The following is a 41,087-nucleotide window of genomic DNA, read 5'->3' on the forward strand; positions in this document are numbered from 1 at the left end:
CGATTTAGCCCAGAGCATACGCATACCTCATCTGCTGAGACAGGAAGCAATAGTGACTTGCTCGAATCAACTACTGAAGCTGTTGAAGCGATAGAGAACAACTCAGAGAGTAATACGGAACGTACTTTATTAAATGCTGAGCAGCTATCAAGCACTCCACCTTCTTTTGATCCTTACTGGTATGAGCTGACTGGATTCAAACCTGAAAACTATGAACCTGTGCAAGATATGCAAATGGCAACAGGCAATTATTTAAAAGCCATTGGGCGCTCACCTGACAATCTACAGCAAGGTCGTCACAATGATATGCTGGTATTTACGGACATGCATGCCGTTGCCTTACCACATCAACGCTGGCTGCTACAATTAGCCAAAATCTCAGATATCTATCTTAGCCGAAATCGACTGCGCGTTAACTCTGAACCAGCCAATCCGCCTAAACCGCCTTTAGTAAGTTTGGGATTAATCGGCGGCAATAACGACAATACACCGACCACCACTAGTGAAAAGCCCATCGAATATGAGGCTTCCACACCGCTATGGAAAAATCCTGTCATTCTTATCATCATACTTGTCGTCGGTGTCCTTGGTGCACTTGCTACCTTAAAGTACCAATCGCAAAAGTCTGACGGTGCGATACTGGCAACTGAAGAAGTATTAGAACAAGATGCCATTGATGAGCGCCAACAGCAAGATGTAGCCATCGTTATGGTAGATGAAGATGAACCTGACGTTGTAGAGACAGAAAAAGCTGAGTAAAGCGTTTTACTATTAAGACAGCTATTCTAAAAGTGATGGTTTTAGCAATCATTTATTAACCATAAAAAAAAGAGACCCTACCAACATAGAGTCTCTTTTTTGTTGTGCCATCTAAGTTATGAATTGGCTATCAGTAGCCAAAAGACTTACTTAGATAAATCGCGACCACGGCTAGCTTCGATAGCTAAACGTAGGCCATTTAGACGGATAAAGCCTTCTGCGTCTTTTTGGTCATAAGCGCCCGCATCATCTTCGAAAGTGGCAATTTTTTCATCAAATAATGAATCGTCAGATTTACGACCAACAACGCTCACGCTACCTTTATACAGTTTTACACGTACGGTACCGTTGACATACTCTTGTGATTTGTCAATCAATGCTTGTAGCATCATACGCTCAGGGCTGAACCAATAGCCATTGTAGATGATTTTTGCGTAGCGTGGCATTAGCTCATCTTTTAGATGGGCAGCTTCACGATCAAGCGTTAACGACTCAATACCGCGATGCGCTTTTAGCATAATAGTACCCGCTGGCGTCTCGTAGCAACCACGTGATTTCATACCGACGTAACGGTTTTCAACGATATCTAAACGGCCGATGCCATGTTTGCCGCCGATTTCATTCAGCTTAATCATGACTTCATAAGGCTTAAGCGCTTCGCCATCGATAGCAACGATGTCGCCTTTTTCGTATTCTAGTTCTAGATACTGTGCTTCATCAGGTGCTTCTTCTGGGCTGACAGACCAGCGCCACATGTCATCTTCTGCTTCAGTATACGGTTCTTCTAGAACACCGCCTTCATAAGAGATGTGTAGTAAGTTAGCATCCATTGAGTAAGGAGATTTTTTCTTATTGCCCGCATAATCGATTGCGATATCATGCTCTTCAGCATATTTCATCAAGCTTTCACGGCTTGATAGATCCCACTCGCGCCAAGGAGCAATAGTTACTACATCTGGTGATAAGGCGACTGCACCTAGCTCAAAACGAACTTGGTCATTGCCTTTACCCGTCGCACCATGACTGATAGCATCGGCGTTATGCTCTTTAGCAATCTCAACTAAACGCTTGGCAATCAATGGACGAGCAATGGACGTACCTAATAAGTACTCACCTTCGTAAATGGCATTGGCACGGAACATAGGGAATACATAATCACGAGCGAACTCTTCGCGCAAATCTTCGATATGGATATGCTTGATACCCATTGCTTGAGCTTTGGCTCGTGCTGGCTCAACTTCTTCGCCTTGACCGATATCAGCGGTAAAGGTGATTACTTCCGCATCATAAGTTTCTTGTAGCCATTTAGCGATGATTGAGGTATCAAGACCACCTGAATAAGCCAAGACGATTTTATTGATATTTTTTGGATCAAGTTGAGCCATGAAGAACTCCCATTATGAAATATAGTTTTAGAAAAGGCGACGATCAAATCGAAAGCAAGTCGAACGATAATTACCTGCTCAGTGTACATCATATTTACTATGGGCAAAAGTCTAACTGCCATAAGGCGTGCGCTTTTGACTTAAATTCTAGTCAACCTCATTTTTGCCATCAGAATTTAAACATCGTTTAAAGATAAGATATTAATCTTAGCTCGATGAATTATGTACAGATATCTAGCCTTATATTTAGTCAAGTGGGCAAATCTGTTATGATAGACCCACAGTATTACTCCCTTTTGTTTCCTTTATTTGACGATATAGAGCGCTTTGACACTATGACTGATTCGATTAGAGAATTGACCATCCTTCAGCCAGATGACTGGCATATTCATTTGCGTGACGATCTCGCTTTGAGCACGACCGTACCTCATGCAGCAAGCAGCTTCAACCGTGTCATCTGTATGCCTAACCTTGTGCCTCCAGTCAAAAATGCACAAGATGCGATTGCCTACCGCGCACGTATCATGGAGCAATTAGCAGCAAGTGATTTAAGTCTTGAGCGCAAGTCAGCTTTCGATCCGCGTATGACTCTATATTTAACGGATAACACCACTGCCCAAGATATTGAGTTGGCAGCGCAGTCAGGTATCGTACAAGCTGTCAAACTCTACCCTGCTGGAGCGACTACTAACTCCGCAGATGGCGTCACCAATATTAATGCCTGCGTCGATGTCTTTGAAGCATTAGAGAAGTACAATTTGCCATTGCTAATTCATGGTGAAGTGACCCAAGACCATATAGATATCTTTGATCGTGAAAAGCGTTTCTTAGATGAAGTGTTGGCACAAATTATCGTGAAATTCCCTACGTTGAAAATAGTAGTAGAGCACATCACTACCAGCGATGCGGCAGATTTTGTATTGTCACAAGGTAACCATGTTGCTGCCACTATTACGCCGCAGCATTTGATGTTTAACCGCAATCACTTATTGGTGGGTGGCATCAAACCGCATTTTTATTGCTTACCTATTTTAAAGCGTGAGAGCCACCAAAAAGTGCTATTAGATGTAGCTACTAGTGGTAATCCAAAGTTCTTCTTGGGTACCGACTCTGCGCCACATGCGACAGACAAAAAAGAAGCCGCTTGTGGCTGTGCCGGTTGCTATAGTGCAGCCACGGCGCTGCCCTTGTATGCGACCGCCTTTGATAGTATTGGAAAAATAGATAAGCTTGAAGGTTTTGCCAGTCGTTTTGGCGCTCAGTTCTACGGCTTACCTCTAAATGAAAGCACCATCACGCTTGTTAACACGCCTATGCAAGTACCGACTGACTATCCTTATTTTGATGGCGCATCATTGACTCCCCTAATGGCAGGTGAGACGCTACCTTGGTCAATTAAGGCTTAACGCCCGTAAAGCTTAGCATTCAATAAATGACCTGTTATTTTATCCTATGATATTGATGATACCTTTGTAGTAGATTTCTTTGTACTAAAGGTGCAGTTAGTATCATAGGATGCTTATTTCTTATTCAATATATTAGTACGACTGATAAAAGTGATTTAACTTTATATGACCAATCAAAACATAGCGACCTTGCCTGACGAAGACTTATCAAACCCTAAATCTGCCAGTCTTGATGCTACTCTAAGCACTTCCGCTGAAGATGCAGCTTCAGCGACAGATGAGCAAGCACCTATGGCCTTAAAAGACCGCTTTCGTAAGTTCTTGCCTGTCGTCGTCGACGTGGAAACAGCAGGTTTCAATGCCCAGACTGATGCCCTGTTAGAAATTGCCTGCATTCCCGTCTTACTGAATGAGCAAGGTGTATTTTATCCAGGTGAAGCTTTCAACGCTCATATTGAGCCTTTTGAAGGTGCGAACTTAGAACCAAGTGCGCTTGCTTTTACGGGTATTGATCCTAAAAACCCAATGCGTAAAGCCATTGCTGAAGATGAAAAAACAGCCTTACGCCGCATCTTTAAAGGGTTAAAAGACGTACGCCGTGACGAAGAATGCCGTCAATGTGTCTTAATTGGGCACAATGCTCATTTTGACTTGGCTTTTTTGAATGCAGCTGTGCTACGAACCAATAGCAAAAACCACAATCCATTTCATAACTTTTCAGTATTTGATACCGTCACCTTATCAGCATTAGCATTTGGTCAAACCGTCCTAGCACGTGCTTGTAAGGCAGCAGGGTTAGAGTTCGATGGCAAGAATGCTCACTCAGCTCTGTATGACACTCAAAAGACTGCTGAACTATTTTGTCATATACTGAATAACTACCCTATGTTGGCCAATGCGCTGCACAATGAAGATGCGAAAGAAGAGTCAGCTGATAGCGATAGTCAATAAGTCACATATCCTATATTGCCAATCATACATAATAGTGCTATTTGTAATACTTGATGACTTTGACATCTTGATTTGGCAATCAATAGGGATATGATTGATATCATAATATATAGATGGAACTATTTTCGTGATTACAGACATAGTTGTTCTATTCGATATTAATAACGGTCTGATGATAAAATATCACTCTTAAACGATGTAGTTATATCCTATAGATGGTTTAAGTTGCTCACACTGTCTTGATAGTAAGCATTATCAAGATTAATAGGAGGGACTTTATTATGGATCCACAGCTCAAGTTATGGGGCACCATTCTCGGTTATATGCTGCTCGCATTGACGATTAGTGCCTGTACTTCTTTATGGATTCGCTATCATTTAAAGCGAAATGACCTACATCCTCGTCGCGCAATTAAAAAAAGATATTTAATTTTAAAAAGACGTAGAAAAAGGCTTGACAGGAAGCGCCGACGCTATTAAAATACGCACCACTTCAGCATAAATGGTGAAAGCAGTTGAAGTGTTGTTACTAGTCCCCATCGTCTAGAGGCCTAGGACACCGCCCTTTCACGGCGGTAACGGGGGTTCGAATCCCCCTGGGGACGCCACTATTTGGCGTCACTTGTTAGCACTATTGCTTAGCATTAGATTAGACTAACAAGCGTACCACCAAAACCCAGTTCATAATAAATTATGAACTGGGTTTTTTTATGTCTGTCATTAAGAGCTAACTTATTCTTTTAAATAAAAAAGCCAGCATCAATTGAATGCTGGCTTTTTCTATTTGGTTGTCTTATTAACTATAAATATAGCTTGGCTCAAGGGGAACTTTATTCATATCTATCGATTACAGCAGTAACCATAGCAACGTAGCCACTATCATTAATCCCAATATCGTCTGGATTAAAAAGAACGCTTGATGCTGCCCTACAACCTTACTTAAAGTGACCCCTAGCGTACTATATTTGACAGGTGGCGTATCGACGTTACCTGTTCTCGTTTGCTCTTCATAGTAGCCCTGCAGCACGTCCAAGAACTTCTGCCACTCATTAGAATCCCACTCATAAGGCTTAAATGGCATTAACTTTTTAAGCTCAGGCTCTTTAGTCATCCAACGCTCAAGGGTAATTGAACGTAATGACCAACTGGCAAAGCGACGTTCGGTAATCTCAGAAAAATCTAAAATCTTTAATTCTTTATGTCGATCATCCACCAACAAACGATTTTTTAGATTGGTTAGTGCCTGCTCTGAGCCTTCGACACACTGTAAAAAGTAGCCATTGCCATAGCAAAGAATACCCGTGACATTATCTATTTGATTGCGTTCAACCGCGGTCTCTGAGATATCATTAAGCGTGCTAGGACTTGAAAGACCAGTAGAGGTAATCCGGCTTATATATACAAGCTGGCAGAAATCTGTCGTTACTGGATTTGTTGAATCGTTGATTGTTGACAATCAGCTTCTCCCTATTATCAGGTAAATGTCGCTAAAACAATCATACTAACTTCAGAAAAAATATAGAGACAACATAACTAAGCGTAATGAATCGGTCTGATATATTATTGATTTTATAAGTTTTTATATTAATTGTATTAAGTTAGTTACATCATAGGTTAGTTTGGTCATTAAAGCAACCTATTACTGGACATAGGCCCGCTCAGACACAAAAAACATGTGTAATAACCATATTATATCCCAAAGTAGATTATATATATTCTTGGTATAGGCTTTAGTAATAGTTCATTTTTGAATTAATCTTTAAGAATAGTACAGAAAAGTCTAACGAGGATATAGTGGCTACTGAAGCCCTAATACTTATTATGGCCACCATTAAGTATAAAAGGAGTAAAATTGATGCTCGTTAGCGGAAGTAGAATTGAAACTAAGACTGAAGCGCCATAATCGCTGTTAACAGTACCGCATCATCAGGATAGGTCAGTTTTATATTCTGGCGACTACCAGAGACTAAGCGTATTGGTAAACCTAGTTGTTCAAAAGCACTGGCCTCATCTGTGATGCTTAGCTGATGTTCAAACACATGATTTAGGACTTTTTTTAATTGACCTAAACGGAATACTTGCGGGGTTTGTGCTTGCCACATGTTACTACGATCAATGGTAGATTTGGTATAAGAGTGTGCACGACTCTCTTCTGCGGAAGTAGCTTGCTGATAGGAAGCTTTTAACGTATCGGCCACTGGTGTCGCTAGAATAGCGCCGTAAGGCTCCAACATCGCTGCTTCAATCACTTGATCGATATCTGAACTTGGTACAGCGGGACGTGCTGCATCGTGAATAAGCACCAAATCTGAATCATCAGCACCTGTCTGACTAATTGCTTCAACGCCCGACTGTACTGACTGCCAACGCTCCGCTCCGCCGACTGCATAGCTTATAGGAAGGGCAAACTCTAACTGCTGAGCCGTGCCGTCATCGGCTGATATGACCAATAGACAATTATCAATGTAATCACTACAAGCAAGTCGTGCCACGCTATGTTGCAATAGCGTCTGACCTTCTAGCATTGTATATTGTTTGGCAATAGACGCACCAAAACGGCTGCCGCGACCAGCTGCGACAATCATGGCATGTATATTAGGGGTTGTATTCATAGTAGTGTACTCATGGTTTGAGCCCATGACAGTATATGTAAAGAGGAATAAAGCAGGTGTTAAGTATAATGAATGGTGTCAGGTAACAACATTATAATGCTACGTCATGAAAATTAAGTCATGCCGTGAAAAATAGTCTATTTGTAAGAGCCAGTATATTCGTAATAGCTAATAGTTGCTGTGCGTGGTTGGTGCGGTGGATACTTGGACAAAAGTCTCATTGGGTTTGATTAAACCTAAATCTAAGCGAGCATGCTCTTCTACGGCCTCAAGTCCCGTTTTTAAATCTTGAACATCGGTGCGTAGTAAGTTGTTTGCTGCAACTTGATTGTCATTCAAACGTTGTTGCTCTTCAATTTGAGCTGTCAACTTGTTGTGTTCAAAACGGCCATTTTCACCCAACCAATACTGATATTGCAATCCTAAAAGCACTGCAACGGCTAAAGCAAGTAGTATAAATTGGCTAAAATATTTCATAAGGTGATAACGCCAAACGGTATAAAAGAGAATAGTAAAGTTTAAGCTGATTAGGCGATATACAAATGATTATATATCGCCTAAGTATTGACTTCAGCTGATGAGTCTAGGCTTTTTAGCGTACATTACTTAACGCATATTACGCGCCAAAGAGCCAGTCAGACGCTTAGCCACGTAGACCGATAAACTCTTCACGGCCACGATAGCTTGCACGTACTTGCTGCTCAATACGTAGCAATTGGTTGTACTTCGCTACGCGGTCTGAACGGCATAGTGAGCCAGTTTTGATCTGACCTGCCGCTGTACCAACTGCCAAATCTGCAATGGTGCTGTCTTCAGTTTCACCTGAACGATGTGAAATGATAGTTGCATAGCCATTTTTCTTAGCCATATAAATCGCATCTAGCGTTTCTGACAAAGTGCCAATTTGGTTAAATTTAATCAAAATAGCATTGGCAATATGCTTATCAATACCTTCTTGCAAGATCGCAGGATTGGTCACAAACAAATCATCACCAACCAATTGGACTTTATCGCCAATCTGCTCGGTCAAATACTTCCAGCCATCCCAATCCGACTCATCAAGACCGTCTTCGATAGAGATAATCGGATACTGACGTGCCAGCCCAACTAGATAGTCTGAGAACCCTTGGCTATCAAAGGCTTTATTGCCTTCGCCTGCCAAAACGTATTGACCATTTTTGTAAAACTCACTAGCCGCACAATCTAGCGCAAGATGAATATCTTCACCAGCTTTGTAGCCGACTTGTTCAATCGCTTGCATGATAACCGTGATGGCTTCTTCGTTACTACGTAGGTTCGGTGCAAAACCACCTTCATCACCAACGGCAGTGTTTAGACCTTGTGATTTTAATACAGACTTTAAGCTATGAAAAATCTCTGTACCAGCACGCAGCGCTTCTGAGAAGCTAGTGAAGCCTACAGGCTCAATCATAAACTCTTGGATATCAACCGTGTTGTCCGCGTGCTCGCCACCGTTCAAGATGTTCATCATCGGCACAGGCATGGTCAACGACGTTTGATTACGTAGATTAGCGATGTATTGATGTAATGGCAGATTCTGTGACTTGGCTGCCGCTTTGGCCGTCGCAAGTGACACAGCTAGCATGGCATTGGCACCCAAGCTTTCTTTGTTTTCTGTACCATCTAGCGCAATCATGGCATCATCAATAGCCTGTTGCTCAGTCACATCTTTGTCAATCAAGGCACTGCGAATTTGACTGTTGACATTAGAAACGGCTTTTTTGACGCCTTTACCCATAAAGCGGGTCTTATCGCCATCACGTAACTCAAGCGCTTCACGTGAGCCTGTTGATGCGCCACTTGGAGCAGCAGCACGGCCGACAGTACCGTCAGCTAAAATAACATCGGCTTCGATAGTTGGGTTACCGCGCGAGTCTAAAATTTCACGAGCGCGAATGTCTTTAATTGCGGTGACGTTGTTGGTTTCTTCAGCGTACATAATGTCTGTTAATTCCTTTGGTCATGCCAAGTTTGTGAGATAAATAACGGCAGCTAGCATACAAAAAAGATAAAGCAAAATATCATATAGCGCGTAATTCTAAAAACCCTTTATACCCTTCTATCTTGTGGCTATCGTTACCTAGCAATTAGAGGGATATAAAGCAGATTAATAGTCGGCTATAGTGCTTGGCATCATAGCATATATTTTACCAAACTTCCCTTATCTTACACCGACTTGCAGTGATAAAAACAATCTTAGAGATACATATATGCAGTGGCTGTCTGTTTATATTTATAGAAGCTTAAAGCAAATATAATAGCTACTATTTCGCTATGCGCTTATTATCCGTATGAGAGGTGGATACCGTATCATCTAGCTCAACCTCTGTCTTAAACCGTGTCAATCGTAGTGCATTCATGAGTACTGAGATGGAGCTAAGCGCCATAGCAGCGGCAGCAATCATCGGATTCAAAAACCCGAATGCAGCAAGCGGAATACCAAGACAGTTATAAATAAAGGCAAAAAACAGATTTTGCTTGATATTGCGTAGCGTTGCTTGAGCGATTTTTTGTGCCGCATCGATATGCATGAGCGACTCACCCATTAGCCGTGCAGAGGCACTATGCTGAGCGACATCAGTTCCCTCAAACATCGCAAAGCTGGCATCGGCAGTAGCCATCGCTGGCGCATCGTTGACGCCGTCTCCTGCCATCGCTACCTTATGACCAGCAGTTTGCAATAGTGCAATTTGACTGGCCTTGTCACGCGGGCTCATCTTGCCATAAGCCTTATCAATACCCAACTGCCCTGCTACATGATCGACGACGGACTGCTTATCACCACTCATCAAAATGACATTGATACCCGCATCTTGTAGTGCAGCGATTGCTTGCGGCGTATCTGCCTTTAAGTCATCGGCTAGTGCAAACGCACCTAGTGGCTCATCATTGATACTAATCGCAACGGTACTGGCAATTTGCCATACTTTTGGCATGAATCTTGGTAACGTCAAGTTCGCAAACTCTGCCGTACCCACTTTTATCAGACCAAGACCTTCGATATTTGCTTGTATACCAGCGCCTTTTATCACACTGATGTCAGTCACATTAAATAGAGACAGTTGACGGTCTTTAGCCGTATTGACGAGGGCAGTTGCTAGTGGATGACTGGCATGCGCCTCGACACTGGCCGCAATCTGCAATACATCATCAACAGCAAGCGACTTATCCACCATGACATGATCGACGATAGTAGGTTTGCCAATAGTCAATGTACCTGTTTTATCGAGTACTACCGTATCTATATTACCTGCTGCCTCAAGACTTTGCGCATCCTTGAACCACACACCATGACGCGCGGCAACGCCCATACCAGCCATGATCGCTGCTGGCGTGGCCAAACCAAGTGCACAAGGACAAGCAATAACCAAGACTGATACTGCATGCATTAAAGCAGTATCAACCATACCTGTTAGCCACCATGTGACCCCAAAAGTAACCAACGCAATCGTTACTACTACGGGGACAAAGATAGCCGTTACTCGATCCGCGAGACGCGCTAGATTGGCTTTTGAGCCTTGTGCATCACTCAACGCTTGTACCATATCACCAAGCTTAGTATCACTACCCTTCGCACTGACACAATATAACAGACTGCCATTCTCTACCAAGGCACCTGCTAGCAAACCATCGCCTTGCTCTTTTTTGAGAGCTACCGACTCGCCAGTTAAATGACTCTCCACGCACCAACCGCTGCCTTCTATGACGGTACCATCTGTAGCGACGCGGCTACCTTGTTTTGCACGTAAGACGTCATCCACTTGCACATCAGACAACGCAATCCTATGAAATTCACCATTTGGCTGCTGCTGCTCTACTTCATCAGGTGTCAATGACAGTAATAAATCAATACTGTTTAGGCTGTGCTTCTTGGTACGTTCCTCAAGATATTTACCTGTACGTACAAAGGCAATGACCATCACCCCTGCTTCAAAATATACGGCTGGGCTGTTACCAGCACCGTGTCCGCCCAGATGCCCACTTTGCAATAGACTGTTTAAAGTACCATCGCCGTGCGTGAGCCATAGATAAGTCGAATATGCCCATATCGTTACTGTACCGATGACCACCAGCACATCCATATTGGCAAGGCCACCTTTTATAGACGCCCATGCGCTCTTATAAAACGGCAACGCCAAACCAAACTGTACTATGGTCGCTAAAATAAATTGCACCCAGACCGGCGGCATCCACGCCATACCAAAACCCGTCAACATACCTGCCATACCCACCAAAAACGGCACCAAACAAACCCACAATCCGATCAAACGCCATGGGTATTGAGTGGCGGTATCTTCGTCAGTCTGAGCAAATAAGCTATCGGCTGCCTGCACATTGGCAACAAAACCTGTTTTATTCACCCACTCCGTCACCTGTTCGGGCGTCGTTTGGGTCGGATCATAATCGACATTGGCAGTCTCGCCAGCAAAACTCACACTTACCTCATACACTGAAGGCTTCTTGTTAAGCACCTTCTCAATTCTTGAGGCGCAGGCCTGACAAGTCATGCCGTCAATCGCTAATTGCAAATGCGCGCGTTGCGGTGTCAGTGGCATGTTGGACTCAACATCAGTTTCGACATCATAAGACTTATCTTTGGTAGTACGGTTGGTATCGTTCATAAATAAAACTCGTCATGGTGCCTATAAATTTGTAGGAACCACGATAAAATATCAGTGGGTAGGCAAAAAATTCAAATAAAGCAATTAGGTTATATCGTATTCAGTATGAGCATTTTAGACAAAGTAGCCATGTATCAAAGTATCGAGACTGAATACTCGTAATCGTTAATCATTAAAAAACCAGCTATCATGCTTGTAATAACATGTTAGCTGGTTCTGTAAATAAGTGATGGAATTTATGAGTTAGCAACTGTCGCCTCAAATCCAGCATCGTCAATAGCTGAAGCAATAGCCTCTGCACTGGTTTTGCTATCATCAAAGGTTATCGTCGCTAGGTTATCAGCAAGGTCAACGGTAATAGTTTCTAATCCATCAATATCGGCTGTTGCTGTATGTACGCTTGCTACGCATCCGCCACAAGTCATACCATCAATTTTAATAATACGTGTTTGATCTGCCATATTGGGCTCCTTATTTTTATTAGTAATGAGCAACTCTAATAGTTATTCTGTTAATGATAACTTTGATATTTTTTAAGTTATCAAAGTAAGAGCAACTATCAAAGCTACATTAAATAAGCATAAGCCCTATTATCCTCGACAACAAGACCGTTTGGTTGTTGCTTTATTAACGAGATGCTATTAACGAGACAGCAACTTATTAATAAACACGTAAAAGAGCTCATCGGCAAATTTATAGCAATAGCTATTTGTAATTATAAATCGTTATGGTGCGGGTTCTGCGGTGAATCAATCGGAAATGGCTGAGTCACATAGTCCACCATACTAATCGCCGCTGTTAAGGCATGGATACTAGTATCTGTATCATCATAGCTTACCGTTGCGACATTATGCTTAGGATCCAAATTAATAGCCGTCACGCCTGAGATGTTCTTAAGCGCGGTCATTACGCTATCTAAGCCTTCTACATCATCGATATTTTCGATGCTTACTTGCGCCATCTGAATTGCCATTGTATAGCCCTCTTATCACGTACCGTATCAATGAGTATCCAATACTTCAAAACCTTTAACCAAATCATCAATTTGCTTAAGTTGACGTAAGAAAGGCTCTAGTTGGCTCATACGCAGCGCACATGGACCGTCACATTTCGCAGTTTCTGGGTTTGGATGCGCTTCTAAAAATAACCCTGCCAACCCTGTAGCCATACCTGCACGGGCAAGCGTTGTAATCTGCTCACGGCGTCCACCAGCACTATCACTACGTGCACCTGGCTGTTGTAAGCTATGCGTCACGTCAAAGAATACCGGTATATCCATCTGCTTCATGGTATCAAAACCAAGCATATCTACGACCAGATTATTATAACCAAAGGCACTACCACGCTCACAAAGTATCAATTTATCATTACCACCCTCTAGGCACTTATTGACGATATGACGCATCTCGTGAGGAGCCAAAAACTGCGCCTTTTTGATATTAATAATGGCATCTGTTTTTGCCATCGCATGCACTAAATCTGTCTGACGCGACAAAAATGCAGGTAGCTGAATAATGTCAGCGACTTCAGCGATTGGTGCTGCTTGATGTGGTTCATGCACATCAGTGATAATCGGTACTTGGAATTTTTCTTTGATCTGACCTAACCAATCGATACCTTGCTCTAAACCAGGCCCACGATATGAATGTAGACTTGAGCGGTTGGCTTTATCAAAGCTCGCTTTAAAAACATAGCCGATACCCAAGCGCTTGCAGATATCAACATACTGCTCAGCAATCTCAAATGCCAATTCTTTAGACTCTAAAACATTCATACCACCGAACAATACAAAAGGCTGGTCGTTACCAATGTTAATCGTATCGTTATTAGGAGTGTTGAGCGTGATATGTGATTGTGCAGTCAATAAGTTTTCCATGAAGCCATTACCTCTTATTTTGTTATTAATATCTCTATCACATATTGTAACCGATAGGCTGATTAAAAAAAGTATGCAAGCGTAATTAGACATTATTAATGAGGATTGACTTGTTAATAACTACTAACAGTTTGGATTAAGCAAAAAAAGACCAATCCGAAGATCAGTCTTTTTTATAATAAACGCTTTCAATATATATTACATTTTGAGAGCTATTTTGCTTCGCTGTGGTTCTTAGCCGCTTTTACAAAGCTGTTAAACAGTGGATGACCACCGCGCGGTGAGCTAGTGAACTCTGGATGGAACTGTACAGCGACAAACCATGGATGCTCAGAGATCTCTACCGACTCTACCAAATGCTGCTTGGCAGAATAACCAGAGATGGTCATACCTGCTTGCTCTAACGGCTCGATATAACGGTTATTCATCTCATAGCGATGGCGATGACGCTCAGTGATATTGCTTGCACCATAAATTTGGCTTAGCTTACTGCCAGAAACCAGCTCTGCTTGCTGTGCGCCTAGACGCATCGTGCCACCAAGGTCTGAATCATCACTACGAATCTGTAGCTCGCCGCGCTCATCTAACCATTCAGTGATTAGACCAATGATAGGCTCAGCTGTCTTACGATCAAACTCAGAAGAGTTGGCGTTAATATTAAGTACGTTACGTGCATACTCAATCACAGCCAACTGCATACCAAGGCAAATGCCTAAATATGGAACGTTGTTTTCACGAGCATAAGTGATGGCTTTTATCTTACCCATCGTACCGCGCTCACCGAAACCGCCTGGTACTAAGATAGCATCAGCATCATTTAGCTGAGCAAGTAAAGTGTCATCATCTTCTAGACGTTCAGCATCGATGTAGTCAATCTTCACGTCTACTTTATGCGTGATACCTGCATGTAGCAATGCTTCGTTGATAGACTTATAAGCATCTGGAAGCTCGACATATTTGCCGACCATCGCAACAGTCACTGTTCCTTCTGGATTCAACTGGGCTTCAACTACTTTATCCCAATCGCTCAAATCAGCTTCAGGCACATCAAGACCGAAACGCTCACAGATTAAATCATCAAGATCTTGCTCGTGTAGCGTGCGCGGGATTTGATAAATACTTTGTGCATCTTCACACATGATTACCGCACGCTCTTCAACGTTGGTAAATAGCGCAATCTTACGACGGTTGTCTTGAGAGATGTGATGATCAGAGCGACAGATTAAGATATCAGGCTGTAGGCCAATAGAGCGCAGCTCTTTTACTGAATGCTGTGTCGGCTTGGTTTTGGTCTCACCAGCACTAGCAATATACGGTACTAAAGTAAGATGCATTAGCATAGCTCTATTACGGCCAAGCTCTACTTGCATCTGACGTACGGCTTCCATAAACGGAAGTGATTCGATATCACCAACGGTACCGCCAATTTCGATAATAGCGATATCATACCCTTCGCCACTGGCAAGGATTTTGTTTTTGATTTCATCAGTAATATGCGGAATAACCTGTACCGTACCGCCAAGGTATTCACCACGGCGTTCTTTATTTAAAACATTTTGATAAATACGGCCGCTGGTAAAGTTATTACTTTTACTCATTTTTGAGTGACGCAAGAAGCGCTCGTAATAACCCAAATCTAAGTCTGTCTCTGCGCCATCTTCGGTGACAAACACCTCACCATGCTGAAATGGGCTCATCGTACCTGGATCGACGTTGATATACGGATCCATCTTGGTCATCGTGACAGTCACGCCACGCGCTTCTAAGACCGCAGCAAGAGAAGCGGCGGTGATACCTTTTCCTAGTGAGGACACTACCCCACCGGTCACAAATATAAACTTGGTCATAGTACTCATCAACAATTGGTAAAGAAGGATTTTACTAAAAATACGCCATAAAATATAGGGCAAAAATGCAAACTGTCTGAAACTCTTGTTTTCTACCTCAGCGGTAGACTTTTGTCACAAATAATACATACAACAAAAAAACCCACCCCGAAGGATGAGTTTTTTATTTAGATTCTAATGGTTAGATTAGAATAAGTACTCTAGACCACCACCGATAGCTAGTACGTCAGCATCAGTATTGCCAAGGTCAGCTGAGTTATTACCAGCATAAGCATGTACAATCATATTATCTTGATAGTAGTATTTACCACCAACAACGATTTGATCTGAGTCAAAGTTGTCAACACCATCTAGGTTGTCAGTTTTGTTGTACTGAACATAAACAGTTGCTGGACGAGCAAAGTTAGATAAGCCTAATGCACCACTAACTACTAGACCTTTCTCTTTTTCGGTATCACCCTCATAGTCAAAATCAGCTACTTGATATAGAGCACCTAATGTTACAGGAGCTGCCATGTATTTACCTAGATCAACAGTTGCTGTACCACGGATGATATCACCATTGATGTTTTGGTCTTTATCGTACGCAACACCAGCAGTGAAGCCAGTACCTTGGTCAAACATTAGCGCAGCACCAAAGCCACTATTACGATCATCACTATCCTCTACAAAGCTTTCGTCAGCACTATACATAACAGAAAGTTGTAATGGTAGGTTGTTGTATTTTGGAGACATCCAAATAACTGAGCTGTTGATACGGCTACTATCAGCCATATTCAAACCACCATAGTTTTCGTTATCTTCAAGTTTATTGCCACCTAGGTTATCCCAATAACCATCGTTAACGACTACGTTGTTGATTTTATCTAAAGTAGATTGGTTTTTACCAGCACGGAATTCACCGAACTGCTTGTTTACAACACCAAGATACGTATCACGGTTAGAGAAACCATCGCTATCACCGTCAACACGAGTACCATACTCTAAGCGATAGATGACGTCAGTATTTGCCGTCATCGCTTCAGAACCTTTGATACCGATACGTGAAGAGTTGGAGTTGATCTGTACTGAGTCAGACTCTCTGTCTGCACGAGCATCACCATTTGGGTAATCAACTTCGGCATTTACATAATCAGCAGTAACAAACGCTTTACCATATAAGGTAGGAGCGGCATTGGCTGCAGAAACAGATAGAGCAGCAACGGCTGTAGCTAAAAGTAGTTTTTTCATGGGGTATCTCCACTTTACAATTGTAGTAATGAGCAAGCTATTATTAGCTGGCGCCCATAATGGTATCGTCACAAATCCTCAAAGATATAATGTGTAACTGGCTACCGAGATTAGTCAGAAACAAGTGTGGCGAAGTTCTATTACAGTAAGATGAAAAAAACCATGATTTACATAACTGGGATTAAAAAAGTAACTGCCATGTAATCTTTAGTTTTTATCCTTCCATTGCGTAACATCGGTTACCAAACTCATACTTCGAGTACAAGCATAACAACTTTGACATAATTTGCAACATATTTTTTTGCCTTTTCGATACATCCATTATCAAATAACAGACCCTTCATTTTATTTGAACGATTGTTAAAAAACTTCCGCTTACTCAATTAGATACGAATAATATTGGTTAATATGATTACTAATATTCTTAAATTTTTATAATAAACATCGAATAATAGTCCAAAATAAAGCGCTATTTACTAAAAAATAAATAGCGCTAATTAAGAAGTTAATAATCTATTTGAGCAAATTCATTAGTTACAAATGAGCAAGACTGACTAGCATACTTGCTCATCAAGTATGCTCAAATGCCTGTCATATTTAATCTATTGTTCTAAGCGTTGGCTTTAAGATCCAAACGTGCTTGATGTAACAATGGCTCAGTATAACCACTAGGCTGCTCACGTCCTTTAAAGACTAAATCACAGGCGGCTTTGAATGCATAAGAGCTATCGAAGTTATCTGCCATTGATTGATAGTCATCATCGCCTGCATTTTGCTCATCGACGACCTTGGCCATGCGTTTCATCGTATCCATCACTTGCTGCTCACTAACCACGCCATGATGCAACCAGTTGGCAATATGTTGGCTCGAGATACGCAAAGTAGCACGATCTTCCATGAGACCGACATCGTTGATATCAGGCACCTTGGAGCAACCAACACCTTGATTTACCCAGCGTACGACATAACCCAAGATACCTTGAGCATTGTTTTCAAGCTCCTGCTGCTTTTCTTCGTCAGTCCAATCGGTATTTTTCGCCAATGGGATGGTCAAGATGTCATCCAAGCTAGCACGCTTGCGTGATTTTAGCGTGTCCTGTACATCAGCCACGCTTACTTGATGATAGTGTATGCTATGCAAGGTAGCGCCCGTTGGTGATGGTACCCACGCAGTGCTAGCACCAGACTTAGGATGAGCGGCTTTAGTATCCATCATCTCTTTCATTTCATCAGGCTTGGCCCACATGCCTTTACCAATTTGTGCGCGACCTTGTAGGCCTGTCTCTAGACCGATATCGACGTTCCATTGCTCGTAAGCAGGCTGCCATGCTTGCGACTTCATCTCGCCTTTTGGTACAAATGGACCTGCATTCATGCTGGTATGCATCTCATCACCAGTACGGTCTAAGAAACCTGTGTTAATAAAGATAACGCGCTCTTTGGCTTGGCGGATTGCTTCTTTTAAATTGACCGTCATACGGCGCTCTTCATCCATGATGCCGATTTTGAGCGTATTGCGTTCTAGACCTAACAGATCCTCTGACGCATTAAATAAGTCATTGGCCATTTTAACTTCTTCAGGGCCATGCATCTTTGGCTTCACGATATACATTGAGCCTTGACGCGAGTTTGATAGCTCGTTTTTACCTTTAATATCATTAAGTGATAATAGTGGCGTGATCAAGCCATCCATTAAGCCTTCAAATATCTGCTCTTGACCATCACCTAGATCGACTAAGATGGCAGGGTTCTGCATTAAGTGACCGACGTTACGAATTAATAATAACGAACGACCTGGCAAGATCAGCTTGCCTCCATCTGGTGTGTTATATTCACGATCTGGGTTTTGCTTACGTGTACGGGTTTTGCCACCTTTTTCAAAGGTTTCTTGTAGGTCGCTATTCATTAAGCCAAGCCAGTTACGATAGACTTCGACTTTTTCTTCTGCATCTACCGCAGCGACTGAGTCTTCACAATCCTGAATGGCTGTCATAGCCGACTCAAGTAGTACGTCCTTGATGTTTGCTGGATCATCTTTACCAACTGGATGGTTGCTATCGATTTGAATCTCAGCATGCAAGCCGTTGTTCTTCAACAGCACACCTGTAGGAGCTTCAGCGTCACCGACAAAGCCGACAAACTTAGCCGTATCTTTTAGCTCGGTACTGCTATCACCTTGTACGACTTCTAGCTTGCCATCGACTACTTTAAAGCCAGTCACATCATTGTAAGAACCAGATGCTAGTGTGAAGTGCTCATCTAAGAAGGCTTTAGCGTAAGCGACAACAGCAGCACCGCGAGTAGGATTATAGCTACCGCCCGCTTCTTGTCCATTATCACTGCTGATAACATCGGTACCATACAAAGCATCGTATAAGCTACCCCAACGCGCGTTGGTCGCGTTAAGCGCATAACGAGCATTACGAACTGGTACGACCAGCTGCGGCCCTGCGATGTGCGCGATTTCGTCATCGACGTTTTTGGTATCAACCGTAAACGCTTCGCCTTCAGGTAGCAGATAACCAATTTCTTGCAGGAATGTCTTATAAGCTGGATAGTCGATTTCACCATCTTTTGCAGGATTATCTAAGTGCCATTGGTCAATTTGCGCTTGAATCTTGTCACGAGTTTCCAATAGTGCTTTATTGCGCGGGGTAAACTCTTTAATAACCTTTTCGAAACCTGACCAATAATCGTCTGAATCCACACCGACTTTCGGTAGCACTTCGTTTTCAATAAAGTCATATAACTGCTGATCGATGGCAAGACTGCCTTTTTGAATACGATTGGTGTTAGAAGACTGGCTCATATTGTTATCCTTATCTGTTCGTGAGGGGTACTAATACTGAGTTGTGACAGTAACTGTTTAAGATTTTTTAATCTTGTGAGGTTTAAACGTTCATATCTCATTCATTGTGGAATCTTTGATTCTCTAATTTTTCTACAAAGATATATCTACAATTTTTATGTTCTAATAAAAGGTAATCTATTGATATCAGGTTTGCTCTTTACTAATAGCACATCATAAAAGTAAGACGAAATGCTTAAATAGCAAAATCTCATCCTACTATCAAATAATAAAATTAACAAGGAAACACCATTCACTAAGTAAATACTTAGGCTGTTTAATAATGATAATGTATGAGTGGCTTACTCTAGGAGCTATAATCATCACTTAGAAATTAGATGCAGCAAAACCAATATAAACAGTAAGTAATCATTAATACCTTTAATTATGCTTAACCGTTATCTATTAATAAACACCTATTGATGACTGTCAGTTATTTAGCATCGTATCTAGGTCAGACTAACGATATAATTACTCGTATTACCATTCATAAATAAAGCTTCCTTAGACTATGACTATCAATCAACAAAACATCGCAACATTACAATCAACATTAAATACTATAAATAACGATAGTATCGAGAAAAAATCTGTCGAAGAAAATATCTCTCAAACTGTAAATAATAGTGCTGAAGCAGATCTAATCGAAAAAGAGCTGCCTGAAGAAGATAGCATCGATATTACGCATCTGCGCACTCCTATAAAGGTAGACCTATCTCCTGTTTATAACTTTTTAGGTGCTCGAACCACGCAATCTTGGGTAAATGCTGCGATTGAAAACCTACCTATGATTATTCAAGACCATGCCAACTGCGAAAAAAAGGCCGCTGGTACTGCGATGAATTTGATATTTCGTTATGAGTTCTCTTATGACTTGCAACGTAAACTCGCACAGCTGATACGTGAAGAGATGCTGCACTACGAGCAAGTACTGGGCATCATGAATGAGCACGGTCAAGAGTGGAAATATCTGAGTGCTGGACGCTATGCTAAAGGTATGTTGAAGCACAAACGCACTTACGAGCCAGCAGCGATGGTCGATGTATTGATAATTGGGGCATTTATTGAGGCGCGCTCTTGTGAGCGTTTTGCAGCGTTGGCCGAGGTCATCGATGATGAACGCCTAGCGAAGTATTATCGTTATCTACTCAAGTCAGAGAGTCGTCATTTTGAAGACTATCTTGCACTCGCTCAATCATTATCGGACGAGAATATCGATGAGCGTGTCGCTTTCTTTAAAGAAGTAGAGGCTGAACTAATAAGTAGCCCAGATGCTGAGCTACGCTTTCATAGTGGTACACCTGCTTAAAGTCCACGCCTTACTTAAACCTATCTACCTATATAATGTAGAAAAAAAATGTAGGAAACAAAAAAGGCACTGTGTTTGATACGAGTTATATACTCTTACCAAACACAGTGCCTTTTTATCTATGTACAAATGCCTATTTATGTACAAATACTAATAGCTATTAATGTAGTGAATTCTTACTTTTTATCTTCCATCAATGGACTATCATACTGTTTGTTGCTCTTGGCGACATTATGCGGATCATGGTCTTCCGTAGCCTTTTCTGCTGCAGCTGGATTTGCTTTTTGTAATGAATCATCAGGGACAATACCATTATTATCATCTGCATCTTTTAGTTTATGATCGTTGTTGACGCTTTCGTTATTTGAGTTATTCATTGGTACTCCCTACTATGATAATTACTTGTCCAACCCCAGAAACGCTATATATCTTTCGAGATTTAAACCTATCTAATCTTTTTCATCAGGATTTAAAATACGGGTTTGTGCATTATCAATATTGGCATAACGATTTAAATCATTAATACCCTCACTCTTTGGTGCTGCACTACCGACAGTATCTTCATTGATATTGTCATCAAATGCGGTACTACCTTCTTGATCACGACGATCTGGTTGGCGCGCTGGATTGTCATTATCATTTACGTGTTCTGAGTCGACAACAGATTCATCAAAAGTATCGGTCCCTTTGTTCTCAGTAGTATTTCTTTCAATTGCACTATGATCGTCAGATCCTAGTACCTTCACCTTATCTATTGCTGAGTCTTTGGCTTGCATTATCATATCCTCTTTTTATATTTATAATTTTATCGATTTGGTTAGCCGGCTGTTATATATAGTCTTTTACTCATTACCTTTTTGGCTCAAGTCGTAGGCACTTAGTTCTGCTGCATTCTTGCCACCTGCTGGAAGGTCTTCTTCTTTACGTGGATCAGCATAAACTTCGTCAGTCTCTTGTGAGTCTTGCTCAGGGCCATCGATTTCAGGCTTGTGCTTGCGCCCTGCGTAGCTATCTTTAGGGTTTTCTAATTCGTTAGCAGCAGGGTCATCTACGATTACCTTTTCTTCTGTGTCTGCTTCTGTTGCTACAGGTTCTTGCATAGTCATGGCGTATCCCTCGCTTTATTATTGGTTATTATTAATTATTAATTTGATGTTTGATGTCGTAGATTACTTATCAGTACGTAAATCATCATCGATAAAAGGTGTTTGCTCTTCTTCGCTTAATGATTCAGGAGCGTCAACCTTTTTATTCTCTGCTAAGTTCTTCTCAACTTCCTGACCATTTACCTGTTCTGCAGCTTGCTTGATATCTGAATTGTCATCGTTAGTAGTACTCATGATTTATTTCCTATTCTTATGATTTGATTACATGGTTTTGAAATATTAAATAGATATATGTTTCAAGATTGTACCAACGCTCAAATGAATAACCAATACTTATCAAATAGCGTCAGAATTGATATTAATTATAGGTATGACCTTGGGTAATGCACCAGTGTACTGCCGTATCAATATGTGAATAATTGTGAGGTTGCAAGTCAGTTTGTAACTTTTGCAATTGATAAGCACAAAAAAACCAAGCACCAGTATTTACCAATGCTTGGTTAGATAGATAATTGAATAGCTGATTATTGCCTAAAGGTATCTTTGCAAATCAACTAGACTCTTCAACACGATTAATCGTTTTTAATAAATGCTCTTGTGCGACGTGTGGCTCCTCACCTGCTGCTGGCTGTAACTGCTGCCAAACGCCAGTGCCATCAAGTGTCCACGCTTGCGTATTATCCTGTAAGTAGTTAATTAAGCCATCTTGATAAATCTGCTTAAATAGCTTTTTATTCTCAATCGGGAATGCCACTTCTACGCGATGGAACAGGTTACGATCCATCCAGTCTGCACTACCGCAGTACAAGCGCTCATCGCCATCGTTGTAGAAATAATAAACGCGCGTATGCTCCAAAAACCGACCGATAACAGAACGCACAGTGATGTTTTCAGAGAGTCCTTTTACTTGTGGACGTAGACAACACATAGAACGCAGAATTAATTCAATCTTAACGCCTGCCTGCGAGGCATCATATAATTTATCAATGAGGCGGCGCTCAGTGAGCGCATTGGCTTTGATGATAATATGAGTACGTTTGCCCGCTTTAGCATGAGCGATTTCATCATCGATAAAGCTCATCAATTTCTCATGCAAAGTAAAGGGTGCATGTAGCAGTTTTTTGAGGTTGGCAGGCTTACCCATGCCGGTTAACTCTTGGAATATTTTGTGAACGTCTTCTGAGATATCAGGATCAGCGCTAAACAGACCATAGTCGGTGTAAACCTTGGCATTTGCCGCATGATAGTTACCAGTGCCCAAATGGACATAACGACGGATTCGGTCTTCCTCGCGGCGTACGATGAGCATGAGCTTGGCATGAGTTTTATAACCGACGATACCGTAGACCACGACCGCGCCTGCTTCTTGTAGATAGTTGGCAACTGCAATATTAGATGCTTCATCAAAACGCGCTCGCAGCTCAATAACAGCAGTAACTTCTTTGCCATTACGAGCAGCGGCGGCAAGTGCTTTGACAATTTCTGAATTGGTGCCTGAGCGATATAGCGTTTGTTTAATTGCCAATACTTTAGGATCGCTGGCAGCCTGCCAAAGTAAATTAATAATCGGTGAGAACGCATGAAAAGGATGATGAACCAGCACATCGCTTTTACGCATGGCAGCGAACATACTGGTCGATTTATCTGACTTATCCATTTCTCGGCGAAATGCCTTTGGCACGACATGAGTGAATGGCTGGTAGCGCAGCGCAGGAATATTAAAGTCAAACAGCAAACGCGTTAAGTTGACTGGGCCATTGACACGGTATAGCTGATTGTCATGCAGCTCAAACTCATTGAGCAGATACTCACTGATATGCGTTGGACAATCGGTTGTGACCTCAAGACGTACTTTATCACCGAAGCGGCGGTTTTCGAGCTCGCCTTCTAGTGCTTTGGCAATATCTTCGACATCATCGGCCAAATCTAAATCGGCATTACGTGTCAGCCTAAATTGATGACAACCAGTTACACTCATTCCAGGGAATAGCTCACCGATATGCTCATGAATAATAGCGGATAGCATCACATGATGCTCTTTGCCACCAGTCAGCTCATCTGGCAGGCGTATCACACGTGGCAGACTGCGCGGCGCAGGCACAATCGCTAAGTTAATATCGCGTCCAAAGGCGTCTTTACCTTCCAAGGTAGCGATAAAGTTTAAGCTTTTATTTACAAGACGCGGAAATGGATGTGCCGGATCAATGCTAATCGGTGTCAATACGGGTACGACTTGCTCCGTAAAATAGCGCTTCATCCATGCAGACTGCTCAGCGTTTAGCTCATCACGTTTGAGATAGCGAATATCTTCGAGCGCAAGCGCTGGCAGGATATCTTCATTGAGAATACGATACTGTTCGCTGATTGCAGCATGAGTAATAATAGATATCTCGTTTAACACTTCGCTAGGACGCATGCCATGAGCACTGGTCGACACATCACCGATGTTGAGCTTTTGCATGATGCCAGCGACACGAATCTCAAAAAATTCATCAAGATTGGATGAAAAAATAATCAAGAAAAATAAGCGTTCAAGCAGTGGGTGACGCGAACTAGATGCCTGCGCTAATACTCGCAGATGAAACTGTAGTAAAGACAAGTCACGATTGATATAACTGCTCGGTGAATAGCTGCCATCTGCTGAGCGTTGCCATTCAATTTCTGCTAAATTATTTGGGCTATTATCTACACTAATGTCTTTATCAATATTGTCATTAGCGCCCTCGTTGACCTTATTAACGTCAATCATATCGTTAACATCACCACTGCCCTGATTACTAGTCATCTCTACCACGTCACTACTCCTTTTGCGTTATCGATACGCCATCATCTTTTATCGTTCTGTCTTTATTAGGGTATATCCTAGTTTTATTTGAAATAGCCGAGCCTACAACATTCAATCCTATAATTTAGGGCGTGTCCTCAATTCAAACGAGTGTCCTCTAAATGGGCTAAAAACAGCTAAATTTTGCCAAATATCGTCAAATAGTTGGTCAATATCTCGATATTATCTGCACTATTTTCCTTGTTTGACGGCAATTTATCTCATTTTTATCACCATTTTTAAAATGAGGACACGCCCTAGCCCAACTCTCATGCTTTATGTTTATGAAGCTGCTTGCGGTAATACGGCATTTTTCATGCGTTTTTTGATAATACGTTGCTTGTTACGTAAACGCTTATCGCCTTGATTGTCTTCGTAGTACTTTGGATTGGTAAGCATCGCAATCAGAAGCGCTGACTCATCTCGGTTTAGATTGGCCGCAGACTTATCGAAATAATGATGCGCTGCCGCGTCTATACCATAGATACCATTACCAAACTCCGCCACATTTAGGTAAGCGGTCATAATGCGCTGCTTGTCCCACAAGGTCTCAATCATCACAGTGATGACAGCCTCTTCAGCTTTACGCACATAAGAGCGATGCGAAGTGAGGAACAAGTTCTTTGCCAATTGTTGAGTAATCGTTGAGCCGCCAGCAGACATTTTGCCTGTCTCTTCATTTTTCTTTTGCGCCGCTTTGATACCTTTAAAATCAAAACCACTATGCTGACTAAATGTCGAGTCTTCACTCACAATCGCCGCTTGCTTGGCAGGTTTGGCAATCGCATCATATTCAGCCCATGTCTGAGTGACTGTGCCGCCCGTTAGGCGATGCGTCAACATAAACATACTGTTGTTAATTGGCTGTGTTTTCCAAATTAATAGTAGCCCAACGACCAATATATGGAATGCGACAACCAATAGCATAATTGCCAATAACAGACGTTTGATAAATGTGCCAAAACTTGCCATGCGCGATATCCGAGTGGTTAAAAAAGTAATAAGATAAGGTTGATACTCTATCAATGACTATGAGACATCAACTAAGAATCAGTGATTATAAATGGGCTATGTATAGCCAATCATTAACTGTTGAGCATTAGTCATTAATAACGATCAATAGCAGGTCATCTTACCTAATCTCACAATCGCTGTCATTATTTACCCCACTTCTTTATGATGTAATGACCGTTAAAGTATTTTATGTTTTAGATAAGCGCGTGCTGAGCATCAGCGCTTTGCAATCAGTATGAAGATAAGAGACTAACCATGTACGATGATAATATAGAAGTATTACGAGCGCGTGTTATTGCAGCAAATCCAAGCCTCAACACCGCTGAAAATAACAATCAATGGTGGCTACTGGGCACCTCGGGCTGCCATTTATGTGATATCGCTGAGCAGATAATTACTCAGTTTCAGGCAGTACAACCGATTAGTTACCAATATATCGATATTGCAGACTTTGATGAGGCACTGATGATGAAATTTGCCACAACTATCCCTGTGATTTTGACGCCATCCAAACGATTAAACTATCCGTTTTCGGTGATGGATTTGCAGCAGCTGCTCGCTTAATAGCATTAGACCTATAACAAAGACGCCCAATTACGATGATAAAGTGGTGAGAAATCATGAAAGATTTAAAACCAGTATTAAAGAAAGTAACAGAGATTGAAGACCTACGCCGTGTCGCTAAGCGTAAAGTGCCGCGCATGTTTTATGACTATGTCGATTCAGGCTCATGGACTGAGACCACGTATCGTAGTAATGAAACTGACTTTGACCGTATCAAACTGCGCCAGCGAGTATTGGTCGATATGGACAATCGCAGTCTAGCAACACAAATGATTGGTGAGTCCGTCAATATGCCCGTCGCCATCGCTCCAACTGGGTTCACTGGTATGATGTGGGCAGATGGCGAGATTCATGCCGCACGTGCCGCTGAAAAATTTGGCGTGCCTTTCTCCCTCTCGACCATGAGCATCTGCTCTATCGAAGATATCGCCACTCATACCAGCAAACCGTTTTGGTTTCAGTTGTATGTCATGCGCGATCAAGACTATATGGCCAATTTGATTCAACGGGCAAAAGATGCCAATTGCTCAGCCCTAATATTAACTGCCGACTTGCAGGTCATGGGTCAACGCCATAAAGATATCAAAAACGGTTTGTCTGCACCGCCTAAACCGACGCTTACTAACATCATGAACCTAATGACCAAGCCGCAGTGGTGTATGAATATGCTAGGCACCAAACGTCGTAGCTTTGGCAATATCGTCGGTCATGCCAAAGGCGTTGAAGACTTGTCATCATTGAGCTCATGGACAGAAGAGCAGTTTGATCCACGTTTGAGCTGGGATGATGTGGCGCGTATCAAAGATATGTGGGGCGGCAAGCTGATCATCAAAGGTATCATGGAACCTGAAGATGCCATCATGGCGGCCCGTAGCGGTGCTGATGCACTGGTCGTCTCAAACCATGGAGGCCGTCAATTAGATGGTGCACTGTCTTCTATTTCTGCGCTGTCTGACATCGTACAAGCCGTCCATGCTGAGAATAGCGATATTGAAGTGTGGTTAGATAGTGGCATTCGCTCTGGTCAAGATGTGCTAAAAGCGATATCACTGGGTGCGAAAGGCACGATGATTGGGCGCGCTTTTCTCTATGGATTGGGCGCTTATGGTGAAGATGGCGTACGCCGCGCGCTTGAAATCATCTATAAAGAGTGTGATATCTCAATGGCATTCTGCGGTCATACTGATATCAATAAAGTTACGGATGATATCTTGGTAAAAGGTACTTATGAGAATCTTAAAGTTGGTCATTTTTAGAGCTATCCGTTTTTAAGAACTTTCGATTTCTAAGAGCTTGCTAGTTTTAAAAGCTATCAGCCATAAAGAGTATGAAAACTTGTACCATGATGACCTGCGGATAAATAACATTATCTGACCATACCCTTTATACTATATATACAACATTTTGATGATATCTCGCTTTTATGACCATTCAACAACTATTAAAAATAGCGCCCGTCACTACCCTGCTCTTAGCTAGCTTTATTGGGCTATTTATTATGCAGATATTGACAGGTGTTGATGCCAACAACCCCTCCACTGAGGCACTGCTCAAATGGGGTGCCAATGCCTTACCTTTTACCATGGGTGATGATCCTTGGCGACTGATCAGTAGTGCGTTTTTGCACATTGGTCTGATGCATTTATTGTTTAATGGGTTTGCCATGTATTTCTTTGGGCAGATTGCCGAGCCGATGTTTGGCTCAGCCAAATTTTTGGCGTTATTTTTGTTGGCAGCAATCGGTGGTAACTTACTCAACAGCTATGTCACATGGCAAAGTATATTGGATGGTACGGGACAGCCTGGACTCTCAGCTGGCGCATCAGGTGGTATCATGGGCATTGGTGCGGCATTATTAATCGCTGCACTGTTTAAAATATCGGTCAATGGCATGGTACTCAATCTTCAAAGCCTAATCTTTATTATGGGCATCAACCTCGTCTATGGGTTTGCCGTACCAGGTATTGATAATGCTGGTCATATCGGTGGCGCAATCACGGGACTAGTGATTGCATTGGCTTTTGCGATTGGCTACCGTCAGCGTCTAGCAGTCGCGCTGCAAAATGCAGCGATTCAGCAGCAGCGCACGTTAAATGCTTATCAAACCAACTATTCATATAGTGCTCATGACAGCACACCCTATAATAGTCAGTATAGTGGCCAGTATCATAATCAACTTGATAACCAAAGCCCGTATGACGCTACTTCTATCGAACAATCGCCTCACATTGATGCTAATTCAACCGAGCAAGATGCTGCGTTTGCCAACAATGAAACGAATACGGCAGACATATATACTAACAATAGTGCCGACAGCATTACTGCTAACAATTCACCGTTAAGTAATGAAGCTGTTCATAATAGTATTAAACCCGAAGCACTTAAAAAACCTTCCATTATTTGGCAACTATTACCATGGCTTGCGATGTTACTTATTAGCATTGGCTTCGTCTGGTGGTGGCAAGATATTCATCAGCAATTACTGCAAGTACTAAAAGCCATTGAGTAAATGCTCATACTTATCTATCATTGCTATATAGACTCCAAAAACAGCATACTGACCTATATTACTGATTCATTTTATAGCTTGCCCTTTTAAACACGTTTTGCTTAATCGCACCACTCAGTTATTTATACTCACTTACGAGATCCAATTATGTTAAAACTTGCAGCGCTACCTAATATCTCTACACGTACTATGTTTAGCGCGTTCACCGCTACTGCACTATTTGGTGTGGCTAGCATGTCTAACGCCGCACTTTTTAATGACAACTTGCCGACTGACAAAGATGCTGAGCTCAGCGTTGGGGTCAATGTCATGGCGGTCAAATCAGCCTATGATCTCGAAGACAGTACTGAAGTGCGCGTGCTACCAGGTGCATTTTATGACAATAACAAAGTCTATGTACGCGGTGCGCAAGCTGGTGCGTATCTGATCAACGATGGTGTCAATCAGCTGTCTGCCTATGCCAAGCTTGCAGGTTCTGAGTTTGAACCTGATGATGCCAATGGCGCACTGCAAGGCTTGGATGAGCGTAAATCATCAGCAGAAGCAGGTCTAAGCTATCAGCGTCGTACAGCTATTGGCGGCATCCGCGCGCAAATAGGCGCTGATGTATTAGATCGTAGTGGCGGTAACACGGCTCGCTTGACTTACCTTTCTAGAATTACTAAAGGCAAGCTAACGGTCTATCCAAGTATTGGCTTTGAATATCATGATGCTGACTACAACGAGTACTACTATGGTGTCAGTGAAAAAGAGGCCGCGAAAACGGGCGTTGATGCGTATAAATCTAACTCTAGCTTGAATCCGTATATCAATATTAGTGCCAACTATGACTTTAATGAGCGCTGGGCAGGATTCGCCAATCAAAGCGTGAGCTATGTACCGAATGAGCAGTACGATAGCCCAATGGTCGACTCACGTACTGAAGCAGCGACGACGCTTGGTTTGCTTTATAAGTTTTAATTGAGATTAGATGTTTGATATGAAAAAGGCCGACCATTTTGCTTGGCTTTTTACAACTAATCAAATTGTGGATAATCAATTAGGAAAAGTAAAGTATGAGCGACTGGGATTTTTTATACGATATGCATCAAGAGGGTTATAGCCCCGACCAGATAAGAGATGCTGCTACTTGTGGATATAATCCATACGAATATAGATCATATGAATTTGACATAGACGAACTAGGTTATTCTTCTGATGATTGGAAGAAAATAGATGAATCTGTCTTCGAACCTTCAGAAATTGACCCTGAGCTAATTGTTATTTTTAATAATTTAGTCGATAACGCAGCCTCTTTCTTTAGATTAACGAATCGTTATTTACAAATTTGGGGAGAACTCGGAGAGCTATATGCTGAAATTGAATATGGTATTAAGCGACATAAGAAACATGCACAAGGTTCTGATGGGAAGATTGGTAACGACTTTATTGAAGTAAAAACTATCTCTCCTGAAAAAAGCAATAATGAAGTTAGAGTTAAACGTGCTGGTCATTTCAATAAACTTTTAATAATAAAGATATCTGAAGATTTTACTTTCGAAGGGCAACTTATTGCTCGAAAAAAAATCTCTAAAGGCGAAGGAAAGCATGCCAAAGTATTATGGTCACCTCGTACTGATTGAAGCTAATATTCTCTATACCTGAAGAATGTACTGTAAGTACAATAGTTTTAAATTATTATTTAAATAGTACTCTATTATAATTTCTTAGAAAAAGTAGTCTAACTCCATAATGAAAAAGACCTTGCCACATTCTCTTATAACTCTTATAAGAAGTGACAAGGTCTTTTTATTTCTAAATTCTCAGTGGAACAAATATGATGCTGCTACTAGAAAGACGAGGGCAAATTGTACTTATCATACATTAAGCAAGTCTGACACCGTAGCAGGTCGTTATTTTGTCTACTGCTTACTTAGGATGTACCATATCAGCAGGAATGACCCACTCATCAAACTGCGCTTCAGTTAGTAGCTCTAACTCAACCGCCACTTGCTTTAAAGTTTTGTTTTCTTTATAAGCCGTCTTAGCGATTTTTGCAGCGTTTTCATAACCAACATGACGGTTCAATGACGTTACTAGCATCAATGAGTTATGCAAGAAGTCATCAATTTTGTCTTTTACTGGCTCGATACCAACGGCACAGTTTTCGTTGAAGCTGTTGCAAGCGTCGCCAAGCAGTTTGATAGACTGTAACAAGTTAAACGCGATAACTGGTTTATACACGTTTAGCTCAAAGTTACCTGATGCGCCAGCCATGCTGATGGTTGTGTCGTTACCCATGACCTGAGCGACAACCATGGTCATTGCTTCTGACTGAGTTGGGTTTACTTTGCCTGGCATAATAGAAGAGCCTGGCTCATTTTCAGGAATCGTCAACTCGCCAAGACCACAACGAGGGCCAGATGCCAACCAACGTACGTCGTTAGCGATTTTGTTTAGGCTACCTGCTAGTGTTTTTAGTGCGCCTGAAGCGAATACTTCTGCATCACGAGCGGCTAGTGCTTCAAATTTGTTTGGTGACGTAACGAATGGCAAGCCAGTCAAAGTCGCTAGTTGCTCAGCTGATTTTACGGCATAATCAGGATGGGCGTTTAGACCAGTACCAACCGCAGTACCACCTAGTGGCAATTCATATAGACCTTGTAGCGCGTTGTCGATACGAGTCAATGAATGGTCAAGTTGGCTTACATAGCCGCTGAACTCTTGGCCTAAGGTCAAAGGCGTGGCGTCTTGCAAATGTGTACGACCGATTTTTACAATGCTATCGAATTCTTTGGCTTTTGCCGCTAGCGTATCGCGTAGTGCTTTTACCGCTGGAATCAACAAGCTGTTGATTTGACGAGCAGCTGCCACACGAATCGCCGTTGGGAAGCTGTCGTTGGTAGACTGTGCATGATTCACATGGTCATTTGGGTGAATTGGCGTATAGCTGCCACGCTCAGAACCAGCAATTTCGTTAGCACGGTTGGCCAATACTTCGTTCATGTTCATGTTTGACTGGGTGCCAGAACCTGTCTGCCATACAACCAATGGGAACTGATCGACCAGACCACCATTGATGATTTCGTCAGCGGCTTGTACGATGAGATCACGCTTGTCGCCTTCGATACGCTCTAAGCTTGCATTGGTAATCGCAGCGGCTTTTTTGACCAGTGCCATCGCTTCAATCATTGGACGCGGCAAAGTCTCGCCACCGATTTTGAAGTTTTCGCGGCTACGCTGAGTTTGCGCACCCCAATAAGCGTCAGCTGGGACTTCTACGTTGCCCATGGTGTCTTTTTCGGTACGAGTTGCCTGATTCTGTGTCGACATAACTACCCTCTTTACTGGTTTGTTGTTAAATAACTGAACGATAAAAAGTGCAACAACTGCTGCACATAAACGGAAATACGATGTAAAGTGGCGTTATGATAGCATGACTAGGACGTGTTGAATATTCACAAATAGCCTTGAGCGATGCCTAAGAACGAATGTCTAAAAACGTCTGTCACCACCAATCTGATACTTCATTGGATAAGATATCTATGCACTCTAAAATTATGCACTCTGAAACCATGCACCCCAAACCAATACGGCCTGAGCATAATAGGCTTGATTCAAATAATGGTGACTCAAAAAATACTGAAACATCTGAATCTGTCATTAGCAATCCGCCTAGACTACACTTTACTCGCCAACGCCGTCAGTTGAGCGATGGAGAACGTAGACAACTTGCTCAGTCTGCAAGCTTGCATCTATCTAAGCTACAGCAGCGATTGCCCACACATGCGCGCATTGGACTATATTACGATGGCTTTGGTGAGCTACCTACCCAGCCACTATTGGATTGGTGTCAACGCTTAGGCTATTTTCCTTATTTGCCAGTTGTTGGTTCACTTGGTCGTACTAGCAATGGCAATGATGATAAACACCTGCGCTTTGTACCTGTTTATCACTCAAAATTACTCAACATACCGACGCGTATCCATCGGTTAGGTATGAAGCAAAACCATCATCGCCGTCTACTTTGGGCGCGCGAATTGGATGTCATTATCTGCCCACTGGTGGCGGTCGACATAAACGGCAACCGTATGGGCATGGGTGGCGGGTTTTATGATACAACGCTTGGAAAAATCTATCGGTCAGGGGCCAAGAAACCATTAAAAATTGGCTGGTGTTATGATTTCCAAGTAGTAGAACAATTACAACGGCAGCCTTGGGATGTGCCATTAGATGGCTTAATTACGCCAAGCGGCATAAGGTGGTTTTGATGAAAGATGATAAGCAAGCGATGGATGCTAACTCTAGCGCTGCTGATTCCATTGCAGACAGTGTGGATGAATATTTGCAAACATTAGGCAACGAGGACGCTAGAGAGCAACGCTACTACAGTCAAGAACAGCCCTTTAGTGCTGATGAGATGACACGGCTCGTCAATGAAGAACGCTTAAATGAACTGCTAGCGCAAAGCGATGCGTTTTTGAGTACTTTGAATGGTGAGATAAAAGATTTTGATGAATAACACATATATAACTGATAGAGCACAATTTGAAGAAACGCGGTTATAGAGTGGTTTGATTTGATCGACGCTTGCTTTTTATTGCCAAACTATTGTTTCTACATGGCCTATAAATTATACTTATCGCAAATAATTATCATTACATTATAGGTCGTTGATCGTGGACAAAGTAAAAAAAGAGTTTATGTCGCCCGCTTCGCTACAAGTTTGTTTTTATCTGTTCGTGCTATTACTCTTGGCCACGCCTGCGGCTTATATTTATGATTACAACGGCTTTGATTTCGTTGAACTAAGAACCTTTTTGCTAGCGCTTGCAGCATTTTATACCTTCGCGCTTAGCACCCATATTGAAATACGTCATATAAAGCCCTTTAGCAGCACATCTTTTCTACGTTTTTTGGTTCCTATATCTCAATGCTTTTCTTTTATTCTGCTGTCTTTGTTTGCGTTGGCTATTGTTGAATACATCAATGGTGATTTGAGACTAGATCGTGTTTATGACCCCTTCATTACGCTGTTTTTCGTATACCTGTTGCGCAAAAATATAGAAAGTATAAAGCAAGATATCGGTACTTAAGATAACCGTCTAATTTAATTATTCTAACAGTCCTATAACTAATGCAAAAAAAAGACGCTTACCGATAAGCGTCTTTTTTGTTGGGTACTTGGATTGATTTAAAGGGCTGACCAAATCACCTACAACACCATCGCTGCAATCCAACCAAATGCCAGTAGCGGAATATTGTAATGCAAAAATGTTGGTATCACACTGTCTTTGATATGGTCATGTTGACCGTCGATGTTTAGACCAGAGGTTGGCCCCAATGTCGAATCTGACGCAGGCGAACCCGCATCTCCAAGTGCGCCAGCCGTACCGATAATCGCCACAGTAGCCAACGGCGAGAACCCTAATGAAATACACAGCGGCACATAAATCGCAGCCAAAATAGGAATGGTCGAAAATGACGAACCAATACCCATGGTCACAATCAAACCGATTAGTAGCATAATAAATGCCGCCATCGCTTTATTACCAGCGAACAGTGACGCTGCCCCATCGACCAATGGCTGAATCTGCTCAGTCGCTTTCATTACTTCAGCGAAGCCCTGCGCGGTAATCATAATAAAGCCAATCATCGCCATCAGCTTGATACCGTCATTAAAGACGCCATCAGCATCACGCCACTTCACCACGCCGGTCGCCATAAACACACCGAAGCCAAACATTGAGCCAAGTAGTAGCGAGTCGGTGTATAACTGCACCACAAAAGCAGTCACGATAGCAGCCAGTGCAACCAGTGTCTTTAGCTTGCTTTGCGACTGTGCACCAGCGGCAGTTTTGCTTAAGGCATCGCCTTCTACTACGGCATCATGCGCTTGCTGATCTATCGCAATCTGCTGATATGCGCGTGGCTTACGGTAGCTGATAAATACAGCAACCAGTAAACCAATTAGCATACCCAATGCAGGAATCGCCATGGCTTGCACCACAGAAATATTAGCAACATCAATGCCCGCTTCACCCACGTTTTTTAGCATAATCTGATTGAGATAGATATCACCAAAGCCATAAGGAATAAACATATAGGTGGTGACCAGTCCAAACGTAATCAGACAAGCAATCAGGCGTCTATCAATCTGCATGCGATTGAATGCTAGTAGTAATGGCGGTACCAGTAGCGGAATAAAGGCAATATGAATAGGGATTAAGTTTTGGCTAAAGCAGCTCATGGTAATGAGGCCTGCAAACAGCATGTACTTAATCATGCCACTCGTACCAGCAGCATCAATACGCTTGATGACCGCGCCTGCCAATGACTGCGGCAAACCTGAATGAGCAATCGCTACCGCAAACGCCCCAAGCAGTGCATACGACAGCGCAATCTCTGCGCCATTACGGATGCCTTCTTGAAAAGCATTAAGCGTATCAGTAATACCAAGCCCTGCCAGCAGTCCACCTGCCAGCGCGCCGATTAATAAACTGAGCACCACGTGCACTCGCGAAAGTGACAGTCCTAGCATAATAATAACTGCTAGCAATACTGCATTGATGGCCATGTGTTGCCCCTTGTTCTTTATACTTTGGTCTTAATGAGACCTATGAATATTGAAACTAATGAATATCGCCCTGTTGTCTAAAACGTCTCAATATGAGAGCCTGTTTTAGACGCGCGCCAGTTTACCTTATTTTGGGTATAAAGCCTACGCATAGAACCGATTAGGCATCAATACAGACAGCCAAATGCTACCTATACATTCAAACCTTCTTCTCTAATTTCTGACTGTCTTTATCATTTATAGACCAGTCATAGACCATTCATACTCCTGACGACATATCATTACCGACGTTAATGCCGTCGTTTACTGGGCGCTCAGACAACTATTTAACAAAGATAAGCAGACGACTTCACCAATCAGCCTTGCAATTTTTTTCGTGAGCACCATTTATCTAAACATGAACCACGAACTTGACTTTACAAGTCTGGGGAACGAGGAAAAACATATGAGTGAACATAATATTGATAAAGACAACATCGACATCGATGTATCATCTGCCCTGAACACTGACACGACGTCTGATGTAAATACTAACACTGACGCTAATATCAGTGCTGACGCGAATAATGAGACAGAAAGCTCATCTACGGATGCGTCAAATGCCTCATCCAACGCTGTCAAAGACAATGAAGATGAAAGCTATCTGCCACTGCTAGCATTACGAGACGTCGTCGTCTATCCACACATGCAGATTGCATTGTTTGTGGGACGTGCGCCATCGGTGAAAGCGGTTGAGCTGGCACAAGCTGAGTATGGCAACAAAGTACTGGTAGTCGCGCAAAAAGACTCACTGACCGAAGATATTGATCAAGGTAACTTGTATCAGTACGGTACAGTGTGTCGCATCGTCAGCACCATGCCACATGACAGCGACGAGAACTGCATTAAAGTATTGATCGAAGGTCAATACCGCGCTCGTGTTGATAATATAGAAGGCCATGACGATTTATTGATGGCAAGATTTGAACGTGCCGACCTTGATGTCAGCATGGATGAAAGCCAACAGAAAAATACGATTCAAGCATTAACTACATTATTCGAAAGCTATGCAGATGCGCGACTTCGCAATGCACGTGAGCTGACTCGTGTGGCCAAACGTATTGACGACTTGCTTGAGTTGGTTTATTTCATCTCAACTCGTGTGTCGATGGACCTTGATATCAAACAGTCTTTCCTAGAAGAAGACGATATCAAAACGCATATCAATACTTTGACTGAATATCTGGTCAAGCAAAGTGCTGAGCAAAACATCGAGCAGGATATCCAAGATGCTGTCCGTCAGCAAATGGAAGACAATCAGCGCGAATACTTCTTAAATGAAAAGATGAAAGCCATCAAAAATGAGCTGTCAGATATGAATGACGGCGCGTTCGATGGTGAAGATGATGTGGCTGAGCTAGAGCAGCGTTTAGAAGATGCTGACTTGCCAGAAGACGTGCGCAAAAAAGCTGAGCAAGAGTTTAAAAAGCTCAAAATGATGCCACCTGCATCAAGCGAATCATCAGTGGTACGCAACTATATCGAATGGATCTTGGACACGCCGTGGAATGCGACGACTAAAGTATCTATCAATTTAGACAAAGCGAAGACGGTATTAGACGAAGACCATTACGGTCTACAAGATGTAAAAGACCGTATCTTAGAATATCTCGCTGTGCAATCACGGGTGAAGAAACTTCGTGGTCCGATTCTATGTCTCGTCGGTCCTCCAGGTGTCGGTAAAACCTCGTTGGGTGAATCAATTGCCCGTGCCACTGGTCGTAAGTTTGTGCGTATGGCACTTGGTGGCGTACGTGATGAAGCAGAAATTCGTGGTCATCGCCGTACTTATATCGGTGCAATGCCAGGTAAAATCGTTCAGTCATTGGCAAAAGTAGAAGTCAAAAACCCGCTGTTCTTATTGGATGAAATCGATAAGATGGCGCAAGACTTCCGCGGTGATCCAGCATCAGCATTGCTTGAAGTATTGGATCCATCACAGAACGATACATTTAACGACCATTATCTAGATATGGACTTAGATTTATCACAAGTGATGTTTATCTGTACTGCCAACAGCATGGATATTCCGCCTGCACTGCTTGACCGTATGGAAGTCATTCGTCTGCCAGGTTATACCGAAGAAGAAAAGGTCAATATCGCACAGAAATACCTAGTACCAAAAGCGATTAAGCAAAATGGTCTCAAAGAAGGTGAAATTGAGATTGTTGAAGCAGCATTGCATAGCATCGTGCGTAGCTATACGCGTGAAGCAGGTGTGCGTAACCTTGAGCGTGAAGTAAATAAAATCTGCCGTAAAGTGGTTCGCGGTTCGGTTGAAACTCATGGTGCTCGCGCTCCGAAAAAAGCAGAACGTCAGCTAGTGACGGTCGATGACAAGAACATCGATGACTATCTAGGTGTGCATCAGTATGACTATGGTCTGGCTGAAGAAGAGCCTGAGATTGGTCGTATTACTGGTCTTGCATGGACTCAGGTCGGCGGTGAGCTATTGACCATCGAAGCGGTCGGTATGAAAGGTAAAGGCGAGCTTAGCTTTACCGGTTCACTCGGCGATGTGATGAAAGAGTCGATTCGCGCGGCTATGAGTGTGGTTCGTGCTCGCGGTGATAGCTTAGGCATTGATTACGAGACGTTTAAAACAACAGACGTCCATGTGCATATGCCAGAAGGCGCCACGCCAAAAGACGGCCCATCTGCTGGTGGTGCACTGACGACAGCGCTAGTCTCTGCATTGACAGGTATCGCTATCCGTCCAGATATTGCGATGACAGGTGAGATTACCTTACGCGGTAAGATATTACGCATCGGCGGCCTTAAAGAGAAATTGCTGGCGGCACATCGCGGCGGTATCAAGCACGTCTTAATCCCAGCGACTAATGAGCGTGATCTGGCTGATATCCCTGATAACGTGAAAGAAGGCCTAACCATTCAGCCAGTTGCTACGATTGAAGAAATCTTAAAGGTTGCTTTGGTGAGTATGCCAACACCAATCAAACCTGCCAAAGTGACCGTTGATAAAACCTCTGGTAAAGCACTGCATAATTAATTGAACCTTTATTAAACTCGTCCTATAGATTAGGAAGCCGCTTATCACAATGATGGGCGGCTTTTTTTATGCCTGTTTATTGTTTATTTGCTTGCAGTTCGTAGCCTTCTTAATAGGGTTCTCACACATTTAAAGCCATTTAATTTCAAAATTATTTATGCTACTTCGTTTTTCAAACCCATACGATACTTACATTTATTAACTGATTGTTGCGCATTTGATGAATAACTATAGAGTTAGCTTGGCTATACTGACTCCGATGTTAACGAATATTGACACCGATTTTATAGAACAATAACGATAGATATTCGTGGCTTTAATGAAGATTAAAAATAACAACTCAAACAATTGGAGATAATAATGAATAAGACATTACTTGCAAGTACCCTATTATGCGGTTCAGCGTTAGCAATGACTGGTTGCCAAACGGTAGAAAGCCAAATGCAAACAGGTAATCCTTTAGCACAGCCAACGCTAAAATCAACCATACAAACAGTAGATGGTAAGAAGAAAGAAGTCGGTCAAGTTTTCTTACGTCCAGTTGATGGCGGCGTCCAAGTTTACGGTAAACTCACTAACTTACAGCCAGGTAGAACTGTCTCATTACATATCCACGAAACAGGCAGCTGTGACGTCATGGGTAAAGCAGCAGGCGGTCATTTCAACCCAGACAACAAGCCACACTCTAATCCAGATGACATGAATGGTCATGCTGGTGACTTGCCAAACTTAACTGCTAATGAAGATGGTGTTGCTACTATTAACTATGTGAATAAGAAAATCGCAGCGACTGAAGCAGGTAAATACAGCGTAAATCGTTTGGCCTTTATCGTACATGCTGGCGTTGACGACTATACCAGTCAGCCTTCAGGTAATGCAGGCGATCGTATTGGTTGCGGTATCATCGTAAAAAACTAATACTGTCCAAACCTATAGACTTAAGCTAGGTTTGCAAACGTAGAAATGGCTTAAAAGAAATCTTATAAGCACAAAAAAACCCTCTTAAACTATAAGAGGGTTTTTTATTGGAAGTAACTATTAGGTTTGTTTAAGCTAATACAAGAAAGACCAATGCAAATCGTACCTGTAGTACATTGAATGAGTCTGACGCTATAAAAGCACTATATTGGATTTCACAATAGTTACTCTTCTACCCATTCACCTTTACGCCAGTACACACCCCAACGTGTGGCCTTGCCGTTTTTTTCAGAGCCGATATACTGCTCTTTTTTCTTACGTGACCAGCGCAAGATGGTTGGGTTACCTTCAGGATCTTCATCTGGTCCTGCAAACAGATACTGGAACTTATCTTCCATTTTATCTTTAATTTCTCGTAGCTCAGCCAGCTTTGGCGGACGTGTCTCGCGCACTTTTGGGAACTTAGACGCTGCTAAGAACATCCCAGCCGCCCCTTCACGCAAAATGAAATAATCATCGTGCTTGGTCGACTTTAGCTCTGGCAGATGGATTGGATCCATACGTGGCGGCGCTGCTTCACCGGTTTTTAGTACCTTGCGTGTGTTATCACAGTTTTGACAAGCAAAGTACGGACCAAAGCGTCCTGTTTTAAGCTCCATCTGTCCATCACATTTATTACAATCAATGGTTGGTGCATCTGAACCAGGTACTTCAAATTTACCTTCTTCTAGAATATAACCATCGCAATCAGGGTTGTTACCGCAAATGTGTAGTTTGAGACCACCATCTACGATGTAACCATTCATCGCCGTGCCACATTTCGGACAGCGTTTTTTCTCCATCAAATCTTTAACTTCTGCCGCTTCGTCATCACCTTCCGCATCATCTAGATTGGCGAATGCTTCGACTGGCATTAGATTTTTGGTGCCTTTACAGCGCTCTTTTGGCGGTAGATTATAGCCAGTACAGCCTAAGAATACGCCTGTTGACCCTGTGCGCAACTGCATCGGACGATCACAGATATCACAATGGACATCTGGCATGTCAGTCGGATCGTTTGGACGCATGCCGTCTTTTTCTTTGGCACGCTCTAGAGTCGTTTTGAACTCGCCATAGAAATTATCAAGCACGTCTTTCCAGTCTTGATCACCCTCTGCCACATGATCGAGCTTGTCTTCGAGCGCGGCAGTAAAGGTATAATCCATTAAGTCTGGGAAGCTAGCTGTCAATCGATCAGTAACGATATCACCCATTTTTTCGGCAAATAGACGCTTATTCTCAAGCTTCACATAGCCGCGATCTTGAATGGTTGAGATAATTGAAGCATACGTCGATGGACGACCAATGCCTTTCTTCTCAAGCTCTTTTACTAGACTGGCTTCAGTATAGCGAGGCGCAGGCTTAGTGAAGTGCTGACTTGGATCTAGCTTATCTAGATTTAGCTTATCGCCTTTTTTGACATCAGGCAGTAAGGTATCGTCAGTCTTAGCTGGTGGCATCACTCTCGTGTAACCATCAAATACCATGGTACGGCCACGGGCTTTTAACTCGATATCGTCTGCGCCGACAAACAGGTTCACTGACAGATATTTGGCAGGTAACATCTGGCACGCCACAAATTGACGCCAGATTAGCTCGTATAGACGTATCGCATCACGCTCAACACCTTTGAGCTGTGTTGA

At 42.5% G+C, this 41,087-nt stretch carries 34 protein-coding genes, 1 tRNA gene and 1 pseudogene; 15 read left to right on the forward strand and 21 right to left on the reverse strand.

Features of this window, described 5'->3' with window-relative positions:
- Window positions 1-759, forward strand: a pseudogene (locus B2863_RS06400) (hypothetical protein); the annotation flags it as partial.
- A 146-nt stretch (window positions 760-905) separates the two neighbouring features.
- On the opposite strand, the gene B2863_RS06405 reads toward B2863_RS06400, so the two are convergent.
- Entirely contained in the window at window positions 906-2,144 is a 1,239-nt protein-coding gene (locus B2863_RS06405) for an argininosuccinate synthase (protein WP_057761167.1), read from the reverse strand.
- A gap of 335 nt (window positions 2,145-2,479) precedes the next feature.
- Here B2863_RS06405 and pyrC point away from each other — a divergent pair, with 335 nt between their 5' ends.
- The 3 genes from pyrC (at window position 2,480) to B2863_RS06420 (ending at window position 5,108) form a co-directional block, all read left to right on the forward strand.
- Window positions 2,480-3,550 carry a dihydroorotase gene (gene pyrC / locus B2863_RS06410; protein WP_296208376.1) on the forward strand — a complete coding sequence of 357 codons (1,071 nt, stop codon included), beginning with the start codon at window positions 2,480-2,482 and terminating at the stop codon, window positions 3,548-3,550.
- A gap of 291 nt (window positions 3,551-3,841) precedes the next feature.
- Window positions 3,842-4,501, forward strand: coding sequence for a ribonuclease T (rnt, locus tag B2863_RS06415; protein WP_101206451.1), 660 nt, complete (start codon window positions 3,842-3,844; stop codon window positions 4,499-4,501).
- A 531-nt stretch (window positions 4,502-5,032) separates the two neighbouring features.
- Window positions 5,033-5,108: transfer RNA gene (locus B2863_RS06420), tRNA-Glu, on the forward strand.
- A 239-nt stretch (window positions 5,109-5,347) separates the two neighbouring features.
- On the opposite strand, the gene B2863_RS06425 is transcribed toward B2863_RS06420, so the two are convergent.
- From B2863_RS06425 to B2863_RS06475, 11 genes are all read right to left on the reverse strand, one after another.
- Window positions 5,348-5,956: a BLUF domain-containing protein gene (locus B2863_RS06425; protein WP_296208378.1), complete on the reverse strand. Its 609-nt coding sequence runs from the start codon at window positions 5,954-5,956 to the stop codon at window positions 5,348-5,350.
- A 427-nt stretch (window positions 5,957-6,383) separates the two neighbouring features.
- Entirely contained in the window at window positions 6,384-7,112 is a 729-nt protein-coding gene (gene ispD / locus B2863_RS06430; RefSeq protein WP_296208381.1) for a 2-C-methyl-D-erythritol 4-phosphate cytidylyltransferase, read from the reverse strand.
- 168 nt (window positions 7,113-7,280) lie between these two features.
- Window positions 7,281-7,589, reverse strand: coding sequence for an FtsB family cell division protein (locus tag B2863_RS06435; RefSeq protein ID WP_057761172.1), 309 nt, complete (start codon window positions 7,587-7,589; stop codon window positions 7,281-7,283).
- A 166-nt stretch (window positions 7,590-7,755) separates the two neighbouring features.
- Window positions 7,756-9,072: a phosphopyruvate hydratase gene (gene eno / locus B2863_RS06440; RefSeq protein ID WP_057761174.1), complete on the reverse strand. Its 1,317-nt coding sequence runs from the start codon at window positions 9,070-9,072 to the stop codon at window positions 7,756-7,758.
- Window positions 9,073-9,397: 325 nt separating this feature from the next.
- Entirely contained in the window at window positions 9,398-11,755 is a 2,358-nt protein-coding gene (locus B2863_RS06445) for a heavy metal translocating P-type ATPase (protein WP_414706898.1), read from the reverse strand.
- 236 nt (window positions 11,756-11,991) lie between these two features.
- A complete protein-coding gene (locus tag B2863_RS06450; protein ID WP_057761178.1) occupies window positions 11,992-12,216 on the reverse strand; it encodes a heavy-metal-associated domain-containing protein in 225 nt (74 codons plus the stop codon).
- Between the two features lie 254 nt (window positions 12,217-12,470).
- Window positions 12,471-12,728: a heavy-metal-associated domain-containing protein gene (locus B2863_RS06455; protein ID WP_296208386.1), complete on the reverse strand. Its 258-nt coding sequence runs from the start codon at window positions 12,726-12,728 to the stop codon at window positions 12,471-12,473.
- A gap of 27 nt (window positions 12,729-12,755) precedes the next feature.
- Window positions 12,756-13,631 carry a 3-deoxy-8-phosphooctulonate synthase gene (kdsA, locus tag B2863_RS06460; protein WP_296208389.1) on the reverse strand — a complete coding sequence of 292 codons (876 nt, stop codon included), beginning with the start codon at window positions 13,629-13,631 and terminating at the stop codon, window positions 12,756-12,758.
- Window positions 13,632-13,843: 212 nt separating this feature from the next.
- A complete protein-coding gene (locus tag B2863_RS06465) occupies window positions 13,844-15,478 on the reverse strand; it encodes a CTP synthase (protein ID WP_201568858.1) in 1,635 nt (544 codons plus the stop codon).
- 186 nt (window positions 15,479-15,664) lie between these two features.
- Window positions 15,665-16,708 carry a porin gene (locus tag B2863_RS06470; RefSeq protein WP_201548205.1) on the reverse strand — a complete coding sequence of 348 codons (1,044 nt, stop codon included), beginning with the start codon at window positions 16,706-16,708 and terminating at the stop codon, window positions 15,665-15,667.
- A gap of 610 nt (window positions 16,709-17,318) precedes the next feature.
- Window positions 17,319-19,517, reverse strand: a complete 2,199-nt coding sequence (locus tag B2863_RS06475; protein ID WP_296208396.1) for a malate synthase G — start codon at window positions 19,515-19,517, stop codon at window positions 17,319-17,321.
- Window positions 19,518-20,067: 550 nt separating this feature from the next.
- On the opposite strand from B2863_RS06475, the gene B2863_RS06480 reads away from it, so the two are divergent.
- Entirely contained in the window at window positions 20,068-20,865 is a 798-nt protein-coding gene (locus B2863_RS06480) for a tRNA-(ms[2]io[6]A)-hydroxylase (protein ID WP_296208398.1), read from the forward strand.
- Between the two features lie 176 nt (window positions 20,866-21,041).
- On the opposite strand, the gene B2863_RS06485 is transcribed toward B2863_RS06480, so the two are convergent.
- The 6 genes from B2863_RS06485 to mtgA form a co-directional block, all read right to left on the reverse strand.
- On the reverse strand, window positions 21,042-21,242 hold the full coding sequence (locus B2863_RS06485) for a hypothetical protein (protein WP_296208400.1): 201 nt from the start codon (window positions 21,240-21,242) through the stop codon (window positions 21,042-21,044).
- Window positions 21,243-21,314: 72 nt separating this feature from the next.
- Complete coding sequence (locus tag B2863_RS06490) at window positions 21,315-21,641, reverse strand: hypothetical protein (protein WP_296208403.1); 327 nt, start codon at window positions 21,639-21,641, stop codon at window positions 21,315-21,317.
- A 66-nt stretch (window positions 21,642-21,707) separates the two neighbouring features.
- A complete protein-coding gene (locus tag B2863_RS06495) occupies window positions 21,708-21,971 on the reverse strand; it encodes a hypothetical protein (RefSeq protein ID WP_296208406.1) in 264 nt (87 codons plus the stop codon).
- Between the two features lie 63 nt (window positions 21,972-22,034).
- A complete protein-coding gene (locus B2863_RS06500) occupies window positions 22,035-22,205 on the reverse strand; it encodes a hypothetical protein (RefSeq protein ID WP_185156594.1) in 171 nt (56 codons plus the stop codon).
- A gap of 316 nt (window positions 22,206-22,521) precedes the next feature.
- Window positions 22,522-24,756: a polyphosphate kinase 1 gene (ppk1, locus tag B2863_RS06505; RefSeq protein ID WP_296208597.1), complete on the reverse strand. Its 2,235-nt coding sequence runs from the start codon at window positions 24,754-24,756 to the stop codon at window positions 22,522-22,524.
- A 321-nt stretch (window positions 24,757-25,077) separates the two neighbouring features.
- The gene (gene mtgA, locus B2863_RS06510) at window positions 25,078-25,767 is read right to left on the reverse strand and encodes a monofunctional biosynthetic peptidoglycan transglycosylase (protein WP_296208411.1); all 690 of its coding nucleotides are present in this window, start codon (window positions 25,765-25,767) and stop codon (window positions 25,078-25,080) included.
- 297 nt (window positions 25,768-26,064) lie between these two features.
- On the opposite strand from mtgA, the gene B2863_RS06515 reads away from it, so the two are divergent.
- The 5 genes from B2863_RS06515 to B2863_RS06535 all read left to right on the forward strand — a co-directional run bounded on the left by B2863_RS06515 (window position 26,065) and on the right by B2863_RS06535 (window position 30,504).
- On the forward strand, window positions 26,065-26,373 hold the full coding sequence (locus B2863_RS06515; RefSeq protein WP_296208413.1) for a glutaredoxin family protein: 309 nt from the start codon (window positions 26,065-26,067) through the stop codon (window positions 26,371-26,373).
- Between the two features lie 56 nt (window positions 26,374-26,429).
- Window positions 26,430-27,629: an alpha-hydroxy acid oxidase gene (locus tag B2863_RS06520; protein ID WP_296208415.1), complete on the forward strand. Its 1,200-nt coding sequence runs from the start codon at window positions 26,430-26,432 to the stop codon at window positions 27,627-27,629.
- A 167-nt stretch (window positions 27,630-27,796) separates the two neighbouring features.
- The gene (locus tag B2863_RS06525) at window positions 27,797-28,882 is read left to right on the forward strand and encodes a rhomboid family intramembrane serine protease (protein WP_296208417.1); all 1,086 of its coding nucleotides are present in this window, start codon (window positions 27,797-27,799) and stop codon (window positions 28,880-28,882) included.
- Window positions 28,883-29,029: 147 nt separating this feature from the next.
- Window positions 29,030-29,842: a MipA/OmpV family protein gene (locus B2863_RS06530; RefSeq protein ID WP_296208419.1), complete on the forward strand. Its 813-nt coding sequence runs from the start codon at window positions 29,030-29,032 to the stop codon at window positions 29,840-29,842.
- 95 nt (window positions 29,843-29,937) lie between these two features.
- Window positions 29,938-30,504, forward strand: coding sequence for a hypothetical protein (locus B2863_RS06535; RefSeq protein WP_296208422.1), 567 nt, complete (start codon window positions 29,938-29,940; stop codon window positions 30,502-30,504).
- 286 nt (window positions 30,505-30,790) lie between these two features.
- On the opposite strand, the gene fumC is transcribed toward B2863_RS06535, so the two are convergent.
- Window positions 30,791-32,194 (reverse strand): class II fumarate hydratase, encoded by a 1,404-nt coding sequence (fumC, locus tag B2863_RS06540; RefSeq protein ID WP_102092240.1) that lies wholly within the window; start codon window positions 32,192-32,194, stop codon window positions 30,791-30,793.
- A gap of 212 nt (window positions 32,195-32,406) precedes the next feature.
- On the opposite strand from fumC, the gene B2863_RS06545 reads away from it, so the two are divergent.
- The 3 genes from B2863_RS06545 (at window position 32,407) to B2863_RS06555 (ending at window position 33,957) form a co-directional block, all read left to right on the forward strand.
- On the forward strand, window positions 32,407-33,132 hold the full coding sequence (locus B2863_RS06545) for a 5-formyltetrahydrofolate cyclo-ligase (RefSeq protein WP_296208427.1): 726 nt from the start codon (window positions 32,407-32,409) through the stop codon (window positions 33,130-33,132).
- Window positions 33,132-33,383, forward strand: coding sequence for a hypothetical protein (locus B2863_RS06550; protein WP_296208429.1), 252 nt, complete (start codon window positions 33,132-33,134; stop codon window positions 33,381-33,383). Before B2863_RS06545 ends, B2863_RS06550 begins: the two co-directional genes overlap by 1 nt.
- A gap of 157 nt (window positions 33,384-33,540) precedes the next feature.
- The gene (locus tag B2863_RS06555; protein WP_296208432.1) at window positions 33,541-33,957 is read left to right on the forward strand and encodes a hypothetical protein; all 417 of its coding nucleotides are present in this window, start codon (window positions 33,541-33,543) and stop codon (window positions 33,955-33,957) included.
- A gap of 119 nt (window positions 33,958-34,076) precedes the next feature.
- Here the strand turns inward: B2863_RS06555 and B2863_RS06560 are convergent, their stop codons facing one another.
- Complete coding sequence (locus B2863_RS06560) at window positions 34,077-35,438, reverse strand: Na+/H+ antiporter family protein (RefSeq protein WP_101205176.1); 1,362 nt, start codon at window positions 35,436-35,438, stop codon at window positions 34,077-34,079.
- A gap of 445 nt (window positions 35,439-35,883) precedes the next feature.
- Between B2863_RS06560 and lon the strand changes: the two genes are divergently transcribed.
- Entirely contained in the window at window positions 35,884-38,487 is a 2,604-nt protein-coding gene (gene lon / locus B2863_RS06565; protein ID WP_296208435.1) for an endopeptidase La, read from the forward strand.
- A gap of 360 nt (window positions 38,488-38,847) precedes the next feature.
- On the forward strand, window positions 38,848-39,405 hold the full coding sequence (locus tag B2863_RS06570; RefSeq protein WP_057761216.1) for a superoxide dismutase family protein: 558 nt from the start codon (window positions 38,848-38,850) through the stop codon (window positions 39,403-39,405).
- Between the two features lie 224 nt (window positions 39,406-39,629).
- Here the strand turns inward: B2863_RS06570 and B2863_RS06575 are convergent.
- The coding region (locus B2863_RS06575; protein ID WP_296208437.1) for a DNA topoisomerase at window positions 39,630-41,087 on the reverse strand (1,458 nt) is incomplete at its 5' end.

Origin of the sequence: Psychrobacter sp. UBA3480 (assembly GCF_002377945.1) — a bacterium.
GTDB lineage: Bacteria > Pseudomonadota > Gammaproteobacteria > Pseudomonadales > Moraxellaceae > Psychrobacter.

What these genes read in the sequence shown, in the direction of transcription:
- B2863_RS06405 (WP_057761167.1), bottom strand. Translation starts at nt 2,144, where the DNA reads ATGGCTCAACTTGATCCAAAAAATATCAATAAAATCGTCTTGGCTTAT.
- pyrC (WP_296208376.1), top strand. Translation starts at nt 2,480, where the DNA reads ATGACTGATTCGATTAGAGAATTGACCATCCTTCAGCCAGATGACTGG.
- rnt (WP_101206451.1), top strand. Translation starts at nt 3,842, where the DNA reads ATGGCCTTAAAAGACCGCTTTCGTAAGTTCTTGCCTGTCGTCGTCGAC.
- ispD (WP_296208381.1), bottom strand. Translation starts at nt 7,112, where the DNA reads ATGAATACAACCCCTAATATACATGCCATGATTGTCGCAGCTGGTCGC.
- B2863_RS06435 (WP_057761172.1), bottom strand. Translation starts at nt 7,589, where the DNA reads ATGAAATATTTTAGCCAATTTATACTACTTGCTTTAGCCGTTGCAGTG.
- eno (WP_057761174.1), bottom strand. Translation starts at nt 9,072, where the DNA reads ATGTACGCTGAAGAAACCAACAACGTCACCGCAATTAAAGACATTCGC.
- B2863_RS06445 (WP_414706898.1), bottom strand. Translation starts at nt 11,755, where the DNA reads ATGAACGATACCAACCGTACTACCAAAGATAAGTCTTATGATGTCGAA.
- B2863_RS06450 (WP_057761178.1), bottom strand. Translation starts at nt 12,216, where the DNA reads ATGGCAGATCAAACACGTATTATTAAAATTGATGGTATGACTTGTGGC.
- B2863_RS06455 (WP_296208386.1), bottom strand. Translation starts at nt 12,728, where the DNA reads ATGGCAATTCAGATGGCGCAAGTAAGCATCGAAAATATCGATGATGTA.
- kdsA (WP_296208389.1), bottom strand. Translation starts at nt 13,631, where the DNA reads ATGGAAAACTTATTGACTGCACAATCACATATCACGCTCAACACTCCT.
- B2863_RS06465 (WP_201568858.1), bottom strand. Translation starts at nt 15,478, where the DNA reads ATGACCAAGTTTATATTTGTGACCGGTGGGGTAGTGTCCTCACTAGGA.
- B2863_RS06470 (WP_201548205.1), bottom strand. Translation starts at nt 16,708, where the DNA reads ATGAAAAAACTACTTTTAGCTACAGCCGTTGCTGCTCTATCTGTTTCT.
- B2863_RS06475 (WP_296208396.1), bottom strand. Translation starts at nt 19,517, where the DNA reads ATGAGCCAGTCTTCTAACACCAATCGTATTCAAAAAGGCAGTCTTGCC.
- B2863_RS06480 (WP_296208398.1), top strand. Translation starts at nt 20,068, where the DNA reads ATGACTATCAATCAACAAAACATCGCAACATTACAATCAACATTAAAT.
- B2863_RS06485 (WP_296208400.1), bottom strand. Translation starts at nt 21,242, where the DNA reads ATGAATAACTCAAATAACGAAAGCGTCAACAACGATCATAAACTAAAA.
- B2863_RS06490 (WP_296208403.1), bottom strand. Translation starts at nt 21,641, where the DNA reads ATGCAAGCCAAAGACTCAGCAATAGATAAGGTGAAGGTACTAGGATCT.
- B2863_RS06495 (WP_296208406.1), bottom strand. Translation starts at nt 21,971, where the DNA reads ATGACTATGCAAGAACCTGTAGCAACAGAAGCAGACACAGAAGAAAAG.
- B2863_RS06500 (WP_185156594.1), bottom strand. Translation starts at nt 22,205, where the DNA reads ATGAGTACTACTAACGATGACAATTCAGATATCAAGCAAGCTGCAGAA.
- ppk1 (WP_296208597.1), bottom strand. Translation starts at nt 24,756, where the DNA reads ATGACTAGTAATCAGGGCAGTGGTGATGTTAACGATATGATTGACGTT.
- mtgA (WP_296208411.1), bottom strand. Translation starts at nt 25,767, where the DNA reads ATGGCAAGTTTTGGCACATTTATCAAACGTCTGTTATTGGCAATTATG.
- B2863_RS06515 (WP_296208413.1), top strand. Translation starts at nt 26,065, where the DNA reads ATGTACGATGATAATATAGAAGTATTACGAGCGCGTGTTATTGCAGCA.
- B2863_RS06520 (WP_296208415.1), top strand. Translation starts at nt 26,430, where the DNA reads ATGAAAGATTTAAAACCAGTATTAAAGAAAGTAACAGAGATTGAAGAC.
- B2863_RS06525 (WP_296208417.1), top strand. Translation starts at nt 27,797, where the DNA reads ATGACCATTCAACAACTATTAAAAATAGCGCCCGTCACTACCCTGCTC.
- B2863_RS06530 (WP_296208419.1), top strand. Translation starts at nt 29,030, where the DNA reads ATGTTAAAACTTGCAGCGCTACCTAATATCTCTACACGTACTATGTTT.
- B2863_RS06535 (WP_296208422.1), top strand. Translation starts at nt 29,938, where the DNA reads ATGAGCGACTGGGATTTTTTATACGATATGCATCAAGAGGGTTATAGC.
- fumC (WP_102092240.1), bottom strand. Translation starts at nt 32,194, where the DNA reads ATGTCGACACAGAATCAGGCAACTCGTACCGAAAAAGACACCATGGGC.
- B2863_RS06545 (WP_296208427.1), top strand. Translation starts at nt 32,407, where the DNA reads ATGCACTCTAAAATTATGCACTCTGAAACCATGCACCCCAAACCAATA.
- B2863_RS06550 (WP_296208429.1), top strand. Translation starts at nt 33,132, where the DNA reads ATGAAAGATGATAAGCAAGCGATGGATGCTAACTCTAGCGCTGCTGAT.
- B2863_RS06560 (WP_101205176.1), bottom strand. Translation starts at nt 35,438, where the DNA reads ATGGCCATCAATGCAGTATTGCTAGCAGTTATTATTATGCTAGGACTG.
- lon (WP_296208435.1), top strand. Translation starts at nt 35,884, where the DNA reads ATGAGTGAACATAATATTGATAAAGACAACATCGACATCGATGTATCA.
- B2863_RS06570 (WP_057761216.1), top strand. Translation starts at nt 38,848, where the DNA reads ATGAATAAGACATTACTTGCAAGTACCCTATTATGCGGTTCAGCGTTA.